The following is a 46,682-nucleotide window of genomic DNA, read 5'->3' as shown; positions in this document are numbered from 1 at the left end:
TTTTCCGGATTGGTATAATATACGCCATTAGCAAAGCCGCGGATTCTCCTACTTACCAAAACAGCGCGTGTTGGGAGTCTAAACCTCCAACCTTTCCATATACTAAGCCTCAGCAGAAATACTGGGGCTTTTTTGTATCTGCTGCTTCTACGAAGTAATGTTGGGATAACTAGGCGCTCCTAGCTCACCTGCGTGCTCGAATCTCCGGAGTGCCTACTCATTCCAGCCTTGCCATATTTAAGACTCTAGTCTGCACGTCTCGGCAGAAATGCTAGCGCTTTTTATTCCTGTCATTTTTACAAGTATCACTTGAAGTACCATGTGTTCCTTTAGCTATCTCTATCGAACACTGATTTAGTGCAGCCTTGCTGTATTTAATGACTTAGTTCAAAGCTAAAGCTTTCTGTTCACCACTCATCTAGCTCCGTAGTCCTGTTAATAACTAACGCTATTCTAGCGAGACGTTGAGTCCCGTTATTTTTGTTTCCAGGTGAAAGGTGAAGCCTTTCGATTGAAGCTTATATAACTTGAGAGTGGGTTATTGGGTAGACTAGCGAGTGGGCAGAAGAACTAATTCTCTGTATGACTTAAGCTCCTTAAAGAGTTCTGTCCACCCACATTAAGGCTTTCGATTACTCAAATATTAGCGGTATCAAATATCGATATGAGCTCTATGTTCCACGCATATCTTTCAGCGATAGCTCCAGTATGGGAATTGGTGAGTTTGACTTTCATTGGGTATAAAAAAGGCCACCTAAAGTAGGCGGCTTTGGTTGATCTATCTAGGTGTTAATCTAGCTCTTTCTCTGCTTGTTTTGCTTTCTCTATCATAGGAGTGATTGTTGAGCCTTGAACTAGAATAGAGAACACAACAACGGCGTATGTCATGACAAGGATTATCTCTTTTACATCTATTGCTTTGTCTTCAATTACCCAGATACCTGAAGGGATCGAAAGTGCCATGGCTAATGCTAAGCCACCGCGTAAGCCACCCCAAGTTAGAATCTTAATCGACCACGGGTTGTAAGTTCTAAAGCGTTTAAATCCGATGTAAGACAAGAAAACACTCAAGTAACGTGCACTCAATACTAGAGGGACTGCGAACGCCATTAAGATCCAGTCTTCTTGGTGGAATTTGAATAACAGCATCGACATACCAATTAGTAGGAATAATACGCCGTTTAAGAATTCATCTATCAACTCCCAGAAATGATCTAGGTGATCTTCACTCTCTTTCGAGAATCCGATAAAGCGAGTCCAGTTACCAATCATGATACCTGATACCACCATCGCTAATGGGCCTGATACATGTAGAACTTCAGCAAACGCATAACCAGCAGTTGGGATGCCGATGGTTAATAGCAACTCCATCGAGTGGTCATCGGTATTGCTGATTAGGTAGTGGAATACAAGACCTAAAACAAAACCATAGACAATGCCGCCAATCGCCTCTTGAACGAATAGCATGGTCACACTACCGACGGTTGGCGCTTCTGTGCCGAATGCGATAGTAAATAGGGTTACGAAGATAACTAAGCCAAAACCATCGTTGAATAGAGATTCTCCCTCGATTTGAGTAGAGATTCTTCTGGGAGCGTCGAGTTTCTTTACTATTGCTAGCACGGCGATGGGATCGGTTGGAGAGATTAGCGAGCCAAAGAGTAGGCAGTAAATCAGATCAAATTGAATACCGATGAACTGGCAAAACCCGTACAGCACAAAACCGATAAAGAATGTTGAAAACAGCGTAGCACCTAACGCGAGTACTGTTATTTCCCATTTCTGGTCTTTTAGGTTTGGTAATTTGATTCCCAAACCGCCTGCAAATAGTAAGAATCCTAATATCCCTTTTAGAAGGAAATCTTCAAAATTGATACTGGCAACGGTCTCTGAGGCAATGTCTGCCAATTGGAACCAATTATTTTGTCCCGCAATGATAATCAATAGAGATAACATCATTGAGCCAGCTGTGATGGCGATGGTTGTCTGCATTTTACCAATTTTTGTATTCACGAAAGCAATAAGCATGGCTGCAGCGGACAAGAAGCATAAGGTGTAATAGACCGACATTGGGATTCCAACATGTAACAAAGTATGAATATGAATTTTCGTTGTCTCATGCTCAAATAGCAAACATTTTTTTGTCATGACTCAGTAATCAATTTCCTTTTTTAGACGTCTAGACTCCTTTTTAATGTGTGATAGGATGGAGGGATAATTAAAGGAATGAGGTTGTACCGTGGGAAGTAATGTAAGGCAAAAGATTGACGCTCTGTTGAAGCAACGAATTTTACTGATTGATGGTGGCATGGGCACCATGATTCAGGATTATAAATTGGAAGAGCAAGACTATCGTGGTGAACGCTTTGCTGATTGGCACAGTGACTTGAAGGGCAACAATGACCTTTTAGTTCTTACACAGCCTAAACTTATCAAAGATATCCATATGGAGTATTTGGAAGCTGGGGCTGACATCCTCGAAACCAATACCTTTAACGCTACAACCATCGCTATGGCCGACTATGATATGGAAAGCCTTAGTGAAGAGATTAACTTTGCTGCTGCCAAGCTTGCTCGTGAAGCAGCTGATGAATGGACTGCAAAGACCCCAGATAAACCTCGCTTCGTCGCGGGTGTATTAGGTCCAACCAACCGAACTTGTTCTATCTCGCCTGATGTAAACGATCCAGGTTACCGTAATGTTAGCTTTGACGAACTGGTTGAAGCCTATTCTGAATCGACTCGCGCGCTCATTAAGGGCGGTTCAGATTTAATTCTTATTGAAACTATCTTTGATACGTTAAACGCGAAAGCGTGTGCCTTTGCCGTTGAATCTGTTTTTGAAGAGGTGGGTATTGCTCTTCCAGTGATGATTTCCGGTACCATCACTGACGCATCAGGTCGTACCCTTTCAGGACAGACGACAGAAGCATTCTACAACGCCCTTCGTCATGTAAAACCAATCTCATTTGGATTGAACTGTGCATTGGGCCCTGATGAACTGCGTGAGTATGTCGGTGAGATGTCTCGTATCTCAGAGTGCAATGTTTCTGCTCACCCTAATGCGGGTTTGCCTAATGCATTTGGTGAGTATGACCTTTCTCCTGAGGATATGGCTGAACATGTTAAAGAGTGGGCTGAAAGTGGCTTCTTGAACCTAATTGGTGGGTGTTGTGGTACTACTCCAGAGCATATCCGTCAAATGGCTGAGGCCGTTGAAGGTGTAACGCCGCGTCAATTGCCAGACTTACCAGTTTCTTGTCGTCTTTCGGGACTAGAGCCACTGACGATAGCTAAAGAATCTTTGTTCGTGAATGTAGGTGAGCGGACCAATGTCACTGGTTCTGCGCGTTTCAAGCGTTTGATCAAAGAAGAGCTTTACGACGAAGCATTGAGTGTTGCTCGCGAGCAAGTCGAAAATGGCGCTCAGATTATCGATATCAACATGGATGAAGGGATGCTAGACGCCGAGGCGTGTATGGTTAAATTCCTGAATCTATGTGCTTCAGAACCTGAAATCTCGAAAGTACCTGTTATGGTCGATTCTTCTAAGTGGGAAGTTATCGAAGCTGGCCTAAAGTGTATTCAAGGCAAAGGCATCGTTAACTCAATCTCTCTAAAAGAAGGCAAAGAGAAGTTTGTTGAGCAAGCCAAATTAGTTCGTCGTTATGGTGCTGCTGTCATCGTGATGGCGTTTGATGAAGTCGGGCAGGCTGATACTCGAGAGCGTAAAGTCGAAATCTGTACCAATGCCTACAACATTCTTGTTGATGAAGTCGGTTTCCCACCAGAAGATATTATTTTTGACCCGAATATTTTCGCAGTGGCTACTGGTATCGATGAGCATAATAACTATGCGGTTGATTTCATTGAAGCAGTAGGAGACATCAAACGCGATCTCCCGCATGCGATGATCTCTGGCGGTGTGTCGAATGTTTCATTCTCATTCCGTGGTAATAACTACGTCCGTGAGGCTATTCACGCGGTATTCCTATATCACTGTTTTAAAAACGGTATGGATATGGGCATTGTAAACGCTGGTCAGTTGGAAATTTACGATAATGTTCCAGAAGATCTGCGTGATGCTGTTGAAGATGTCGTACTAAACCGTCGTGATGATTCGACTGAAAGATTGCTGGATATGGCGACTGAATACCTAGAGCGTGCTGTTGGTAAGGTTGAAGATAAATCTGCATTAGAGTGGCGAACTTGGCCTGTAGAGAAGCGTTTGGAGCACTCTTTGGTAAAAGGTATCACCGACTTTATTGTTGAAGATACCGAAGAAGCTCGTGTTAATGCCTCTCGTCCTATTGAAGTGATTGAAGGTCCTCTAATGGACGGAATGAACGTTGTTGGTGACCTGTTTGGTGAAGGTAAGATGTTCTTACCACAGGTTGTAAAGTCTGCGCGTGTGATGAAACAGGCGGTTGCCCATTTAGAACCATTCATTAATGCATCCAAAGAAGTAGGCGCAACTAACGGTAAGATTTTGTTAGCGACCGTTAAAGGTGACGTTCACGATATCGGTAAAAATATCGTTGGTGTGGTTTTACAGTGTAATAACTACGAAATTATCGACTTAGGTGTGATGGTTTCTTGCGAGAAGATTCTCAAGGTAGCGAAAGAAGAGAATGTCGACATTATTGGCCTGTCTGGGCTGATTACACCGTCTCTTGATGAAATGGTACATGTTGCTAAAGAAATGGAGAGACAGGGTTTCAAGCTGCCTCTTCTGATTGGCGGCGCAACCACATCTAAAGCTCACACAGCAGTTAAGATTGAGCAGAATTATTCAGAACCTGTTGTATACGTAAATAATGCCTCGCGTGCAGTGGGTGTTTGTACTTCACTACTTTCTGATGAATTGAAACCCGCTTTCGTTGAGAAGCTGGATATCGATTACGATCGCGTTCGAAATCAGCACAATCGTAAGAAGCCTCGTACCAAGCCTGTCACGCTTGAAAGAGCTCGTGCCAATAAAGTTGCTATCGATTGGGATGCGTATACGCCACCGGCACCCGCTAAGCCGGGAGTTCACATCTTCAATGATTTTGATGTGGCAACTTTGCGTCAGTACATCGATTGGACTCCATTCTTTATGACATGGTCATTGGTTGGTAAATACCCTGCAATCCTTGATCATGAAGAAGTGGGTGAAGAGGCAAAACGTTTATTCAAAGATGCTAATGATTTACTGGATCGCATAGAGAAAGAGAAGCTGCTTGAAGCGCGTGGTATGTGTGCCATGTTCCCAGCGAACAGTGTTGGTGATGATATTGAGGTGTATACCGATGAATCTCGTACCGAAGTTCTAAAAGTTCTACACAATCTTCGTCAACAAACAGAGAAACCAAAAGGCTTTAACTACTGTTTGTCTGATTACATTGCGCCAAAAGAAAGCGGTAAAGCGGATTGGATTGGTGGCTTTGCGGTTACGGGTGGTATTGGTGAGCGAGAGCTGGCTGATGAATACAAAGCGAAAGGCGATGACTACAACGCGATTATGATTCAGGCGGTTGCTGACCGATTGGCTGAGGCGTTCGCGGAATATCTGCATAAAGAAGTGAGAAAGGATATTTGGGGTTACTCGCCAGATGAGAATTTGTCTAACGACGATTTGATTCGAGAGAAATACCAAGGTATTCGTCCAGCTCCAGGTTACCCTGCTTGCCCAGAGCATACAGAGAAAGGTACGTTGTGGGAGCTGATGGACGTTGAAAAGGCAATCGATATGTCATTAACGACAAGCTACGCGATGTGGCCTGGTGCCTCAGTGTCTGGTATGTATTTCTCACACCCTGATGCTAGATACTTTGCTATTGCACAGATTCAACAGGATCAAGTGGATAGCTATGCTGACCGCAAAGGTTGGGATATGTTAGAAGCCGAGAAGTGGTTAGGTCCTAACATTAACTAGTTTGAATCTATGATGAGCTTTGATTCGTAAAGTAAAAAGAGAAAGGGTTGCTGAATAGCAACCCTTTTTGTATTTGTGATTTATCTGTCGATGATAAACGGACTTTCTATTCAAATAATTCTTGGTGCAGTTTTTGAATCGCCAACTTAGAAACAGATTCATTTAGTAAGAAGCACAGGTTGTGTGGGCTTGCACCGTAACAAATCATGCGTAGGTTGAAGTCTTCAAGAGTGCCGAAGACCTGCTTTGCATAGCCTTTGCTTTCACTCATGTTGTTACCAATAAGAGCAACAAGGCATAGGTCGTGTTCAATATCTACAGAACACAGCTCCTCAAGCTCAATGCGAGCGGCTTCAGGTAACTCAGGGGCACCACCAGAGGTATCCGTTTGATCGAGTGTTAGTGAAACACTGATCTCTGAAGTGGTGATAAGATCGACCGAGATCTTATGTTTAGCAAGGATCTCGAATACCTTTGCCAAAAAGCCATAGGCATGGAACATATTAGCGCTACGTAGCGTAACCATGGTTTGGTTGCAGCGTAGGGCAAGCGCTCTAAATAGAGGAGAGCTCTCAACTTCTTGACGAATCCAAGTACCACCTAACTCTGGCGCTTTAGAAGAGCCGACAAATACCGGTATTTGGTGGCGTAATGCAGGTACTAGAGTCGATGGATGCAAGATCTTCGCACCAAAGTTTGCCATTTCCGATGCTTCACTAAAGCTGATCTCTGGGATAGGAGAAGCTTTAGGTGCAATACGAGGGTCAGTGGTGTAAATACCCGGAACATCCGTCCAGATTTCTAGACCAATCGCCTTTACAGATTCGGCAATCAATGCTGCTGAGTAATCACTGCCACCGCGGCCTAAAGTCGTGGTGTTGCCTTCGCTATCAGCACCGATAAAACCTTGTGTAACGACAACTTGTTGTTGGCAAAGTGGAATAAGTTTCTGTTGCGCTAGAGCGGCAATATCTTCTAGTTGAGGTTCGGCTTTACCAAAATCATCATTAGTACGCATCACATCTCTGATATCAAAGCGAACAGCAGGAGTGCCTCGTTCAGAGATGATCTGAGCCAAGATGTGTGTCGACATCAACTCGCCACATGCGACAAGGTGATCCGTCAGTTTAGTACTTGTTTGGAATGATGCGGCCTCTGCAGCGCTCGCAATGTCATCAAGAATGCTGTGGACTTCTTTTTCGATGCTGATTGGATCTGCGAGTTGGTCAAGAATTGCGTTGTGAATGTCCGCTAATTGCGCCATTAGTTCCTGACGACGAGCTTTGTCTTGAACACCATGTGCTAGTTCAACCAGCAAGTTAGTGACACCAGAGCATGCACTACTCACGACCAGTTTCGTGTTTGAGTTGTTTTCAATAATGGCAGCACAACGGCTCATTGCTTCAAAGTTGGCAACACTTGTTCCACCAAACTTAGCGACATTAAAAGAACCAGCTACATTAGATGCACTCACGATATATCTCCCACGACTTCCTAAAATAAAATTACGGTTGGGTAATCCAACGTCCGATGTTTTTCGAAGAGAGTTTTAGAGCAAAAAGAGAGGAATTATTAGAATAGTAACCTCAGAAGCTCTTCACCATATAGAAATGGCGACAGTTGACGGGATTCAGCCCGCTCAACCGATAATAAAGGTCCTGCATCCTTTTATTATCTCGGCACTGCTCCCCATAAATGTTTTGTATTGGAAATGCGGTTCCACAAAACATCTGCCTGGGCAGTGCTCCTCTTCTGCTAGATAGCCGTTTCATTGAACGTTTTTGTGGTAACAATGTCAATCCGTAACTTGAGATAATTGAAAAATAATTTTAACAATTATGTGACAGTGGTTTGACCTCAATACTTATGGCTAATTGCTGAGGTAATCAATTTGCTTTAGGGTGGATTGTTCACAACATTAACGTAAGGGATGTACATGTCTAATTTACCACTCACTACTGCTATCGATAGCTTTTATCCACCACACCGAACGTTAATGGGACCTGGTCCTTCAGATATCTCACCTCAAGTGTTACAGGCTTTGAGCCGTCCAACCATAGGTCACTTAGATCCGCTGTTTATTGCGATGATGGACGAGCTTAAACAGCTTCTTAAATACGCTTTTCAGACTGAAAACGAATTTACGATTGCCGTTTCTGCACCGGGCAGTGCGGGTATGGAGACCTGTTTTGTTAACTTGATTGAGCCTGGTGAAAAGGTGATTGTTTGTCGTAACGGTGTCTTCGGTGAGCGTATGCGAGAAAACGTGGTGCGTTGTGGTGGCGAAGCCATCCTTGTTGATGACGAATGGGGCAAGCCCGTTTCAGTTGAAAAGGTAGAACAAGCATTGGCAGAAAACCCCGATGCCGTTGCTGTTGCATTTGTGCATGCAGAGACATCAACCGGAGCGTTATCTGATGCTCAAGCTATCTCTGCTGTCGCTCGTCAGTTTGATGCGTTAACGATTGTTGATGCAGTGACATCATTAGGTGGTGTGCCATTGCTGGTTGATGAGTGGCAGCTTGATGCGGTTTATTCTGGCAGCCAAAAGTGTCTGTCTTGTGTGCCAGGGCTATCTCCAGTGACTTTCTCTCAGCGTGCGGTTGATAAAATGAAAGCCCGTAAAGCACCAGTGCAAAGCTGGTTTTTGGATCAAAGTTTAGTATTAGGTTACTGGAGTGGAGAAGGTAAGCGTAGCTACCACCATACCGCACCCGTGAACAGCCTTTATGCTCTGCATGAGTCGCTGGTTTTGTTGAAAAATGAAGGCTTAGATAATGCGTGGTCTCGTCATCATGCGATGCACCAAGAGCTTAAAGAAGGCGTAGAAGCTCTAGGGTTAAAGTTTGTGGTTGATGAAGAGAGCCGCCTGCCGCAGCTTAATGCACTTTATTTCCCAGAAGGAATTGATGAGGCTAAGATCAGAACGCAGCTTTTAGAAGAATATAATCTTGAAATCGGTGCTGGGCTTGGCTCTTTGGCTGGTAAGGCATGGCGTATCGGCCTAATGGGTTACGGTGCTCGTAAAGAGAATGTCGCGTTGTGCCTAAAAGCGCTAAAAGATGTTTTGAAGTAGCTGCATGAACTGAAATTAAAAAGAAAAGCGCACGAGAGATCGTGCGCTTTTTTGTATCTACCCCAAGCTCCTACTGCCTACTAAGTGAAGCTTGCGTTGCGAATTCTTAACATTATTCTGCAGACGAAACGTTATCTTCTGCTTGTGACACTTTCTTATACTGAACCTTTGAAAAGTCTCTGTTAGGGAATAAAAAGTTCGCTTCGCTACGAATTTGCTCTGCTTTACTTTCTTCTCCTAGGCCTTGATACGCCAGAATCAGATTGCTGTAGAAAGCCGGTCTTGGTTTGCTCTTAATGATCTCCAGTGACCAATCGATGTAAGGCTGTATAAGGCTCGGGTCGGCTTTGTAGAGGCCGATATTAAGGTAAGTGCTGTATATATCCCAATCGTAGCGATCTTTCCACACCACTGGGTTCGTTACCTGCTTAAGAATGTCCGGATTTTTCGGCTTAGACAGTTCAAACTTAGTCAGTACATAGTTGGTGTGCAGGGCGCTCAACATATAAAAACTGACCAAAATAGGGAGCACTAAGCTCAACACTCTAAATAGGGTCTTGCTGATGATACTGAACGACTGTTGATAATGTCGGGAAGAGCGCTGATCTACCCAGTAAATCAATATAATGAATGTTATCCAGTGAATCGCCGAGTGGTAAAAAGGATACTCAAGTTGAGAGTGCAAAAGGATTGGGATAAATAACGCGAGCAGGGCTAGACGTGTTCCCTTTGCTGAACTTGTTATGCGTGACATCACCAATATTGCAGCAATCAAGATTCCGATGATTGGTACAATCCCCCCTTCAACTCCCCAAAACAGGAACTCATTGTGCGGGTGATCCATTGAAGGAAGACCTGGATGATAGTTCGAGTTGAGTTGATGTTGGCGAGCTGTATATAGCGTGTATTCAGACTCAAATTTCCCGTAACCATAACCTGTAAATGGCTTTTCGATCATCATATCTAAAGCTTGCGGGAACGTATAAGCGCGCGGGCTTTCTAGGTTCGCTTTCTTGCTAGCGAGGCTATCAGTCGCACTTAGGCTGATCACCGAAAAAGCGACGACGACACCGACGAGCACTGATGCGCACCATCCGTAGAAGCGTTTCTTGGTCGAGAACTTGTATAGATAGGGCAGAATGCAGATAAACCCAATGACAGCGGCCAACCATCCGGTACGTGATGCAATGATGATCAGCAAGGGCACGGTTAAGGTTGGAGTTAAATACAGTAGGAATGATTCGCTGATCTTATGGTTATATTTAGCCGGCTGCCTTGCTAAAAGGTAAGCGGACAGCACAAAACCAGTAGCAAGAAAGCTTGCCATTACATTCGGTTGTTGAAATATCCCATATGGTCGGTTTGCAGAAGTGTTGTAGCCAAATAGGTTGCCAGGTTCTAATAAGAAATATTGCACATAGCCAAATAGTGCTTGTATAACAACAGCAAGTACAATGAACCACAACATACGTTGCTTGTGTTTATTGCTGAACTTAAATTGCTGCAGCACCACAAATAAGGCAAAGCCCGCCCACAATCCAAGCAAGCGTCCTGACGCTCCTTGAGGTGCAGCATTGCTGTATAAAATGGGTAGCGTGAGTATGATGCAGCTAATCAACAAGCCAATTGTTAATTTGGAATACTTGAGTACTCGATTGGTCGCGAGTTGGTAAAAGCCAATCGCTAGCGTGAAGCTTAGCGCTAGCCAAGTGGTAGGGTTAAAGGATAGAGCAAGGCCCGAACCACCAGGATTCGGCATAAAAAAATGCATAGCTAACAAGAATACAACAGCTAAAGAAGCCAGAAATGCTTTGTTGAGTGGTAGCTGAGTGATCTGATTTTCTAGCTGAGTACCGCTAGTGTGTATTGTTGCCATAAATCCCTAACCTTATAAAAACAGAGCTTGTTCCTTCTGAAACAAGCTCTGTTACTTTAACATTTTTCTGTCTGCCCGCAGGGCGCTATTTTACACCTACTTCAAATTTAACATAGGCTTAAGGAAGCGAGCAGTGTGTGAACCTTCGACTAACGCCACATCTTCAGGTGTACCCTCTGCAACAATCTCACCACCACCTTGCCCACCTTCTGGGCCAAGATCTAGGATCCAGTCTGCTGTTTTAACGACATCTAGGTTGTGCTCAATCACGACAACTGTATTACCGTGATCACGCAGTCTATGTAATACCGTCAGTAGCTGCTGGATATCGTGGAAATGAAGGCCTGTTGTTGGCTCATCGAGAATGTATAAGGTTTTTCCCGTGTCTCGTTTAGACAGTTCACGCGCTAATTTAACACGCTGAGCTTCACCACCAGATAAGGTTGTAGCTGCTTGCCCTAAGCGAATGTAAGAGAGGCCAACGTCCATTAAAGTTTGCAGTTTACGAGCGATAACAGGTACCGGGTTGAAGTATTCACGAGCATCTTCCACAGTCATCTCTAGAACTTCGTCAATGGTTTTACCTTTGTAGCGGACCTCTAGAGTCTCACGGTTATAGCGCTTACCTTTACACACATCACAAGGCACATACACATCGGGTAAGAAGTGCATCTCTACCTTGATTACGCCGTCTCCCTGACAAGCCTCACAACGACCACCACGAACGTTAAAGCTGAATCGACCTGGCTTGTAACCACGAGAACGTGATTCCTGAGTGCCCGCGAATAGTTCACGAATAGGGGTGAAAATCCCTGTGTAGGTCGCAGGGTTTGATCTTGGTGTACGACCGATAGGGCTTTGATCTATGTCGATTACCTTATCAAAATGTTCTAACCCTTTAATCTTTTTGTGCTTTGCTGGAACTGCAGTCGTGGCACCGTTTAATTGAGTGTGGGCGACTTTAAAGAAGGTATCGTTGATAAGCGTTGATTTACCCGAACCTGATACGCCCGTAATACAACTGAACAAGCCAACAGGAATTGTCGCGGTCACATTCTTTAGGTTGTTCCCCGTTGCGCCAACGATCTCGACGACCTTTTTCTTGTCGATAGGCGTTCTCTTTTCAGGCACTGCAATTTCTTTAGCACCGCTCAGGTATTGGCCTGTCAAAGAGTTCGGGTTTTCGATGATGTCTTGCATGGTACCTTCTGCCACCACGTGACCACCGTGCACCCCTGCTCCTGGACCGATATCGATAACATGGTCAGCACAACGAATTGCATCTTCGTCATGTTCCACAACAAGTACCGTATTACCTAAGTCTCTCAGGTGAATTAAGGTTTGCAATAGACGTTCATTATCGCGCTGGTGGAGACCAATTGATGGCTCATCAAGTACATACATAACGCCAACTAAACCGGCACCGATTTGGCTCGCCAAACGAATACGTTGCGCCTCACCACCAGACAGCGTTTCAGCACTGCGTGATAGGTTAAGGTAGTTCAAACCAACGTTGACTAAGAAATGCAGACGATCATTGATCTCTTTCATCACTTTATCTGCGATCTGCCCACGTTGACCGTCTAGCTTCAATTCTTGGAAAAATTGTAGTGCGTCAGCAATGCTAAGTTCAACGATTTCCGGAAGTGTTGTATCACCAATGAAAACATTACGAGCTTCTAATCTCAGGCGAGTGCCATCACAGCTAGAGCACGATTTGGTTGAGATGTATTTAGCAAGATCTTCACGCACTGCGCTCGATTCAGTATCACGGTAACGGCGCTCCAAGGTATTTAAAATGCCCTCAAATGGATGACGCTTAACCCGAATATCACCTCGGTCATTGATGTACTTGAATTCCACTTCAGTACGACCTGATCCTTTTAGAATGATCTCTTGAGTCTTTTTCGGTAGAGAATTAAATGGCGCATACAGATCAAAACCATAATGTTCTGACAGCGACGTTAGCATTTGGAAATAGTAGTAGTTCTTTTGATCCCAACCTTTTATCGCACCTTCAGCAATGCTTAGGTTCTCATCTAAAATCACTCGGCTTGGATCAAAATACTGTTGAACACCAAGACCATCACACGTACCACATGCTCCTGCCGGGTTATTAAATGAGAACAGGCGAGGCTCAAGCTCTTGCATGCTGTAACCACATTTAGGACAAGCGAAGTTAGCAGAGAATACGATCTCTTCTTGATCCGTTTCGTCCATCCAGCCGACGACAGCGATACCGCCAGAGAGCTCTAATGTGGTCTCGAATGACTCGGCTAAACGCTGTTGAAGATCAGGACGAACCTTGAATCTGTCTACCACAACTTCAATGGTGTGCTTCTTATGAAGTTCAAGTGCTGGTGGATCGGATAGATCACAGGTTTCACCATCAATTCGGGCTCGGATAAAGCCTTGCGCAGCTAAGTTTTCCAGTGTTTTAACATGCTCACCTTTGCGCTCTTTGACAATCGGTGCCATCAACATCATCTTTGAGCCTTCAGGCAGTTCTAAGACCTTATCGACCATTTGACTGATGGTTTGTGCTGCTAGAGGGATGTTGTGGTCTGGACAGCGAGGTTCGCCTACTCGCGCATACAATAATCTGAGGTAATCATAGACTTCGGTAATGGTACCGACGGTTGAGCGAGGGTTATGTGAAGTCGATTTTTGTTCTATTGAGATAGCTGGAGATAGACCTTCAATATGGTCGACATCAGGCTTTTCCATAAGAGATAGAAATTGACGAGCGTAAGCAGACAGAGATTCAACATAACGACGCTGACCTTCTGCGTAGAGTGTGTCAAACGCAAGTGACGACTTTCCTGAACCCGATAATCCGGTGATGACAGTCAGTTTGTCACGTGGAATGGTTAGGTTGACGTCTTTGAGGTTATGCGTACGAGCGCCTCTAATTTCTATTTTATCCATCTCAATAGACCATGTAATTTTAAGTGGCTAAAGTATTACATAGAGTGAGATTTGTGCAAAGTTTTACTGGATAAAAAAACAGTAAACAAAAAGGGCGACTCAAAGAGTCGCCCTTTCTAAAATCAGTAACGTTAGTGATTAACCAGTCGTTATGCTTCTTTCTTGGTCGAGTGTTTACCTAGCTCGATTTGCTGCTGGTCTTTCTTGTATAGGTTTTCGAAGCAGTAGTTTGTTGCTTCGATATAGCCTTCAACACTACCACAGTCAAAACGTTGGCCTTTAAATTTGTAAGCCAATACACAGCCTGCTTTTGCCTGTTTTAGCAATGCATCAGTGATCTGGATTTCGCCGCCTTTACCTGGTTCTGTCTGCTCGATTAATTCAAAGATATCTGGAGTCAGAATATAACGACCAATGATCGCTAGGTTGCTTGGTGCTGTACCTTGCTCTGGCTTCTCTACCATGTCATCAACTCGGAAAAGGTCATCTTTGATCATTTCGCCAGAGATAACACCGTACTTGTGAGTCTCTTCTTCTGGAACTTCTTGTACAGCAACAATAGAACAGCGGAACTGTTTGTATAGCGCAACCATCTGAGCTAGCACGCCTTGTTGCTCGTTCACACAAAGGTCATCAGCAAGTACTACTGCGAACGGTTCATCGCCTACAAGTTCGCGACCCGTTAAAATAGCATGGCCAAGGCCTTTCATCTCACGTTGACGAATGTAGGTGAAGTTTGCCGCTTCAATCGTTTCACGGATATTAACCAATAGGTCTTCTTTATTGGTGCCGCTAATCTGGTGCTCAAGCTCGTAGTTTTTATCAAAGTGATCCATGATCGAGTGCTTACCACGTCCAGTAACGATGCACATTCCATCCATACCAGCTTCGATAGCTTCCTCTACACCGTATTCAATCAGAGGCTTGTTTACTACAGGCATCATTTCTTTAGGCATTGACTTGGTTGCAGGTAAAAAACGTGTACCGTAGCCAGCTGCCGGGAAAAGGCACTTTTTGATCATGATAAGACCCTTTATCTATAATAATTATTGATTCAACCTGAGTGGTTGATATTTCTGAGGGCAACTCTAGCATAAGTTATGTCGAAAATTCAGCAACAATAGCCATGGTTTACTAGAGCTTCCCTCAAAATTATCGTCAGACTAAGAGGTGGGTCGATTATGCAAGCAGGTTCTGGTTTGCCCATGCTATCGCTTGAACTCTATTTTTTACCGCAAGCTTACGGAATATTTGATAGAGGTGAGATTTAACCGTGAACTCACTAATAAACAAGTCATCGGCGATTTGTGTGTTTGAAGACCCGGATTGAAGACAGCGAATCACCTGGATCTCACGAATGGTTAAATCAACATTGGTTGGTGTGGTGTTGGTATTGACCATATTGCGATAATAAAACAACAGTTGATTGGTTACCTTCCTTGGCAGCCAGTTATCGCCATCAATGACTTCTTGAAGACCACGAGCAATCTTGTCCTTTTGTTCAGTGTTGTAAAAGAGTCCTTTTAGTACCCCATAGGTAAGAAGCTCTGAGGTTGGAAGTTGCTGGGGGACATTGAATAAAATGATTTCGTGATTTTTCCACATAACAGTCAGGTTAGGACAAATAATCAGTAGTTGTGGTACCTCTCTGTAATCGACGAGCAAGATCCGGTTACTCCGCTTTCTATCAACTAGCATTAATTCGTCGGGTGTCATTTTGTAGAGAACAATAGATAAATGCTTTTCTATCTCTTTTACATGTAGATAGGTATCGTTTGGGTCGATGCACAGAAAGTGTAAAGTGCGAGCGTATCTTGATTTTCTCATTGAAACGTCCTGTTTGAGTGGGATTAGATTCCACGTTGTCATGCAGGCTTTAGCTTCTCTAGCGCCTTGATAGTGACTTGCGTTGAATATCAATTATCAAAGTAAATGAGTGGTTTGTAAGTGGAGAAAAAAGCAACATCGCTCTGAATATCATGATTTGTTACGTTTTTATTCTTTGTAGTGAGGAGAGAATAGGAATGCGATTTATCACTGCAGAAAAGCATGCTATTCTTGTGCGCTAAAATTTTCTGAGACTATGAATTTAGACGGAGCAAATCATGGCTAGCCGTGGAGTTAACAAAGTTATATTAGTGGGTAACCTAGGTAATGACCCTGAAATTCGTTACATGCCAAATGGCGGCGCAGTAGCGAACATTACCATTGCAACGTCAGAGTCATGGCGTGATAAAGCAACTGGCGAGCAGCGTGAAAAAACAGAATGGCACCGTGTTGCTCTGTTTGGCAAGCTTGCGGAAGTTGCTGGTGAGTACCTACGTAAAGGTTCTCAAGTTTACATTGAAGGTCAACTTCAAACTCGTAAATGGCAAGATCAAAGCGGTCAAGATCGCTACACAACTGAAGTGGTTGTTCAAGGCTTCAATGGTGTAATGCAAATGCTTGGCGGCCGTGCTCAAGGTGGTGCTCCTGCTCAAGGTGGCATGGGTAACAACCAACAGCAAGGTGGTTGGGGTCAGCCACAGCAGCCACAACAACAGCAACAACAATACAGTGCTCCCGCTCAACAGCAGCCAAAAGCACCTCAACAAGCTCCTCAGCAGGCTCAACCTCAATATAATGAGCCGCCAATGGATTTTGATGATGACATCCCATTTTAGATCCCTGTTTTTAATATATTATAAAGACAGTATTAAATTGGAAAAAGCCGCGTTCATCGCGGCTTTTTGTTACCTACAATTCTTAACGCTTTATTTACAACGTCAATTTATAGTATAAGTAGCAATACGGTATAATGTGAGTTGAAAAGGATTTCGTTATTCATGAGATATACCCCGACACTAAAATTGAGCACTCGATTGGTCGCATTTGTCACCGTGATAGTGATCAGCGCGATGTTCATTCTTTTTATTGGTGGCACACTTTCCTTTAAGCGTATTGGACAGGAATATTTAGACCATTATTTGGTTGGCATTGTCGACGTTGTAGATAAAGAGATGGAAGACCCTGACGCCGCGTATTCAATGCAGCGTTGGATGCCTAAGATGTTGCAGGCGAGCAATATTGTTGAGATGAAACTCTCGAACAAGACCGGCATCGTTTATCGTTTCAAAGATACCTCCCCACAAATTGATCCCAATCGTCTTTATGAGAAAAGCTTCATTTTAGAGCGTAATGAAGGCTACCGAATCGAATTTAAAGCACTTCCTCCTTATATTGGCTACAACTACTCAATGGAAGCGATGTGGTCAATTACTTTGGCTGTCGCATTGGTTCTGTTCTGTCTTGCTCGCGGTGTTCGTTGGTTGAAAGAACAACTCATGGGTTCTGAAATCTTGGAAGAGCGAGGAAGAATGATCTTGGCCGGTCAGGTTGAAGCTCATGCAAAGGGAGATGAGCGAGAGTGGCCTTATACCGCAAGCGAAGCCTTAGATGTATTGATTGAAGAGCTACAAGATGCTCGTCAAGAACGAAGTCGCTTTGATACCTTTATTCGTACCCATACTTTCCTAGATAAACTCACGGGAACGGCAAACCGAGTTTTATTCGATAATAAGCTGGAATCGGCACTGCATGAAAGTGGTGCTCGAGGCGGTGTGTTACTGATACGTATCGACGAATGGGAGCAAGTTAGTGATGCTAACGATAAGCAAACCACAGACGGCTTTATTATTGAAGTCGGTGAAGTACTGTCGAATATCGTTCAACGCTATCCCGATGTCATTTTTTCTCGCTATTACGAAGCGGACTTTGCTGTATTTATCCCTCATCAGGGCGCAAAAGATATTGCGACCTTGGCTGCTCAGTGTTTAAGGCAGTTAGATAAGCTAACTCCGCCAGAGCCTTTAGAGTCGGATAACTGGTGTCATATTGGTGTGACCATGTATACAGAAGGTGAGCGTCATAGCCAGATCATGGATGAAACGGAAACGGCACTAAAGAGTGCTCAGTTAGAGCGTATTAATAACTGGAGCCGTTACCCGAAAGAGAATAAGAATGAGCTTGATAGAGGCAGTGTTCGTTGGAGAACATTACTTGATAAAGCGCTGCTTCCTGAAAATTTAGTAATCTTTGCTCAGCGGTGTTATCTTATGCCGGAATCTGGTCAAGTTAATGAATTGCATAGAGAAATATTTACTAGAATTCAGGATCCTGACAAAGGTTTATTGAAATCGTCTCGATTTATGCCTGCGGTAGAGCAAGTGGGTTATCAAGCTCAAATGGACCAATCGGTTCTAAAGGTTGTGTTGAAATCGTTGAAAGAATCAACTCAACCTATCAACTATTCAGTGAATCTGAATGTTACCCCGTTTGCTAATAAACAGCACTTTAAGTGGTTTAGGAGTGAGTTGTTACAGCTCTCTGCTCAACACCGCTCTCAGCTTGCGTTTGAATTTTCAGAAGGGCACTTGATTGCTCATCTTGATTATATGAGACCGGTGGCAAAGATGTTGCGAGGTTTAGGGTGTAAAGTTGTGGTTGGCCAAGCTGGGCGAACCATTGTTAGCACTCACTATATAAAGGATTTGAAGGTTAGTTATATTAAGCTTCATCGAAGCCTAATAAAGAAAATCGATCAAAGGCATGAGAACCAACTGTTTGTTCGCAGCTTAATTGGGGCGTGTGGTGATTCTCCAACTCAAGTTATTGCCGTTGGAGTCGAGACAAAACAAGAAAAGAATACCTTGATAGAGTTAGGCATTAACGGCTATCAAGGGAGATATTTCGACGAAGAACAACAAATTATCCCTTTGCCTAATCAAGCAGAAAAAGCCGCGAAAGCGGAATCTGTTGTCAAAGTTGGACGAAGAAATCGATGGCGTAAGAGTAGTAGTTAAGAATGAATTTTAAAGCGATTTTAGACAAAATAAAGCCAACGAATAATAAAGGTAGCTCGCAAGTTGTCTTGCTGGGCAATGACGCCATTTATATTTCATCGACAGAACAAGATCCTCAAGTAGCCAGCATTCCCGTGGTTAATGGGGACTGGGAGAGTGCGCTAAAAAAATCGCTTAGCAGTGAGGCGTTTACCAGTAATAGCGTCCAACTGATTGTCTGTGCTAACTACTACCAAACCTACCAAATTGATAAACCGGACATTCCAGAGAGTGAATGGTCGGTAGCACTGCCTTTTTTACTCAAAGATCTTGTTTCAGAAAGAGTCACGGAAATTACTGCGAGTGCGGTCGCGTTACCAACGTCGAACAAGCTGCAAGTATATGTCCTGCCTAAAAAGCTGTTGGACAAGCTTTTGAATATCACTAATTCGGCTCAGGTTGAATTAATAGGTGTTGCTCCTGAAGATGAAATCTGGGGTTACAGTGCAGGCGAACTGTCTAATTTCATTCTTTTACAACGTAGCGTCAATTCACACTTTAAATTGGGTGCGTTTGTCGAAAATACCGTTTGTTTTCAAAGAACCATCCGCAGTGTTGTGCCACCTTTAACGGGTGTTGCGTCAAGTGCTCTGCAGTTAGATGGCCTCGCTTTAGAGCTTCAACGCTCGATTGATTACCTTTCTTCTCAAATTAAAGGCACCCAGCTTCACCAGCTTAAAATCTGTTGTGACGAAGAAGATGAAGCAGAGTTACAAAGTGCCTTAAACAGTACATTGAGCTCGACAGTTTCACTGTTGGTTGAAGGTGAGCGTGATAATTCAGAGAGTTTGTTGCTTAAACTTGCAGCTGAAAAAGAGACGTTTAAGGTCAATCTTTACCCTGAACACCTTAAGCCTAAAAAAGAATATTTTACGCTGACCAATGTTGTTGCGAGCTGGGGAGTAATTTGTGTTTTGATGCTTGGTGGTTACTTCGCAATGCAGTATCAAGTTTCTAATCTAGATAAAGAGCTAACAGCCCTGCAACAAGACTCGAATCAACTTAACAAGCAAGTTAACCAATTGAATAGTAAGTTAACTCAGCATAAACCGTCTCCAGAGAAAGTCGCGGCGGTTGCGCGTCTCAAACGTGAGACTGAGGCTAAAAAAGAGGCTTTGAAGGCTGTTGGACAATACGACGAATCCCAACAAGTCGGGTATTCTGGCGTCATGAATTCCTTAGCTAAATTAGGCCGAAATGACATTTCTCTTTCGCACATCTACATGACCCACGATACTTTAGATCTTAGTGGCTTGGCTCGTAACGCAAATGTCGTTCCGAACTGGATTGGTCAGTTTAAAAGTGAGCTTAATTTAGTCGGACGCAGTTTTGAAAAACTAAAAATTGGCCGTAATGATCAGGATGTGGTGACGTTTGAGCTAAGTACTCGTCGGGAGAGTAAATAATGCAGCAGTGGAACCAGCTGAGCGATAAGTTTCTTGCATTAAGTCAAAGAGAAAAATGGCTACTTTTTGTGTGTGGTTTTGTTGGCCTATCGATGTTGTTGTTCACCTTATTGGTTGAGCCTGCGTATCTCGATCTACAAGCTAAAAATGCCAAGGCGAGCAGCCTGACTCAATCGAATCAAAGGCAGCAAGGTGAGTTACTTGTTCTGCAAGCTCAGTTAAACAAAGACCCAGACAAAGAAATTAATCGAGAGTACAAAAAGCTGCTGGTGGAGAGCCAAGATCTCTCTCTTCAGCTTTCTCAGATTGTTGATGGATTAATCACACCTTCTCAAATGTCGCAGTTACTGGAGAGCGTTCTTAACGCCGGTAATGGACTAAAGCTTGAATCGCTAGAGTCATTAAAACCAGAAGCGATTTCGAACAATAAAGAGACCAGCGAATATTCAGGCTACTTTCTTCACCCTGTAAGAATGGAGCTAACCGGCAGTTACTTTGATATCTCAGCTTACCTTCAAGCACTTGAGTCTCTACCTGTGAGTTACTACTGGCGCACATTTGAATACTCAGTAGAAGAATATCCTAAAGCTCGACTGGTGTTCGAGGTTTACACATTAGGTACTAGACAGGAGTTTATCGGTGGTTAGAACTCTTTTGTTGTCCTTGCTATTTAGTAGCTCTTTTGTGTGGGCTGAGCAAGATCCCACGGCGCCATTAGGCTGGCTTTCACCTCAACAGAAAACGGCGCCTGCTAAGAAAGCACCAACTCGTTATCGCTTGCCTTCTTTAGAAAGCATCGTGTGTAAGGGAGATACGCCTTGCTATGCGATTATGAATGGTCAGATTCTCGGACAAGGGGAAACGATCAGAGGGTACCGAGTTAAGAACATAGATCCAGAATACGTCACTCTGCAGAGAAGCTCTAAGCAGTGGAAATTAGAGATGTTCTCTTTAGATGTTAAGAATAATTAAGGTTAGAGTGAAGACATGCGTAAACTTGTAGTAGCAATCCTAGTGTCATCTTTAGTCGGCTGTTCGATGGGGCATAGAGATCCTGTTGAGATTAAAGAGTCTTTAAACGAATCAATTAATGAAGCCAATAGCAGAGCGCTTCATGAGCTGCCTTCGTCGGTTCAAGATGACCTTATGCCTCAGCTTAATTCTGACTCGATGTCTCCGGGGATGGAAACGGTTAAGCGTTTTCGTATTCAGGCAAAAGGCGTTGAAGCGAGAACTTTTTTTGCCAGCTTAGTGAAAGGTACGGAATATAGTGCGGCTATTCACCCAAGTGTGTCTGGAAACCTTACGCTTAATCTAACGGACGTGACGTTAGATGAGGTACTGGCTGTTGCTCAAGATATGTATGGCTACGATATTGAAAAGCGTGGCAAAGTGATTCAAGTTTATCCTGCCGGTCTTCGCACCGTAACGATCCCTGTCGATTACTTACAAGTTAAGCGTTCTGGTCGCTCACTAACGACGATCACCACCGGCACGATCTCTAACTCAGATTCGAATTCATCGAGCTCTTCAAACTCGAACTCAAACTCGTCAAATTCATCTAACTCTTCTAATTCATCAAACTCGACATCGAATGGTGGTACAGAGATTGAAACGACCTCTGAAAGTGATTTTTGGCCACAGCTTGAAGCGGCGGTTGCTCACTTAATTGGCTCGGGCGATGGGCAAAGCGTTGTCGTGACCCCGCAAGCGAGTGTGATTACAGTGCGTGCTTACCCTGACGAAATTCGTGAGGTTCGAGAGTTCTTAGGTATTTCTCAAAAACGCCTGCAGCGTCAAGTTATCCTAGAAGCCAAAATCATGGAAGTAACCTTGAGTGATGGTTACCAACAAGGTATTAGCTGGTCTAATTTATCTAAGTCGATTGGCAGCGGCGGTGTGGTAATTGATCGACCTGGTGGAACTTTGCCTCCATTAGATGCGATCAGCTCTTTGTTAGGCGGGCAAACCAACGTAACGATCTCAGATGGCAGTTTTGAAGCGGTATTGAGCTTTATGGATACTCAAGGTGACCTGAACGTTCTATCAAGCCCACGAGTCACAGCTGCAAACAACCAGAAAGCGGTTATCAAAGTGGGTACTGACGAATACTACGTGACGGATTTATCTAGCGCGGTAGGCAGTGGTGACAACGCGAACGTCGCACCTGAGGTTGAGTTAACTCCGTTCTTTTCGGGTATCTCCTTAGATGTGACCCCTCAGATAGATGATAAAGGTAGCGTATTCTTACATGTTCACCCAGCCGTTATTGAAGTAGAGGAAGAAGTAAAAGAGCTCAACCTAGGTTCAACAACGGGCTTGGTGCAACTTCCTTTGGCGAAAAGCTCTATTCGTGAATCTGACTCAGTGATTCGAGCTCGAGATGGCGATGTTGTGGTGATCGGTGGGTTAATGAAATCCAACACCAGTGATGTGACCTCTAAAGTTCCATTCCTCGGTGATATTCCAGCCTTAGGTCATTTGTTCCGTAACACCAATCAGTTAACGCAAAAAACTGAACTCGTGATCTTGCTTAAGCCAACGATCGTGGGTGTGAATACTTGGCAAAATGAGTTGGAGCGTTCACGTGATCTTCTTCAGCAGTGGTTCCCTGATGAAGAGTAATTGCTTACTTTCTCAATATAGAGTGGCAGTGTCTCACTAAGCTAGGTCGTCGTATGTATCAAGCTCACTTTGGTTTTGAACAACTGCCATTTACCTTAACGCCGAATACCGATTTCTTCTATGGTTTAGCGCCTCATTTCGAAGCGATTCAGACGGTAATCTCGGCGTTGGAAATGGGCGAGGGCGTGATTAAGGTGACCGGAGAGGTCGGCACTGGAAAAACCATGGTTTGCCGGATGTTGGTCAATCACCTACATGACTGTACAGCTCTGATCTACTTACCAAACCCTGTGTTATCAGGGGCAGACTTGCGCCAGGCGGTTGCAACAGAGCTTGGTTTAGCTGTCGATAATGAAGCAACCTTGGTTGATAACATTCAGCATAAGCTCATTGAATTGCACAATTCTGGTTTAAGAGTGGTGGCTATTCTTGATGAAGCTCAGGCTCTATCGGATGAAGCGCTCGAAACATTAAGGTTGTTTGGTAACCTTGAAACGGAAGATAAAAAACTGCTGCAGATTGTTCTATTAGGTCAGCCAGAATTGGATGCTCGATTAGAGGCTTATCACCTAAGGCAGTTTCGCCAAAGAATCACATTTAGTTCGACACTGAGACCGCTGAATCTCGATGAAACGGTGGCTTATATTGATAATCGAATCGCTAAATCTGGTGGCAGTCCTGAGTTATTCAGCTTGAATCAAAAAAAGGCGATCTGTCGTTCGTCGTTAGGTATCCCTAGATTGATAAACCAACTTTGCCATAAGGCTCTATTGCTTTCGTTCAGTGAAGATAAGAAAAGTATCGACAACCAACATCTTTTTTCAGCTATGCATGAAACGTACGATGTGTGTAAGCCTAAATTTAAAACGCCAATACTGTGGGGTTGGAATTAATTATGAGCGTCATTAACAACGCCTTGTCTGAATTGGCAAAGAAAAAGTCAGCGACTTCGATTGAAGCGGCAGTCGTACCTAAAGTAAAAACGCGTTCCCCCCTAGTTTGGGTTGTTGCAGGTTTTACTTTGAGCTTAGCGATGGGCGGTTGGGCGATATCGCAAGGCCCTGTGATTGATCAGTCTATTGTTGAGCAGTCAATCTCAACTCGAGATTTACAGGTTCAAGTCTCTGTCGTTGATGATTCAAATGGCATTCAGGAAGTTGCTCAACCTATCTCATCGCCAACTAAGAAATTGGTGACACTAGACTCTGCGATCCTTTCAACAGAAAACACTGCGATGGCAAAAAGCGCTCAATCTAAGCCTAGTGTTTCCGAATCAGTTGTTATGTCTGCCCCAAAAGCGACAAAACAACAAACACCGGCTAAACCTCTAAGCACGCCTAAAACGATTAGGACTGACATCCCCCAACCAGTTTACGTTGCTAGTGTGGCCAAAAAAGATCCTGCGTCTATCTCTAATGAGCCTATAACCTCTGGTGGTTCAGAAAATAGCGGAATGTTGATCGAGCAGGTTGAGTTAACTCCGGAACAGCTATCTGTGAATGCACAAGGTCGAGCTCAGAAAGCGCTTGATGCGAACGATCTTACTGGTGCGTTGAAAGGTTATACCGAGGCGCTGCGTTATACCCCAAGAAATGAAGATGTCCGTCAGAAACTTGCGATTCTCTATTTTGGTAAAGGCGATACTCGCAAAGCCTATGAGCTTTATCAGTCTGGTATCAAGCTCAACATCAACAGTGAAAAACTTCGTTTAGGGTTATCAAAACTGCTGGTAAAAGCGAATCAATCAGAAGCGGCTTTAAGTCCGTTAATATATTTACCACCGAACCCTACCCAAAATTATTTGGCGATGCGTGCGGCGTTGAGTCAAAAGAGTCAGCAAGAAGAAGTGGCATTGGAAAGTTACCAAAAGTTGGTTGAGGTCGATTCAGATAATGCTCGCTGGTGGTTAGGCTTAGCGATTCAGCAAGAACGTCAACTCGATTTCACAGCCGCTAAAGCGTCATACCAAGGTGCGTTAACCAGAGTCGGTATCTCATCTCAATCACAAAGCTTTGTGCGTGACCGGTTAAAAATACTCAATGCTTTAGAGGAGAGCGGCGATGCAAATTAGATTAAGAAAAAGACTTGGTGATTTGCTTGTCGAAGAAGGCATTATCACTGAGGCTCAAGTTGAACAAGCACTGGCCGCTCAGAAAAGTACTGGGCGTAAGCTCGGTGATGCGCTAATTGAGCTTGGCTTCTTGTCAGAACAGCAAATGCTGAGCTTTTTGTCGCAGCAGTTAGCGATTCCTCTTATTGATTTAAGCCGAGCCGTTGTCGATGTTGAAGCAGTACAGCTTTTGCCAGAAGTACATGCTCGTCGCCTTCGTGCATTGGTTATTGGACGCCAAGGTGACACTTTGCGTGTTGCCATGAGTGACCCTGCGGATCTGTTTGCCCAAGAGTCTTTGCTTGGTCAGCTCGGCGATTACGCGCTTGAATTCGTTGTTGCTCAAGAAAGGCAATTGGTTGATGGCTTCGATCGCTATTATCGAAGAACCAAAGAGATTGCCTCGTTTGCTGAGCAACTTCACGCTGAACACCAAGTTAATGATGCCTTTGATTTCGATATCGCTGAAGAAGACAGTGATGAAGTTACCGTCGTTAAGCTGATCAACTCGCTATTTGAAGATGCTATTCAGGTTGGCGCTTCGGATATTCATATCGAGCCAGATTCAAACGTATTGCGTCTTCGTCAGCGTATTGATGGCGTACTGCATGAAACATTGCTGAATGAAGTGAATATCGCTTCTGCACTTGTACTGCGCTTGAAGCTGATGGCAAACCTCGATATTTCAGAGAAACGTCTTCCTCAAGATGGTCGCTTTAATATCCGATCTAAAGGTCAGTCGGTTGATATTCGTATGTCGACCATGCCAGTACAGCACGGTGAATCAGTGGTTATGCGTCTTCTTAACCAGTCAGCAGGCCTACGTAAACTAGAAGAGTCGGGCATACCGAGTGATCTGTTGGTTCGTCTGCGTCAACAATTGCGCCGTCCACATGGCATGATTTTGGTTACCGGCCCAACCGGCTCAGGTAAAACAACAACCTTATACGGCGCGTTAAGTGAATTAAACGAACCGGGTAAAAAGATCATTACTGCGGAAGACCCGGTGGAATACCGCCTACCTCGTGTGAATCAAGTTCAGGTAAACCCTAAGATCAATCTCGATTTCTCTACTATCTTGAGAACCTTTCTACGTCAGGATCCCGATATTATTCTTATCGGTGAGATGCGTGACCACGAAACCGTTGAGATAGGCTTGAGAGCTGCACTGACCGGCCACTTAGTATTAAGTACGTTACATACCAATGATGCGGTAGACAGCGCGTTGCGTATGATGGATATGGGTGCTCCGGGTTACTTGGTCGCGAGCGCTGTTCGAGCAGTAGTCGCACAGCGATTAGTTCGTAAAGTGTGTACAGATTGTAAGGTTGAGGATGAGTTAGATGAACCTCGCAAGCAATGGCTGAGCGTCCGTTTCCCTAACCAAGTAGGTGTGCCGTTTATGAAAGGCCGTGGTTGCCAGAACTGTAACTTAACGGGTTACCGCGGGCGAATTGGTGTATTTGAAATGTTGGAGCTAGAGCAAAACATGATGGATGCACTGAGAGCTAATGATGCGGTAGGTTTTGCTCAAAAGGCGAGACAGTCTGAAAACTATAAACCGTTATTGGCTTCTGCGATGGAATTGGCTCTGCAAGGTGTCGTGAGTCTTGATGAGATAATGCATCTTGGCGAAGGTGATGCGTCCGGTGCCACTGACCCAATTTATCTGTAGGGGTAGAATGATATGCCAACGTATCGTTATGTAGGTCGCAGCTCTGATGGTAGTCAAGTAAGTGGGCAATTAGACGCGAATAACGAAGATCTTGCTGCTGAAAGCTTGATGAGTAAAGGGATCATTCCAACCTCTATCAAACTGGGCAAAAGTGGTGGTTCAGTCTTAGATATGGATGTATCGAGTCTGTTCTTTCCGAGTGTACCGTTAGAGGTGTTGGTTCTGTTTTGTCGACAGTTATACAGCCTAACCAAAGCGGGTGTACCACTATTAAGATCGATGAAAGGCCTCACTCAAAACTGTGAAAATAAGCAGCTGAAAGCCGCCTTAGAAGAAGTGGTTGCTGAGCTAACCAATGGTCGTGGGCTAGCGGCGTCAATGCAGATGCACCCCAAGGTGTTCAGTCCGTTGTTTGTCTCGATGATTGGCGTTGGTGAAAACACAGGCCGTCTAGATCAGGCTTTACTGCAATTAGCTGGATATTACGAACAAGAAGTTGAGACTCGCAAACGAATTAAGACTGCGATGCGTTACCCAACATTCGTGATCAGTTTTATCTTGATTGCAATGTTCATTCTTAACATCAAGGTTATTCCACAGTTCTCAAGCATGTTTGCGCGCTTTGGTGTCGACTTGCCGCTGCCTACTCGTATCTTGATTGGTATGTCTGAGTTCTTTGTGAATTACTGGGGCTTAATGCTTGGAGTGATCTTTGGTCTTATCTTCGCTTTTAAAGCTTGGGTGAAGACAGACAAAGGCTTGGAAAAGTGGGATCGATTACGCTTAAAAATGCCGGTCATTGGCGGGGTAGTGAATCGAGCACTGTTGTCACGCTTCTCGCGTACTTTTGCTTTGATGCTTAAAGCGGGTGTTCCACTGAACCAGTCGCTAGCGCTTTCGGCGGAAGCTTTAGATAACCGTTTTCTAGAGTTGCGAGTTCAAGCCATGAAATCGGCCATTGAAGCCGGTAGTACGGTTTCGTCGACCGCGATTAACAGCGAAATTTTCACACCGCTCGTGATACAAATGATCTCCGTCGGTGAAGAGACGGGTCGTATTGATGAGCTATTACTTGAAGTGGCTGATTTTTATGACCGCGAAGTCGATTACGATCTGAAAACCTTAACCGCCAGAATTGAACCCATTTTGTTAACCATCGTTGCAGGCATGGTGCTGATTTTGGCGCTAGGTATCTTCTTGCCGATGTGGGGAATGTTGGATGCGATCAAAGGCTAGGTAATGCTAAATAACCTACAACGCTCACGTTTTGTTATTTGGACAGTGGTTATTCTTTTTCTTATTGTCGGTGTGCTTTCGGCATTCAAAACGGTAGAAGAAGAAGCGACTAACACGGCATTTATCGTCGCGAGCAAGCGGATTTTAGAGCAAGCCAATTTGTTCAAACAGCAGTATTTGTTATCGGGTGCTGGGCAAGAAGAAGGCTCGGAACCCCCAAAGATCTACAGCAGAACTGGGTGGGTAATGCCTATCCAAGGTACGGAGCGAGACTGTAATTATTGGCTGGATCAATTATATCCTCAAGGGAGCATTTTAGGGCTAAGCTCTCCAAGTGTTGAAGATAAAAGTGATAACATACACTTTCACTGTAGTTATCGTTATTCTGATAAATATCAGGTAGATGTATCACTTGAAAGCGAAAGGTTTAGTGTAAAAGCCAATATTTTGGCTTTGTGAGAATATTGACACTGTTTTTATGGTTTTATACGTGTGCAAATGTATAATGCGCGTTAGTAATTAGATGAGTAGGTAGAAAATGCTTAAAAATCAAAAGGGTTTCTCCCTTGTCGAATTAGTCATAGTGATCGTAGTCGTTGGTTTATTGGCGGTTGCCGCCCTACCTCGCTTCTTAGATGTGACAGATGAGGCTAAAAAATCCAGTATTGAAGGCGTGGCTGGTGGTTTTGCAACCGCAGTATTATCAGCAAGAGCACAGTGGGAAGCAGAGGCTAGGCCATCAGAGAAGATAGGTGTTGAAACATACAATACTGTAAACTATGATGGTGTTGATTTTTGGTTAACAAGATCAAAAAACAGTAACAACGTCGAGACCGACTTTCGTGATGGCTATCCGTGGACTCTGAACAATAATTCGAGCACTGCTCCACAAGATATTTCAGATGAAACATGTTCTGAGTTGATGGAAAACTTGCTGCAAAATCCACCTAAAGTAGGTGCGGTTTCAGATGTCGCTAATGACTCAAATTACAAATATTCAGCGCAAGCGAATTCAGGTGATGCAACCTGTACTTACGTTCAATTAGAAGGTAGTACAGAACATGAATTTGTTTACGAAATTAAAACTGGTCGTGTGACCGTAACTTTGCAGTAAGTCTGCGTAAAATTAAACATAGAGAGAGCTTAACTATGAAAAGACAAGGCGGTTTCACCCTAATCGAACTAGTGGTTGTAATTGTTATTCTAGGTATTCTTGCTGTAACTGCGGCGCCACGTTTCCTAAATCTGCAAGATGATGCTAAACGAGCTTCAGCAGAGGGCCTTAAGGGGGCTATGGCTGGAGCTGCGGGTATTACTTATGGTAAGGCAGCTATTGCTGGGCAAGAAGGAACTGAAGGGCCTAATGCAATTTCAGTTGGTCAAAGTACTATTAATGTGGTTTGGGGTTACCCTGAAGGTACATCTGCAGCATTAACTGCAATTATATCTGGCTTGACTGATGATTGGACAGAGGTAACAGGTCAATCTGCTGGTACCGTTGCCTACGGTTTTGCAAATGATGCTGCTACTTGTCACGTTACTTATCAACAAGCTCAGTCAGAGGGAGATGAACCTTCAATTGACTTGGTAGCTTGTGAGTAATTATTTGAAATGATTATGGAAGGCCAGCAGATGCTGGCCTTTTTTCTATCCAAAGCACATAAATATCAAAACTATTCATATACATAAGATCACTACATTCGTTATCTTGTATAATTAGTATTCGCTTGGCAGTTAGAGGCTCATTATGGATAACAGCCCCACATCCAACGGCTTTACTCTGGTAGAGCTGATCATCGTCATTATATTGATTGGTATTGTTTCCCTATACGCATCTACCCGTTATGTTGGCTCCTCTTCCTTTTCAACCTACCTTGTACAAAGCGAAGTATTAGCTTCATTACGATTAGTACAAAACCGTGCGATGAATCGTTCCGATTATTGTAACCGTTGGCTGTTAAATTCAAACCAAACTCAAGCTATTCAAGCCTCTCCGTCTAACGCGGAAGGTATTTGTACTGAACAATTTCCTGCTGATGTTACTGATTCCAGTTTTGTTGATGGCAAACAGAATAAAGTGACGTTTAAGCTACAAACTGATATCAATGTTTCGTACCTTGATTTTGATAGTTCGGGTCGAGCTCAGCAATGCTTAGTATCGAATTGTCAGATTGAGATATCTTCGACTGTCAACGATGATTCAATTTCAGTGTGCATTAATACTGAAGGGTATATCTATGGATGTTAAACAAAAAATCCGCACCCAAGGTTTTTCCCTAATAGAAATGATCATTGTGATTACTCTTATTGGTTTTGCTCTTGCTGGACTTACCGCGTCTTTGTACCCGCGTTCAATTCAGACCGCAGAACAAATAACATCAGTTAAAGCTGCAGATCTTGCTCGCTCAGTACTTGATGAGGTAATGGGTCGCGGGTATGACCAATTTTCCGGCGTGAACGGAGGAGTGCCTGAATGTGCAGTCTCAACTATTTCAACGCCAGGTCAACAACTGTGCACGTTACCCAATGATTTGGGGCCTGACAGCGGAGAAACTGACGCGAATGGTATCTTGGTAAAGAGCTTAGCTAATGATGTTGATGATTTTCATGGTTTAAGAGGACGTGTTGAAGATGTTCTTGATAGCGATCTCAGTGATGCGGGTTATCGCAATTTCAATGTCGAAATCGATGTGTTTTATGATACTGCTGTTGTTAATGACGATACGGTGATGATGTCTGGAAATCCATCTATTATCCGAACGCATTACAAGAGGGTTGAAGTTGTGATTATTGATTCTCAGGGTTACCGCTATCCTTTTTCTGCGATTAAAGGGAATTTCTAATGCGTGGTTTTACACTGATAGAGATGATTATTACTATTCTTCTGCTTTCTATTGTTGGTCTATTTTTGGGGAATGTTATTCAACAGGGTATGGGGATTTATGTTGATAGCACAGCTCGTGAAGCTTTGATACAACAAGGTAAATTTGTCACGGAGCGAATGACTCGAGAATTAAGAGAAGCCGTCCCTAACAGTATTTTAATTGAAAATGATTGTATTGAATTTTTGCCGATCATCAATAGTGCTATTTATCAAGAACTTCCGGCGCCAGAGGCGAAATCAGCAGTGATACGGATATTGCCAATAGACAAAAGCATTTATCAAGGAGAGCGAGTTATAGTTTATCCTAACGACCCGAATTCGATGCGTCTTGATCCAGCGATAGAAGGTCAAATTGCAGAGGTGAAAGGGGATGTGGACTTCACTACCTCTGCAGCGGTGATGGTCAATGTTGAATTGACTCAAGCAACGGGATTTGAAACCAGCTCTCCAAGTAAACGTCTCTACTTTTACCTTACTCCTGTTGCTTATTGCCACGTCAATGCTCGTATCTTTCGTTATGCTGATTATCCATTGTCTCGAATGTCCTTATCACCAGAATCGCTGGGTAATGGTGTTTTGATAGCTGAAAATGTAAAAGATGCCGCTTTTCAAAACTTGGCACCAGAATTAGAAAGAAATGGTTTGGTGAGGTTTGAGTTATTGTTTGCTGATAAAGGAGAGGAGATTCAGTTTGTCCATGATGCCCTTATCTATAACGCTCCGTAAACAAACGGGGGGAAGTTTGATCCTAGTTGTCTTCATACTAGTGGTTATGGCTTCGGTTGCGATGGTTGCTAATCAGAACCAACAACGTAACAGTGAGCAATTGATTTCAACCCTGATCGGTACTCGGGCTGAAATGGCTGCGCGATCTGGTGCACAAATAGAAATCAGTCGTTTTTATCAAACCCCGACAGAAGACAGTTGCCATACTTCTAATACGAAAACTATAAGCTTTGAAGGTGAAGGGTTGGCGCAATGCAAGGCGGAAATTCATTGTAACTCTATTGGCGTTTTAGATAATGGTATTAACGTATATCAACTAATATCTAAAGGAAGCTGTTCGGTTGGGGATTGGGTCTTACAAAGAGTCGTAGAGGTTGGTATTCGTGATGATAAGTAGATTTTTTTTGAGCTTAGTGCTACTTGGCGTATCTTCATCATCATTCGCTACGGATTATGTCCTTCAAATGAACCTCCCAACTTGTACTAGTAATAATTGGTCCGTTACTGGCAATCAATATACATGTAATTATGGCATCGTTAAGCTTGCTAAAGGGGATACTCTTTCATCTGCGATAGATATTCAATTAACCGCCGATGGCGGTTTTCAATTTGAAGGTAATAACAAAGTAGGTGATTCTTCCGCGACTATCGACCTAAAAGCGAGTTATGGTAATTTTGAATGGAAAAATGATTCCAACAACCTTTCAGAGCTGTTGGGTAGCTTTGTTGGTAATAGTACACCTGTTAATTTTGATTCAGTATTTGTTGAAGGCTCCATTGAGACTGGAGGTAATATTGAAATCCACAATAGCAATGTTATCGGATCGATTGATTCTAAAAACAACGAGGTAGAGATCACTGACTCTAAACTCTTCGGTAGCATTACCGCAAGCAATGAGGTGGTGATAAGTAATTCTGGGGTAGATGGTGACATCACCAGTAAAAACTCCCGTATAACGATGGAACGCTCTGAAGTTGAAGGGAAGGTTTCAACTAAAAACAAAATTGTTGTGGAGGATTCGGCGGTGTCTGGTGAACTGACCAGTACCGATGAAACCATAACGATTGAAAATTCTGAAGTTGAAGGGGATGTTTCAACTAAAAACAAAATTGTTATTGAAGGTTCTCAGGTCTCTGGTGACATTACGAGTTCTTCTGAAACTGTGGAGCTCGATGACTCTTATGTTATTGGTGACGTTCAAGCAGGGCAACCTAACTGGGGGACGGTTTATGTCAGTAATGGAACGGTCGTTGATGGTACTTGCTTGTATCAAACCGTGCCAGAAAATGCGTGTGGAATAGAAGAACTACCTAATCCGATTGCTCGATATCATTTAGATGAAGCATCCTGGAATGGCGCAAATAATGAAGTAGTCGACAGTTCTGAAAATCAATTACATGGACAAACTGTTAATGGTTTAACAGCGCAGCCATCTTCTGAATTCTCTGCCATACCGACTATTAACTCTCTGGGCACCTGTGGCTTCGGTGAGTTTATCAATAGTTCGAATCAATATATTAATGTACCTCACGATAACATATTAAATTTAGATAAAGATTTTACGATTTCCGTTTGGGTAAAACCCACTAGTTATCCAAGTTCTGGATTGTATTCTATTGTCTCAAAAGATAACAACTATGAGTTTCATTTAAACTCGTCAGGCCAAATATTTTGGTGGTGGCAAGATAAAAACAAAAATGGAAACGGAAGTGCTCAAACGAGAACATTAACAAGTGAAGTCAGTATTCCAATAAATGAGTGGTCATTTATTACGCTTAGATACGACTCTGAAAGTTATAGCAATAATAAATCTATGGCTAGCCTATTTATTAATGGAGAAGAAAGAGGAGAGCTTTTAGTAAATGCAAATCGAAAATTAGTAAATAATACTAAGCCTTTACAAATAGGCCAAGATCAGAACTTTTCAGGACGGGCTTTTGATGGTTATATCGATGAGGTTGAAATATTTGATAAGCCATTAAACAACAATGAAATATTTCAATTATATAGCCAAACACACTTATGTTCAGATGAGCCAGAGAATTCGATTGATCACTTTGAATTTGATCATTCAGGCAGTGAGTTAACCTGTAATGCAGAAGAAGTGACTATTCGTGCCTGTGCTAATGAGTCCTGTTCAGAATTGGTGACTGAAGATGTTGATGTGACTTTATCGCCTGAAATTGTAACCGGTGGTGGAGGTTGGGTTGGCGGCAATCAAATTCAGTTATCTGGTGGTACAGGCATATATTCAGTTCGCAAGAATACGGCGGGTAACTTGAGAATTGGAGTCATCCAATCTGATCCTGCTGTGATTCCTAGTGGGGAAACATTGTGTTCGAGTGCAGGAGGAGCTTTAGGAAGCAGCAACTGTAACATTGAGTTTTATAGCAGTGGTTTTATCTTAAACGTCCCCGACAAAATAGCCGACAGACCAGTAACTGGTCGTATAAAAGCAGTAAAAAGCTCCGATGATGCTCAAAAGTGTTTACCAAGCTTTCAGAACACTTCAAAGAATATCGAATTTTTTGGGCAGTACGTTACCCCCGATTCTTCTGTCATTATTGGTAGTCCTACTATTGGTTTAAAAGTTGGCAGTATTGAAAAAGATCTGGCAATGAGCAGTGTTTCCCCAAAAATATTTACCGTTGATTTTGATAATGATGGGGAAGCAGAGTTTGATGTCAGTTATATTGACGCAGGAAAGTTACAACTTAATGCTCAGTATGAAGGTTCTGATGATGAACTTGGATTGGATATGCGAGGGAGTGCCCAGTTTGTCAGTTTCCCTAAGCAGCTCAATATACAAGCTAGAAATACAGCTGGAAATAGCGGCTCCTGTGTAACCGAAGATTTAAGTTGCTCCGTTTTTGCGAAAGCCGGTGAAGCTTTTACATTAAATATTTGGGCTTCCGGCGATACTGGAGTAGTTACTCCTAACTTTAGCTCACAAGATATTGCTTTGAGTCATGAACTTAAGGCTCCAGTCGTTACCGGTGCAGAGCCTGGTTTACTTGGTAATATCTCTTACAGTCATACCATAATTAGTTCTGGCATTAACTCTGTCGCACAAAGTATTTCTGAAGTGGGGGTTTTTAACTTTTTAGTTGAAGAGTTACCTTCCTATTTAGGCAGTAACTCTTTTACGATTCAAGGTGCGCAGACTGGTTCTATTGGGCGATTTATACCTTATTATCTTCATCTAGATAGCAACACTCCGAGTTTTACTGAAGCTTGTTCAACTTTCACTTATTTAGGACAAGCTATGGAGTTCAGTAGCTTACCTGAATTAATTGTTACGGGGCGGTCGTTTGATAACGTGGGCAGTAATGGAGAGAAAGAAACGCTTAATTATAAATTTGGCGGTTGGTGGCGATATGCTAATCCTTGGAACTTTAGAACTTTTTGGGCAGAAAGCTCAACATTGTCTATTACTGATACCGATTCTAGTAAAGTTGTAAAAACCCAAGGCTTTGCTTGGCCGGGACAAGTCACTTTTGATTCTAATCTTCAATTGGCAAGCTTAGAAGAGGCTCAAATAGCTTATGTGAAACCATTGACTCCCTTAGGACTAATCAATGAAGGGATTGTCGTTCGTTTAGCTGTTAATGACACAAAAGATCTTGATGGTGTTTGTTATCAAACTAATGGAAGTTCTTCTTGCTCCGGTTTTGATTTTTCAGTTTCAGATGCACAACGTCAACGCTGGGGGTATTTAGCGATCGCAGATACGTTTGGCCCAGAAACGTCAAGAGTGCAATCTGTTGTAACAAGCTACTACTTTGATGGCTCAAGCTTTAAAACGAATACCAGTGACTCTTGCAGTGACTTTTCGGTCGTGGATTTGAGCTTTGATGTTGGTAATGATTCAAGTGCTCTACCCATTGGAGGTGGTGTTACCGCTGCTACCATAGAATCGAGGCCTGTTATTCAAAATGGCGAAGGATATATATCTTACAGTGCGCCTGGTGAAGGGAATCGAGGGGCTCTAGAAAGTTCGCTTGGCTTTGAGTCGTTTCCGTGGTTGAGAAATGATTATAACCAAGATGGTATTTTTGACGATACTATATCTTCCGAAGTTCGTTTTGGTTTGTACAGAGGTAGTGATCGAGTTATTTGGTGGAGTGAACAAAACTAATCTCACTTGTTGTATTGTGCACATTTGGCATCTACCGCGGTAACGATCGTGTGATCTACCGAGGGGAAAGTGGCTTAACAGGTCAGTAATAATATAATTTTTGCCCCTTAAGTTAGGAATCTGTAAGAAATTGCGGGTTTCAGTCCATGTTTGTACTTCAATGCCTTGCCGTAACAGCAAGGCATTGGTACATTTAGTGCAATTTTTGTCTTCTAATTCTTGCAGGATGAGCGAAGAATATGTTTAAAAAACTTCGTGGCATGTTTTCAAACGACCTATCGATTGATTTAGGTACAGCCAATACCCTTATTTATGTAAAAGGCCAAGGCATTGTTCTTGATGAGCCTTCAGTTGTAGCTATTCGCCAAGATCGTGCGGGTTCTGCAAAGAGTGTCGCTGCTGTTGGCCACGCTGCTAAGCAAATGCTTGGTCGTACGCCTGGTAACATTTCAGCGATCCGTCCAATGAAAGATGGCGTAATTGCTGATTTCTACGTAACGGAAAAAATGCTTCAGCACTTCATCAAACAAGTGCATGACAACAGTGTGCTTAAACCAAGTCCTCGTGTTTTGGTTTGTGTACCTTGTGGTTCAACACAGGTTGAGCGTCGTGCTATCCGTGAATCAGCGTTAGGTGCTGGTGCTCGTGAGGTTTACCTAATCGATGAGCCTATGGCTGCTGCGATTGGTGCTGGCCTACGTGTCTCTGAGCCAACAGGTTCAATGGTTGTTGATATCGGTGGTGGTACTACTGAAGTTGCGGTTATCTCACTGAACGGTGTGGTTTACTCGTCTTCTGTTCGCATTGGTGGTGACCGTTTTGATGAAGCGATCATCAACTACGTTCGTCGTAACTACGGCAGCTTGATCGGTGAAGCGACAGCAGAGAAGATCAAACACGAAATCGGTTCAGCTTACCCTGGCGATGAAGTCGAAGAGATCGAAGTACGTGGTCGTAACCTTGCTGAAGGTGTGCCTCGTAGCTTTAGCCTAAACTCAAACGAAATCCTTGAAGCACTTCAAGAACCTCTATCTGGCATCGTATCTGCAGTGATGGTTGCACTTGAACAGTGTCCACCAGAGCTGGCTTCTGATATCTCAGAAAACGGTATGGTACTAACGGGTGGTGGTGCACTGCTTAAAGACCTTGATCGTCTGTTAACAGAAGAAACAGGTATCCCTGTTGTTGTTGCAGAAGAGCCATTAACGTGTGTTGCTCTAGGTGGCGGTAAAGCGCTAGAGATGATCGACATGCACGGCGGCGATCTGTTCAGCGAAGAATAATATCTAGTGTTAGGCTCTTTTCTTATCTAGTTTTATGTAAAGAGCCTAGGACCTTGTCTATAGGATCAAATGTAGCTCTAGGACCAAATATAGAATGAAGCCAATTTTTGGTAGAGGTCCCTCTCTACAATTGCGCCTGTTTTTTGCTGTAATTTTATCAGCCAGCCTTATGCTGGCTGATAGTCGTTTAGATGCTTTCTCAAATGTTCGCTATCTATTAAACAGCATGGTTGCGCCTATTCAATATGCAGCCAACTTGCCTCGCACTATGTTCGATGGTGTTTACGACCGTTTTAGCACTCGCAAAGGGTTAATTGAATCTAACCATAATATTAAACGAGAAGTCTTGCGTCTGAAGAGCGAGCTGATTCTGCTTGAGCAATATCAAGAAGAAAACAAGCGCCTTCGTAAGCTGTTAGGCTCGCCGTTTATCCGTGATGAGAAGAAAGTCGTCACAGAAGTTATGGCGGTAGACACTTCACCATATCGCCATCAAGTCGTGATCGACAAAGGTCAGATTGATGGGGTGTATGAAGGTCAGCCGGTGATCAACGAAAAAGGCATTGTCGGCCAAGTCACTTTCGTTGCTGCTCATAATAGTCGTGTATTACTACTCACTGATGCAAACAATGCGATTCCTGTTCAGGTTATTCGTAATGACATCCGTGTGATTGCTTCGGGCAATGGCATGATTGATGAGATCCAGCTAGAGCACATTCCAACCAGTACCGATATACAAGAAGAAGATCTGTTGGTGACATCAGGTCTTGGTGGGGTATATCCAGAAGGTTATCCAGTCGCCTATGTTACGGCCGTTGATTACGACCCGAAACGTGAGTTCGCTGTGATTAAAGCAGAGCCTGTGGTTGAGTTCGATAAGCTCAGATACCTGCTGCTTGTATGGCCTGATGAAAACAAACAGATGCAAGCGGATCAATCGAGCATAGAACAAGCATTGTTAGAGGGCGAAGATGGCCAATAGCGTTTTGAGAAGCAAGGTAGTAATTTTCTGCTCATTTTTAATAGCACTGATTCTGCAGACGATCCCTTGGCCTGGTAGCTTAGATTTATTTAGACCATCTTGGTTACTGCTGGTTACGTGTTACTGGGTTTTGGCTCTACCGCATCGTGTTAACGTGGGTAGTGCTTTGATTTTAGGCTTATTGTGGGACCTTTTGATCGGCTCTACTCTGGGTATTCGAGGCATGATGATGGCAATAGTGATGTACATTATTGCGATGAACTTCCTCGTCATTCGTAACATGGCGTTATGGCAGCAAGCGATGATCATTGCCGCGTTAACGGTCTTGTTTGAGGTGTTGATCTTCTTTGGTGAATATTTGATCCAAGATGTTGTTTTCAATCCGTTATCGTTATGGAGCGCATTGATAAACTGTATACTTTGGCCTTGGATGTTTTTATTAATGAGACGCGTGCGTCGCCATTGGCATGTGAGGTAGCGTGACGATGGAAAAGAAACATTTAGTTTTGGCATCCGGCTCTCCACGCCGCAAAGAATTGCTATCTCAACTCGGTTATGAGTTTTCTGTCCTCGTAACCGATGTTGAAGAGTGTAAACACGCTCAAGAAACCGCCGAAGAATATGTTAAGCGACTATCTTTAGATAAAGCTTTAGCTGCGTTGTCTTTATTGAAAGATAACCCTTCTGAAAGGCAGCATGTCGTTCCTAGTTCTGATACTGTAGATCATGGCTCTGATATAGTCGTTCTTGGTTCTGACACAGTCGTCGTAAGCCAAGGGCAAGTGCTTGAGAAACCCACCGATTTTGCTGACTCTAAGCGCATGCTTACTCAGTTAGCGAATGAACGTCACCAAGTGATGACGGCGGTTTCTGTGGTTTCAGAAGAAAAACAAAGAACAGAAATCATTATTACCGACGTATGGTTTAAACCCCTCAGTGAAAAAGAAATAGAACAATACTGGCAAACAGGGGAGCCATGCGATAAAGCCGGTAGCTATGGGATCCAAGGTTTGGGCGGACGCTTTGTCACCCGAATCGAAGGTAGTTATTACGCCGTTGTCGGCTTACCTTTATTTGAAACGGACCAGCTACTGCAAGAATTCTTATAATTACTAACCTGAGGTGCACCATGAGTGCTGAATTGTTGCTGAACGTGACCCCGAGTGAAACTCGTGTGGCCATGATTGAAGGGGGGGCTCTTCAAGAGATCCATGTCGAACGAGATGCTCGACGCGGTATCGTAGGAAATATCTATAAAGGACGTGTAAGCCGTGTTCTTCCGGGAATGCAGGCGGCTTTTGTGGATATAGGCCTTGAGAAAGCAGCTTTTTTACACGCCTCTGATATTGTCCCACACACTGAATGTGTCGCTGAAAACGAAAAGAAACAATTTCAGGTTCGTGATATTTCAGAGCTTGTCCGTCAAGGGCAAGACATTGTGGTGCAAGTGGTCAAAGACCCTCTTGGTACTAAAGGTGCTCGCTTAACCACTGATATCACTCTACCGTCTCGTTATCTGGTATTTATGCCGGGCGCAAGTCATGTTGGTGTATCTCAACGTATCGACAGCGAGTCTGAACGTAACCGTCTTAAAAAAGTCGTGTCTCGTTACTGTGACGAACACGGTGGCTTCATCATCCGCACAGCAGCAGAAGGTGCAGATTCAAATGAGTTGGCACAAGATGCCGCATTCTTGAAGCGATTATGGCTAAAAGTATTAGAGCGTCGTGGTAAGCACAAGGCGCGTACTCGTTTGTATGGTGAGCTTTGCTTAAGCCAACGTATCTTACGTGACTTCGTCGGTACTGAGCTGAGCAAGATTCAGGTCGATTCTCGTCTAGAATATGAAAACCTAAAAGAGTTTACCTCTGAATACGTGCCTGAGCTGACAGACAAGCTTGAGCTGTATGAAGGTGATAAGCCTATCTTTGATATGTACGATACCGAGAACGAAATTCAGCGTTCATTGGATCGTAAAGTCGAATTAAAGTCTGGTGGATATCTGATTATCGACCAAACTGAAGCGATGACCACGGTTGATATCAACACTGGCGCGTTTGTTGGTCGTCGTAATCTAGAAGAGACGATTTTCAACACCAATGTAGAAGCGACTCAAGCGATTGCTCGTCAGCTGCGTCTACGTAACTTAGGTGGCATCATCATTATCGACTTTATTGATATGTTGTCTGAGGAACATCGTAAGCGAGTACTAACTTCTTTAGAGGCTGCGCTCGACAAAGACCGTGTGAAAACCAATATTAATGGCTTCACGCAGCTTGGTTTGGTTGAGATGACTCGTAAACGTACTCGTGAAAGTATTGAGCATATCCTATGTTCGAGCTGTCCTGCTTGTGAAGGCCGCGGCAGTGTGAAGACAGTTGAAACCGTTTGTTATGAAATTCTTCGAGAGATCACGCGAGTGAATCGTGCGTACGACGCCGATAAATTTGTGGTCTATGCGGCAGCTGCCGTAGCTGAGGCGTTAGAGGGCGATGAATCTCATGCGCTTGCGGAGCTTGAAGTCTTTATTGGTAAGCAAGTTAAAATCCAGGCTGAGCCTCTGTACATACAAGAGCAGTTTGATGTTGTTATGATGTAATGGAAATTTTGTGAGCTCAAGCGTTACTCTGATTCTACGTGCATGTTTATGGTTAGTGGTTACTCTCTTAGTAACGCTAGCCATTGCCGTTACTACACTGCGTGTAGCCTTGCCCAATTTAAACAAGTATCAATCTGAAATTGAGCTTTGGGTAAACCAACACTCCGGTTTTGATTTTTCGATTCAAGATGTGGGCGGTTTTTGGCGTAACACTCACCCCTCTATTGCTCTGCAAGGCGTTAAAGCTAGCCTCCCCAATGCAGAAGATGTGACCTTCTCTGTTGAGCGTGTTGAAGTCGAGTTTGACTTGATTCAATCGCTCGTGCAGATGCGCCCGGTTGTGGCCGATCTAGTCATGAATCAAATGTATCTTGATATCCGCTCAATTGATCTGTTTGCCGGACAAAATGGCAAAGACGAACCTACAGATCCCGAGTCTTCCAAGCGAGTGATACAAGAGCTCGATAATTTACTGCTAAAAACACTCGTCGATGTAACTGCAAAAGATTCTTCTATTCTTTATCACTCTGTTTCGGGTGAAGAACGTCAGCTCGATATAGAAACCTTAAAATGGCAAAATTCAGACAAACATCACCTTGCTGAAGGTGTGGTGAGTATCAAAGATGCCAATCTAAACTCTCTGTCAGTGAGTGCTAACTTTATTGATGGTGGGTCACTGACTGATGTGACTGGTGAGTTTTATGTCAGTGCCGACAGCATTTCTGTTAAGCCATGGCTTACGCATTATATGCAGGCGGAATCCGGCATTGAAACGGGTACTGTGAGCTTGAATAGCTGGCTTACGCTGCGAAATAGCAAGCCAGTGAGCGCTTATGTTGAGGTTTTACCCTCAGAACTGGCGTGGAACGAAGATGGCGAGCATGACCTCATGCTTGAGTCCGGTGTCTTTAAGTTGTCGCCGACTGATGATGGTTGGCAAGTAAATGGTCACTCACTAAACCTTAGAACGGATGACACACCTTGGCCGGAACTCGACGTAGCGTTCAAGTGGAATCAAGGTCCATGGCAACTCAACATTTCTGAGCTGGATATTGCGACTATTACTCCGTTGATTAAGCTGCTGCCTGACTCTGAACAATCAACCAAAATGATTAACGTATTGGCGCCGGGCGGCTCTGTTTCTGATATCCGTGTTTCCATGGGTTCGGGAATTGACAGTTTACGTTATTCAGCCAGTTTTTCTGATCTTGCTATCGAGCAGTGGGAACTAGTCCCAGGCTTTAGCCAAGTGTCTGGTAGTGTGTTTGGTTCGGCCTCGGAAGCGAAAGCTAGCCTGCATGTTATTGACGATGTGTTCCCTTATGGTGACGTATTCCAAGCGCCTTTGAATATCAAACAAGGTCAGGTTGATATTGTTTGGCAGCAAGATGAAAACGGCTGGAAGCTGTGGTCAGACAAAATCACAGCTGCCACCCCCGATTTACAAGTACTAGGCGCATTCCGCTTAGACTTCCCAAAAGATGCGAGCCCGTTTTTATCCTTCTACGGCGAAGCGGACGCTTACAATGTCGGTGAAACATGGCGCTACTTACCTACACTGGCTCTTGGGCAAGATCTAACAGACTACCTTTCAACTGCGATTCAAGCCGGTAAAGCGGATACCGTAAAACTGTTGTGGCATGGTGATTTGTCTCAATACCCATACACTAACCACGATGGTATTTTCCAGGTTTGGGTTGGCTTAGAAGATGCGAAATTCAGCTTTGATACCGCGTGGCCACTGATTACTGATCTTCAGCTTGATCTGTTGTTTGAAAATGATGCGATGCATCTGGATTCTCGCTCAGCTCAACTGATGGATGTGACGGCAGATCGAATCACAGGACGCATTCCTTATTTAGGGGAAGGCGGCCATATTGAAATTGAAGCTAAAGCGACGGCGTCTGGCAACGCAGTACGCGATTACATGACGTCTTCGCCACTGGTGGACTCGGTAGGCGCAGCCTTAACCGCACTTCAAGTGAGTGGTGATGTCTCTTCTGAGTTCCAGCTGAATATTCCGTTTGATTCTGAAAAAGAAGCAAGAGCATGGGGTTACGCCGACTTAAGTGGCAACCATGTTGAGATTGAAGCGCCGCCAATGGTGCTCGAGAACACCACGGGTCGAATTGAATTTGATAATGACGTAGTGACGGCAAATGGCCTCGCTGCGGATCTGCTTAACCAAGGTATCTCGCTTGATTTTAAGGGCCTTAATGATGGTCCTGGCTATGCAGTTGATATTGATGTGTTAGGTGATTGGGACGTCAAGCCTCTAGAACCTTACATCGGTGAGCAATGGTTAAGCCGCTTATCAGGTCATGCGCAATGGCAAAGCCAGATTGATATCCAGCTGAATGATATCGGCTTTACCTACCAACTAGACTTACAGTCAGACCTAAAATATTTGGCGAGTGATTACCCATATCCATTGGCGAAAAAATCACTAGAAAGTGGCTCTGCAAGGCTACAGGCATCGGGTAACCAAGAGACGATTACCGCGCGCCTGCAATTGCCAAACACCAAGTACCAAGCTGAGATTGATATCACAGGCGACGTGCCTGAGTTAACGGCGACCAACTTAGTGCTTGGTCGCGGTGGCTACAAAATTAGCCCGGTGGTGGGCCATCACGCCCTGATTCGTACAGACAAATTCAATGCCGATGATTGGTTATCGGTTGTAATGGAACCGGTAAAGCCTTCAACGGCTGTACTTAGTCAAATGAACACGCCAACCATACCTGCACCAAGCCGTATTACCTTTGAGAGTAAAGAGCTGATCTTGGGTGGTATCTCTTGGAATGACGTCGATTTTAGTGCTAGTAAGAACAAACAGGCGTGGCAAATGGAAGTGTCTAGCCAAGAGCTAGAAGGGGATATTAACTACCTGCCTCCTTATGATTTGACAGTTTCACTGGATCGTCTGCATCTGTTTGTTCCTGAGTGGAATGATAAGAACAACCAAGATCAGCAACTGCTGCAACGTAAAGAACAAGCTGCGCCATTGATATCCAAATTGGATAGAGAGATCCACGATGCGATGCCAAACCTGACCCTGACGCTGAACGACTTTTGGCTGCAAGGCTACAAGGTGGGTAAGGTCGATGTTGAAATGACGAGGAACGAAGATCGTATCGAGTGGAACAAAATCCAGGTGCGAAGCGGCGGTAACAAAGCGGATGTGAGTGGCTGGTGGGAACTGCAAGGTGACAAGAGTCATTCATCGTTAACCGTTGATGTTGAAGGTGAAAACAACAGCGAGCTCATGGAGCGCTTTGGTATTACTTCCGGGATTCAAAAAGCGCCATTCGCGTTGGAAGGTCAACTAAATTGGGATGGTTCGCCTTGGGGAATCAAAATGGATACCCTTGATGGCAACGTTAAAACCAAGTTTGGTAAAGGCATTATCTCGGATGTGAGCGGCGCAGCTCGATTACTTGGCCTGTTTAGCCTAGATTCGATCATCCGTAAGATGCAGCTCGATTTCTCAGATGTGTTTGATAAAGGTATGGCCTTCAACAGCATCACCGGAACGGGCGAGATTCAAAATGGTATCTTCCTGACCAATGATCTGAACATGGATGCGGTCGCAGGTGAGATGAAAATCAAAGGTATCGCTAACCTCAACACGCGTCAGGTTGATGCTGAGGTGAACTTTACCCCAGATATTACCTCGGGTATTCCCGTATTAACGGCCTTTGCGGTAACCCCTCAAACGGCGCTGTACGTATTGGCGGTGACCACGGTTATCTCGCCAGTTGTGGAAGTCTTTACCCAAGTAAATTATTCGGTGAAAGGACCATTGGATTCACCAACGGTGAGCGAACTTTCTCGTAGCTCTGGCGAGTTTCATCTGCCAGAGAAGCTGAGAAAATTAGCCGAATAGGCCTTAAATTAGCCGAAAAGACCTTATGCCCGAGTCAGCGAATATACGGTGAAATGCTGATTTCTGAATCATAATGAATGGAGGAGCGATACACATGGATTGTGTTGGGTTGATTCAAATGACATCTGGCCCCAGCCCTGAATTGAACTTTGAGTACCTTGCTCAAGAAGTTGCAAAGTGCAAAGAGTTGGGGGCTAAGTGGGTTGTTTGCCCTGAAAACGCGTTAGTTTTTGGCAGTAAAGCCGACTATCACCAGTGTGCTGAGCCTTTTAATGATGGCCCACTGCAAAAGAAAATCTCTGAGCTAGCAAAGCTTCACAGAATTTGGATCGTCATTGGCAGTATGCCGATAAGCACAACTAACGGAGTGACGACCACCACCTTGGTGATTGATGATTTTGGTTGCCTCGTTGCTCATTACGACAAGCTACACATGTTTGATGTGGATGTCGCTGACGTCCATAAGTGCTATCGAGAGTCGGATATTTTCACTCCGGGCAACCAAGTTGTGACAGCGGAAACGCCTTTTGGTCGCTTAGGTTTGAGTATTTGTTATGATGTGCGCTTTCCACACTTGTATTCAGAGTTACGTAAGCAAGGGGCACAAATCATTGTGGTGCCTGCGGCTTTTACAGCGGTAACGGGTCAAGCGCACTGGGAAGTACTATTAAGATGCCGCGCGGTTGAAACACAGTCGTGGATTGTCGCGGTAGGTCAAGGCGGAAAACACCCTTGCCAAAGAGAAACATGGGGACACTCAATGGTGGTTGATCCATGGGGACGAGTGGTCGCACAGTTAGACCAAGATCCTAAAAGTATGGTGGTTGAGATAGACACATCCAGTTGCGAGTCCATTAGGCAAAATATGCCCATCGCGCAACACTCTCGATTTACCAATCAATTTTAATTACAAACAAGAGCCATCTATGAGCATTAATCAAATTGAAGAAGCGCTACTGAACCCGACAGGGCTTACGGAGCAAAATATCGCAGATACATTGGCGAGTATTGCTACCCGCCAAATTGATTATGCTGATATCTACTTTCAGTCAAGCTGGCACGAATCTTTAGTGCTAGAAGACAGCATTATTAAAGACGGCTCTTTCAATATCGATTGCGGTGTTGGCGTTCGTGCAGTATCTGGTGAAAAGACTGGTTTTGCTTACTCTGACCAAATCCAATTGGATGGTCTTAAGCAGAGCGCAATTGCGGCTCGTGGTATTGCTAAACAAGGTCAAAACGGCAAGGTTCAAGCGTTCAAACGCAACTCTAATCAAGCTTACTATGATGCAGTTAACCCGCTTGCGAGTTGGGAAAAACAGCAGAAAACAGAATTACTAAAATCATTAGATGCTTACATTCGCACTAAAGAGCCGATGGTGACTGAAGTATCGGTGAGTTTAAGTGGTGTGCATGAGCAGATGCTGGTTGCTGCGACTGATGGCACTTACGCTGGTGATATTCGTCCGCTGGTTCGCTTGTCTATTAGCGTACTTGCACAGAAGGGTGAGCGTCGTGAGCGTGGTAGCGCTGGTGGTGGTGGCCGTTTTGGTTACGACTTCTTCTTAAGTGATGACAAAGGCACTCAAGTTGCTTACCAATTTGCGGATGAAGCGATTCGCCAAGCATTAGTTAACCTTGAAGCGGTTGCAGCGCCTGCTGGTGCCATGCCTGTGGTTCTTGGTTCTGGTTGGCCGGGCGTTCTGCTGCATGAAGCGGTAGGCCACGGTTTAGAAGGCGACTTCAACCGTAAAGAGTCGTCAGTATTCTCCGGCAAAGTTGGTGAGCAAGTAACTTCAAGCCTATGTACGATTGTCGATGACGGTACATTAACGGATCTACGCGGTTCATTGAACGTCGATGATGAAGGTGTTAACGGTCAGTACAATACGTTAATCGAAAACGGCATCCTAAAAGGTTACATGCAAGATAAGCTGAACGCTCGTCTAATGGGTGTAGCACCGACAGGTAATGGTCGTCGTGAGTCATACGCGCATCTTCCAATGCCACGTATGACGAATACATACATGCTACCGGGCGAACACACACCGGAAGAGATCATCGCGACGGTTGAGAAAGGTATCTACGCACCGAACTTCGGTGGCGGTCAGGTCGATATCACATCAGGTAAGTTCGTATTCTCAGCGTCTGAAGCGTACATGATTGAAAACGGTAAGATCACTCACCCAGTGAAAGGCGCGACGCTAATCGGTTCTGGTATCGAAGCGATGCAGCAGGTGTCTATGGTGGGTAACGACCTAAGCATCGACCGTGGTGTGGGTGTGTGTGGTAAGGCTGGTCAAAGTGTGCCAGTGGGTGTTGGTCAACCAACATTGAAACTAGACTCGCTAACCGTTGGTGGTACTGAGTAATTCAGACTAACCTCTGCCGACTTACTTCAAAATATTAAATTGAAAAGCGCCTCCAATGTGAGTAATGCCGATCGTTTAAGAA

35 protein-coding genes and 1 riboswitch are annotated in these 46,682 nt (G+C 44.0%); of the genes, 29 read left to right on the top strand and 6 right to left on the bottom strand.

Annotation, left to right across the window (positions count from 1 at the left end; all coding sequences use genetic code 11):
• Positions 1 to 789: 789 nt before the first annotated feature.
• Entirely contained in the window at positions 790 to 2,070 is a 1,281-nt protein-coding gene (locus AB4558_RS12385) for a sodium:proton antiporter (protein ID WP_017061334.1), read from the bottom strand.
• A gap of 169 nt (positions 2,071 to 2,239) precedes the next feature.
• Here AB4558_RS12385 and metH point away from each other — a divergent pair, with 169 nt between their 5' ends.
• Positions 2,240 to 5,917 (top strand): methionine synthase, encoded by a 3,678-nt coding sequence (gene metH / locus AB4558_RS12380; RefSeq protein ID WP_372158844.1) that lies wholly within the window; start codon positions 2,240 to 2,242, stop codon positions 5,915 to 5,917.
• A gap of 106 nt (positions 5,918 to 6,023) precedes the next feature.
• Here the strand turns inward: metH and lysC are convergent, their stop codons facing one another.
• Entirely contained in the window at positions 6,024 to 7,391 is a 1,368-nt protein-coding gene (gene lysC / locus AB4558_RS12375; RefSeq protein WP_372072816.1) for a lysine-sensitive aspartokinase 3, read from the bottom strand.
• A 108-nt stretch (positions 7,392 to 7,499) separates the two neighbouring features.
• A riboswitch (Lysine riboswitch) is annotated at positions 7,500 to 7,677 on the bottom strand.
• A 176-nt stretch (positions 7,678 to 7,853) separates the two neighbouring features.
• Here lysC and AB4558_RS12370 point away from each other — a divergent pair.
• Positions 7,854 to 8,993, top strand: coding sequence for an alanine--glyoxylate aminotransferase family protein (locus AB4558_RS12370; RefSeq protein WP_017061337.1), 1,140 nt, complete (start codon positions 7,854 to 7,856; stop codon positions 8,991 to 8,993).
• Positions 8,994 to 9,105: 112 nt separating this feature from the next.
• On the opposite strand, the gene AB4558_RS12365 is transcribed toward AB4558_RS12370, so the two are convergent.
• The 4 genes from AB4558_RS12365 to AB4558_RS12350 all read right to left on the bottom strand — a co-directional run bounded on the left by AB4558_RS12365 (position 9,106) and on the right by AB4558_RS12350 (position 15,624).
• Positions 9,106 to 10,869, bottom strand: coding sequence for a PglL family O-oligosaccharyltransferase (locus AB4558_RS12365; RefSeq protein ID WP_372072813.1), 1,764 nt, complete (start codon positions 10,867 to 10,869; stop codon positions 9,106 to 9,108).
• A gap of 96 nt (positions 10,870 to 10,965) precedes the next feature.
• Positions 10,966 to 13,797: an excinuclease ABC subunit UvrA gene (gene uvrA / locus AB4558_RS12360; protein WP_017061339.1), complete on the bottom strand. Its 2,832-nt coding sequence runs from the start codon at positions 13,795 to 13,797 to the stop codon at positions 10,966 to 10,968.
• Positions 13,798 to 13,946: 149 nt separating this feature from the next.
• Positions 13,947 to 14,819, bottom strand: coding sequence for a UTP--glucose-1-phosphate uridylyltransferase GalU (gene galU, locus AB4558_RS12355; RefSeq protein WP_017061340.1), 873 nt, complete (start codon positions 14,817 to 14,819; stop codon positions 13,947 to 13,949).
• A 157-nt stretch (positions 14,820 to 14,976) separates the two neighbouring features.
• Positions 14,977 to 15,624: a LuxR C-terminal-related transcriptional regulator gene (locus AB4558_RS12350; protein WP_029235092.1), complete on the bottom strand. Its 648-nt coding sequence runs from the start codon at positions 15,622 to 15,624 to the stop codon at positions 14,977 to 14,979.
• A gap of 278 nt (positions 15,625 to 15,902) precedes the next feature.
• On the opposite strand from AB4558_RS12350, the gene AB4558_RS12345 reads away from it, so the two are divergent.
• The 27 genes from AB4558_RS12345 (at position 15,903) to tldD (ending at position 46,600) form a co-directional block, all read left to right on the top strand.
• Positions 15,903 to 16,460, top strand: a complete 558-nt coding sequence (locus tag AB4558_RS12345) for a single-stranded DNA-binding protein (protein ID WP_017061342.1) — start codon at positions 15,903 to 15,905, stop codon at positions 16,458 to 16,460.
• 162 nt (positions 16,461 to 16,622) lie between these two features.
• Positions 16,623 to 18,638 carry an RNase E specificity factor CsrD gene (csrD, locus tag AB4558_RS12340; RefSeq protein WP_017065935.1) on the top strand — a complete coding sequence of 672 codons (2,016 nt, stop codon included), beginning with the start codon at positions 16,623 to 16,625 and terminating at the stop codon, positions 18,636 to 18,638.
• A gap of 2 nt (positions 18,639 to 18,640) precedes the next feature.
• Positions 18,641 to 20,083, top strand: coding sequence for an MSHA biogenesis protein MshI (locus tag AB4558_RS12335; protein WP_372073145.1), 1,443 nt, complete (start codon positions 18,641 to 18,643; stop codon positions 20,081 to 20,083).
• Positions 20,083 to 20,730, top strand: coding sequence for a type 4a pilus biogenesis protein PilO (gene pilO, locus AB4558_RS12330; RefSeq protein WP_017061345.1), 648 nt, complete (start codon positions 20,083 to 20,085; stop codon positions 20,728 to 20,730). The genes AB4558_RS12335 and pilO overlap by 1 nt, the downstream gene beginning before the upstream one ends.
• Complete coding sequence (locus AB4558_RS12325) at positions 20,723 to 21,055, top strand: hypothetical protein (protein WP_017061346.1); 333 nt, start codon at positions 20,723 to 20,725, stop codon at positions 21,053 to 21,055. Before pilO ends, AB4558_RS12325 begins: the two co-directional genes overlap by 8 nt.
• A 15-nt stretch (positions 21,056 to 21,070) precedes the next feature.
• The gene (gene mshL, locus AB4558_RS12320; RefSeq protein ID WP_017068726.1) at positions 21,071 to 22,708 is read left to right on the top strand and encodes a pilus (MSHA type) biogenesis protein MshL; all 1,638 of its coding nucleotides are present in this window, start codon (positions 21,071 to 21,073) and stop codon (positions 22,706 to 22,708) included.
• Positions 22,709 to 22,761: 53 nt separating this feature from the next.
• Positions 22,762 to 23,601: an ExeA family protein gene (locus AB4558_RS12315; protein ID WP_017061348.1), complete on the top strand. Its 840-nt coding sequence runs from the start codon at positions 22,762 to 22,764 to the stop codon at positions 23,599 to 23,601.
• A 2-nt stretch (positions 23,602 to 23,603) separates the two neighbouring features.
• Complete coding sequence (locus tag AB4558_RS12310) at positions 23,604 to 24,779, top strand: tetratricopeptide repeat protein (protein ID WP_372158843.1); 1,176 nt, start codon at positions 23,604 to 23,606, stop codon at positions 24,777 to 24,779.
• Positions 24,769 to 26,493 carry a GspE/PulE family protein gene (locus AB4558_RS12305; RefSeq protein WP_229648290.1) on the top strand — a complete coding sequence of 575 codons (1,725 nt, stop codon included), beginning with the start codon at positions 24,769 to 24,771 and terminating at the stop codon, positions 26,491 to 26,493. The genes AB4558_RS12310 and AB4558_RS12305 overlap by 11 nt, the downstream gene beginning before the upstream one ends.
• 12 nt (positions 26,494 to 26,505) lie before the next feature.
• Positions 26,506 to 27,729, top strand: coding sequence for a type II secretion system F family protein (locus AB4558_RS12300; protein WP_017061351.1), 1,224 nt, complete (start codon positions 26,506 to 26,508; stop codon positions 27,727 to 27,729).
• Positions 27,730 to 27,732: 3 nt separating this feature from the next.
• Complete coding sequence (locus AB4558_RS12295; RefSeq protein ID WP_372158842.1) at positions 27,733 to 28,188, top strand: MSHA biogenesis protein MshF; 456 nt, start codon at positions 27,733 to 27,735, stop codon at positions 28,186 to 28,188.
• Positions 28,189 to 28,267: 79 nt separating this feature from the next.
• Positions 28,268 to 28,843, top strand: coding sequence for a prepilin-type N-terminal cleavage/methylation domain-containing protein (locus AB4558_RS12290; protein WP_048618134.1), 576 nt, complete (start codon positions 28,268 to 28,270; stop codon positions 28,841 to 28,843).
• A gap of 35 nt (positions 28,844 to 28,878) precedes the next feature.
• Positions 28,879 to 29,331: a type II secretion system protein gene (locus AB4558_RS12285; protein WP_372158841.1), complete on the top strand. Its 453-nt coding sequence runs from the start codon at positions 28,879 to 28,881 to the stop codon at positions 29,329 to 29,331.
• A 145-nt stretch (positions 29,332 to 29,476) separates the two neighbouring features.
• Positions 29,477 to 29,977: a prepilin-type N-terminal cleavage/methylation domain-containing protein gene (locus AB4558_RS12280; RefSeq protein ID WP_016794285.1), complete on the top strand. Its 501-nt coding sequence runs from the start codon at positions 29,477 to 29,479 to the stop codon at positions 29,975 to 29,977.
• The gene (locus AB4558_RS12275; RefSeq protein WP_016794286.1) at positions 29,967 to 30,572 is read left to right on the top strand and encodes a prepilin-type N-terminal cleavage/methylation domain-containing protein; all 606 of its coding nucleotides are present in this window, start codon (positions 29,967 to 29,969) and stop codon (positions 30,570 to 30,572) included. The genes AB4558_RS12280 and AB4558_RS12275 overlap by 11 nt, the downstream gene beginning before the upstream one ends.
• Positions 30,572 to 31,339, top strand: a complete 768-nt coding sequence (locus AB4558_RS12270) for a PilW family protein (protein ID WP_372073153.1) — start codon at positions 30,572 to 30,574, stop codon at positions 31,337 to 31,339. Before AB4558_RS12275 ends, AB4558_RS12270 begins: the two co-directional genes overlap by 1 nt.
• A complete protein-coding gene (locus AB4558_RS12265) occupies positions 31,311 to 31,736 on the top strand; it encodes a hypothetical protein (protein WP_016788312.1) in 426 nt (141 codons plus the stop codon). The genes AB4558_RS12270 and AB4558_RS12265 overlap by 29 nt, the downstream gene beginning before the upstream one ends.
• A complete protein-coding gene (locus AB4558_RS12260; protein WP_372158840.1) occupies positions 31,726 to 35,478 on the top strand; it encodes a DUF6701 domain-containing protein in 3,753 nt (1,250 codons plus the stop codon). Before AB4558_RS12265 ends, AB4558_RS12260 begins: the two co-directional genes overlap by 11 nt.
• Positions 35,478 to 35,567: a DUF6701 domain-containing protein gene (locus AB4558_RS12255; RefSeq protein WP_408063654.1), complete on the top strand. Its 90-nt coding sequence runs from the start codon at positions 35,478 to 35,480 to the stop codon at positions 35,565 to 35,567. The genes AB4558_RS12260 and AB4558_RS12255 overlap by 1 nt, the downstream gene beginning before the upstream one ends.
• Before the next feature lie 150 nt (positions 35,568 to 35,717).
• Positions 35,718 to 36,761, top strand: coding sequence for a rod shape-determining protein (locus AB4558_RS12250; protein ID WP_017062957.1), 1,044 nt, complete (start codon positions 35,718 to 35,720; stop codon positions 36,759 to 36,761).
• A 94-nt stretch (positions 36,762 to 36,855) separates the two neighbouring features.
• Positions 36,856 to 37,743 carry a rod shape-determining protein MreC gene (gene mreC / locus AB4558_RS12245; protein ID WP_004735927.1) on the top strand — a complete coding sequence of 296 codons (888 nt, stop codon included), beginning with the start codon at positions 36,856 to 36,858 and terminating at the stop codon, positions 37,741 to 37,743.
• Positions 37,733 to 38,221 (top strand): rod shape-determining protein MreD, encoded by a 489-nt coding sequence (gene mreD / locus AB4558_RS12240; RefSeq protein ID WP_017061361.1) that lies wholly within the window; start codon positions 37,733 to 37,735, stop codon positions 38,219 to 38,221. Before mreC ends, mreD begins: the two co-directional genes overlap by 11 nt.
• A gap of 7 nt (positions 38,222 to 38,228) precedes the next feature.
• Complete coding sequence (locus tag AB4558_RS12235; RefSeq protein WP_017066953.1) at positions 38,229 to 38,852, top strand: nucleoside triphosphate pyrophosphatase; 624 nt, start codon at positions 38,229 to 38,231, stop codon at positions 38,850 to 38,852.
• A 20-nt stretch (positions 38,853 to 38,872) separates the two neighbouring features.
• Entirely contained in the window at positions 38,873 to 40,342 is a 1,470-nt protein-coding gene (gene rng, locus AB4558_RS12230) for a ribonuclease G (protein WP_017061363.1), read from the top strand.
• Between the two features lie 10 nt (positions 40,343 to 40,352).
• Positions 40,353 to 44,228, top strand: a complete 3,876-nt coding sequence (locus AB4558_RS12225; protein WP_372158839.1) for a YhdP family protein — start codon at positions 40,353 to 40,355, stop codon at positions 44,226 to 44,228.
• A gap of 94 nt (positions 44,229 to 44,322) precedes the next feature.
• Positions 44,323 to 45,135 (top strand): carbon-nitrogen hydrolase family protein, encoded by an 813-nt coding sequence (locus AB4558_RS12220; protein WP_372116120.1) that lies wholly within the window; start codon positions 44,323 to 44,325, stop codon positions 45,133 to 45,135.
• A gap of 19 nt (positions 45,136 to 45,154) precedes the next feature.
• Positions 45,155 to 46,600 (top strand): metalloprotease TldD, encoded by a 1,446-nt coding sequence (tldD, locus tag AB4558_RS12215; RefSeq protein ID WP_372116122.1) that lies wholly within the window; start codon positions 45,155 to 45,157, stop codon positions 46,598 to 46,600.
• Positions 46,601 to 46,682: the final 82 nt, after the last annotated feature.

Source organism: Vibrio sp. 10N.222.51.C5 (assembly GCF_041474575.1).
In the GTDB taxonomy this organism is placed as follows: Bacteria; Pseudomonadota; Gammaproteobacteria; order Enterobacterales; family Vibrionaceae; genus Vibrio; species Vibrio crassostreae_C.
This window is presented reverse-complemented; position numbering and strand designations above follow the sequence as displayed.

Coding starts and splice junctions, on each gene's coding strand:
- AB4558_RS12270 (WP_372073153.1), top strand. CDS start 30,572: ATGCGTGGTTTTACACTGATAGAGATGATTATTACTATTCTTCTGCTT.
- AB4558_RS12335 (WP_372073145.1), top strand. CDS start 18,641: ATGAATTTTAAAGCGATTTTAGACAAAATAAAGCCAACGAATAATAAA.
- rng (WP_017061363.1), top strand. CDS start 38,873: ATGAGTGCTGAATTGTTGCTGAACGTGACCCCGAGTGAAACTCGTGTG.
- csrD (WP_017065935.1), top strand. CDS start 16,623: ATGAGATATACCCCGACACTAAAATTGAGCACTCGATTGGTCGCATTT.
- AB4558_RS12250 (WP_017062957.1), top strand. CDS start 35,718: ATGTTTAAAAAACTTCGTGGCATGTTTTCAAACGACCTATCGATTGAT.
- pilO (WP_017061345.1), top strand. CDS start 20,083: ATGCAGCAGTGGAACCAGCTGAGCGATAAGTTTCTTGCATTAAGTCAA.
- AB4558_RS12280 (WP_016794285.1), top strand. CDS start 29,477: ATGGATAACAGCCCCACATCCAACGGCTTTACTCTGGTAGAGCTGATC.
- AB4558_RS12385 (WP_017061334.1), bottom strand. CDS start 2,070: ATGTCGGTCTATTACACCTTATGCTTCTTGTCCGCTGCAGCCATGCTT.
- galU (WP_017061340.1), bottom strand. CDS start 14,819: ATGATCAAAAAGTGCCTTTTCCCGGCAGCTGGCTACGGTACACGTTTT.
- AB4558_RS12285 (WP_372158841.1), top strand. CDS start 28,879: ATGAAAAGACAAGGCGGTTTCACCCTAATCGAACTAGTGGTTGTAATT.
- tldD (WP_372116122.1), top strand. CDS start 45,155: ATGAGCATTAATCAAATTGAAGAAGCGCTACTGAACCCGACAGGGCTT.
- AB4558_RS12345 (WP_017061342.1), top strand. CDS start 15,903: ATGGCTAGCCGTGGAGTTAACAAAGTTATATTAGTGGGTAACCTAGGT.
- AB4558_RS12305 (WP_229648290.1), top strand. CDS start 24,769: ATGCAAATTAGATTAAGAAAAAGACTTGGTGATTTGCTTGTCGAAGAA.
- AB4558_RS12275 (WP_016794286.1), top strand. CDS start 29,967: ATGGATGTTAAACAAAAAATCCGCACCCAAGGTTTTTCCCTAATAGAA.
- mshL (WP_017068726.1), top strand. CDS start 21,071: ATGCGTAAACTTGTAGTAGCAATCCTAGTGTCATCTTTAGTCGGCTGT.
- AB4558_RS12290 (WP_048618134.1), top strand. CDS start 28,268: ATGCTTAAAAATCAAAAGGGTTTCTCCCTTGTCGAATTAGTCATAGTG.
- AB4558_RS12365 (WP_372072813.1), bottom strand. CDS start 10,869: ATGGCAACAATACACACTAGCGGTACTCAGCTAGAAAATCAGATCACT.
- mreC (WP_004735927.1), top strand. CDS start 36,856: ATGAAGCCAATTTTTGGTAGAGGTCCCTCTCTACAATTGCGCCTGTTT.
- AB4558_RS12235 (WP_017066953.1), top strand. CDS start 38,229: ATGGAAAAGAAACATTTAGTTTTGGCATCCGGCTCTCCACGCCGCAAA.
- mreD (WP_017061361.1), top strand. CDS start 37,733: ATGGCCAATAGCGTTTTGAGAAGCAAGGTAGTAATTTTCTGCTCATTT.
- AB4558_RS12295 (WP_372158842.1), top strand. CDS start 27,733: ATGCTAAATAACCTACAACGCTCACGTTTTGTTATTTGGACAGTGGTT.
- AB4558_RS12350 (WP_029235092.1), bottom strand. CDS start 15,624: ATGAGAAAATCAAGATACGCTCGCACTTTACACTTTCTGTGCATCGAC.
- AB4558_RS12315 (WP_017061348.1), top strand. CDS start 22,762: ATGTATCAAGCTCACTTTGGTTTTGAACAACTGCCATTTACCTTAACG.
- AB4558_RS12310 (WP_372158843.1), top strand. CDS start 23,604: ATGAGCGTCATTAACAACGCCTTGTCTGAATTGGCAAAGAAAAAGTCA.
- uvrA (WP_017061339.1), bottom strand. CDS start 13,797: ATGGATAAAATAGAAATTAGAGGCGCTCGTACGCATAACCTCAAAGAC.
- AB4558_RS12370 (WP_017061337.1), top strand. CDS start 7,854: ATGTCTAATTTACCACTCACTACTGCTATCGATAGCTTTTATCCACCA.
- AB4558_RS12265 (WP_016788312.1), top strand. CDS start 31,311: ATGATGCCCTTATCTATAACGCTCCGTAAACAAACGGGGGGAAGTTTG.
- AB4558_RS12220 (WP_372116120.1), top strand. CDS start 44,323: ATGGATTGTGTTGGGTTGATTCAAATGACATCTGGCCCCAGCCCTGAA.
- AB4558_RS12260 (WP_372158840.1), top strand. CDS start 31,726: ATGATAAGTAGATTTTTTTTGAGCTTAGTGCTACTTGGCGTATCTTCA.
- AB4558_RS12300 (WP_017061351.1), top strand. CDS start 26,506: ATGCCAACGTATCGTTATGTAGGTCGCAGCTCTGATGGTAGTCAAGTA.